This window comes from Bacillus sp. JJ1122 (genome assembly GCF_036964885.1).
In the GTDB taxonomy this organism is placed as follows: domain Bacteria; phylum Bacillota; class Bacilli; order Bacillales; family Cytobacillaceae; genus Mesobacillus.
Genome location: NZ_JBALQL010000011.1, coordinates 1 through 57,671, shown reverse-complemented (window position 1 = coordinate 57,671; position 57,671 = coordinate 1). Strand labels below are relative to the sequence as shown.

At 39.6% G+C, this 57,671-nt stretch carries 50 protein-coding genes (1 of these 50 running past the window's edge); 29 read left to right on the top strand and 21 right to left on the bottom strand.

Features of this window, described 5'->3' with window-relative positions; translation table 11 throughout:
- Positions 1-120: the 5' portion of a small acid-soluble spore protein P gene (locus tag V7201_RS07250; RefSeq protein WP_207499287.1), read on the bottom strand. Its footprint begins 24 nt before the window's first position; 120 of the gene's 144 nt are visible here — the first part of the coding sequence; it begins with the start codon at positions 118-120; the stop codon falls past the left edge of the window.
- Between the two features lie 114 nt (positions 121-234).
- Here V7201_RS07250 and V7201_RS07245 point away from each other — a divergent pair, with 114 nt between their 5' ends.
- The gene (locus tag V7201_RS07245; protein ID WP_335376127.1) at positions 235-495 is read left to right on the top strand and encodes a DUF2524 family protein; all 261 of its coding nucleotides are present in this window, start codon (positions 235-237) and stop codon (positions 493-495) included.
- Positions 496-562: 67 nt separating this feature from the next.
- Here the strand turns inward: V7201_RS07245 and sspO are convergent, their stop codons facing one another.
- Positions 563-712 carry a small acid-soluble spore protein O gene (gene sspO / locus V7201_RS07240; RefSeq protein WP_335376126.1) on the bottom strand — a complete coding sequence of 50 codons (150 nt, stop codon included), beginning with the start codon at positions 710-712 and terminating at the stop codon, positions 563-565.
- A 333-nt stretch (positions 713-1,045) separates the two neighbouring features.
- On the opposite strand from sspO, the gene acnA reads away from it, so the two are divergent.
- The gene (gene acnA, locus V7201_RS07235; RefSeq protein ID WP_335376125.1) at positions 1,046-3,754 is read left to right on the top strand and encodes an aconitate hydratase AcnA; all 2,709 of its coding nucleotides are present in this window, start codon (positions 1,046-1,048) and stop codon (positions 3,752-3,754) included.
- Between the two features lie 445 nt (positions 3,755-4,199).
- Positions 4,200-4,757 carry a hypothetical protein gene (locus tag V7201_RS07230; protein ID WP_335376124.1) on the top strand — a complete coding sequence of 186 codons (558 nt, stop codon included), beginning with the start codon at positions 4,200-4,202 and terminating at the stop codon, positions 4,755-4,757.
- Positions 4,758-4,795: 38 nt separating this feature from the next.
- Here V7201_RS07230 and V7201_RS07225 read toward each other — a convergent pair whose 3' ends face one another.
- Complete coding sequence (locus tag V7201_RS07225; RefSeq protein WP_335376123.1) at positions 4,796-6,082, bottom strand: NCS2 family permease; 1,287 nt, start codon at positions 6,080-6,082, stop codon at positions 4,796-4,798.
- A gap of 289 nt (positions 6,083-6,371) precedes the next feature.
- Between V7201_RS07225 and V7201_RS07220 the strand changes: the two genes are divergently transcribed.
- The gene (locus V7201_RS07220; protein WP_335376122.1) at positions 6,372-7,262 is read left to right on the top strand and encodes a LysR family transcriptional regulator; all 891 of its coding nucleotides are present in this window, start codon (positions 6,372-6,374) and stop codon (positions 7,260-7,262) included.
- Positions 7,263-7,321: 59 nt separating this feature from the next.
- Positions 7,322-7,858, top strand: coding sequence for a DUF3231 family protein (locus V7201_RS07215; protein WP_335376121.1), 537 nt, complete (start codon positions 7,322-7,324; stop codon positions 7,856-7,858).
- A 21-nt stretch (positions 7,859-7,879) separates the two neighbouring features.
- Here V7201_RS07215 and V7201_RS07210 read toward each other — a convergent pair whose 3' ends face one another.
- Complete coding sequence (locus V7201_RS07210) at positions 7,880-8,917, bottom strand: NAD-dependent epimerase/dehydratase family protein (protein WP_335376120.1); 1,038 nt, start codon at positions 8,915-8,917, stop codon at positions 7,880-7,882.
- Positions 8,918-9,103: 186 nt separating this feature from the next.
- On the opposite strand from V7201_RS07210, the gene mtnA reads away from it, so the two are divergent.
- The 7 genes from mtnA (at position 9,104) to V7201_RS07175 (ending at position 14,634) form a co-directional block, all read left to right on the top strand.
- Positions 9,104-10,153 (top strand): S-methyl-5-thioribose-1-phosphate isomerase, encoded by a 1,050-nt coding sequence (gene mtnA, locus V7201_RS07205; protein WP_335376119.1) that lies wholly within the window; start codon positions 9,104-9,106, stop codon positions 10,151-10,153.
- A gap of 285 nt (positions 10,154-10,438) precedes the next feature.
- Positions 10,439-10,570 (top strand): FbpB family small basic protein, encoded by a 132-nt coding sequence (locus V7201_RS07200; protein ID WP_335376118.1) that lies wholly within the window; start codon positions 10,439-10,441, stop codon positions 10,568-10,570.
- A gap of 68 nt (positions 10,571-10,638) precedes the next feature.
- On the top strand, positions 10,639-10,782 hold the full coding sequence (locus V7201_RS07195; protein ID WP_335376117.1) for an acid-soluble spore protein N: 144 nt from the start codon (positions 10,639-10,641) through the stop codon (positions 10,780-10,782).
- A gap of 431 nt (positions 10,783-11,213) precedes the next feature.
- Positions 11,214-11,438, top strand: coding sequence for a small acid-soluble spore protein Tlp (gene tlp, locus V7201_RS07190; protein ID WP_335376116.1), 225 nt, complete (start codon positions 11,214-11,216; stop codon positions 11,436-11,438).
- A gap of 128 nt (positions 11,439-11,566) precedes the next feature.
- Positions 11,567-13,891 (top strand): AAA family ATPase, encoded by a 2,325-nt coding sequence (locus tag V7201_RS07185; protein WP_335376115.1) that lies wholly within the window; start codon positions 11,567-11,569, stop codon positions 13,889-13,891.
- A 2-nt stretch (positions 13,892-13,893) separates the two neighbouring features.
- On the top strand, positions 13,894-14,337 hold the full coding sequence (locus V7201_RS07180; RefSeq protein WP_335376148.1) for an acyl-CoA thioesterase: 444 nt from the start codon (positions 13,894-13,896) through the stop codon (positions 14,335-14,337).
- Positions 14,338-14,634, top strand: a complete 297-nt coding sequence (locus V7201_RS07175; protein WP_335376114.1) for a hypothetical protein — start codon at positions 14,338-14,340, stop codon at positions 14,632-14,634.
- 31 nt (positions 14,635-14,665) lie between these two features.
- Here V7201_RS07175 and V7201_RS07170 read toward each other — a convergent pair whose 3' ends face one another.
- The 5 genes from V7201_RS07170 to plsY form a co-directional block, all read right to left on the bottom strand.
- On the bottom strand, positions 14,666-14,959 hold the full coding sequence (locus tag V7201_RS07170; RefSeq protein ID WP_335376113.1) for a HesB/YadR/YfhF family protein: 294 nt from the start codon (positions 14,957-14,959) through the stop codon (positions 14,666-14,668).
- 100 nt (positions 14,960-15,059) lie between these two features.
- A complete protein-coding gene (locus V7201_RS07165; RefSeq protein WP_335376112.1) occupies positions 15,060-16,229 on the bottom strand; it encodes a CapA family protein in 1,170 nt (389 codons plus the stop codon).
- Positions 16,230-16,739: 510 nt separating this feature from the next.
- On the bottom strand, positions 16,740-16,925 hold the full coding sequence (locus V7201_RS07160) for a hypothetical protein (protein WP_335376111.1): 186 nt from the start codon (positions 16,923-16,925) through the stop codon (positions 16,740-16,742).
- A 132-nt stretch (positions 16,926-17,057) separates the two neighbouring features.
- Positions 17,058-18,044 carry a HAMP domain-containing sensor histidine kinase gene (locus V7201_RS07155; RefSeq protein ID WP_335376110.1) on the bottom strand — a complete coding sequence of 329 codons (987 nt, stop codon included), beginning with the start codon at positions 18,042-18,044 and terminating at the stop codon, positions 17,058-17,060.
- 308 nt (positions 18,045-18,352) lie between these two features.
- A complete protein-coding gene (plsY, locus tag V7201_RS07150; RefSeq protein WP_335376109.1) occupies positions 18,353-18,937 on the bottom strand; it encodes a glycerol-3-phosphate 1-O-acyltransferase PlsY in 585 nt (194 codons plus the stop codon).
- Between the two features lie 193 nt (positions 18,938-19,130).
- Between plsY and V7201_RS07145 the strand changes: the two genes are divergently transcribed.
- From V7201_RS07145 to helD, 8 genes are all read left to right on the top strand, one after another.
- Entirely contained in the window at positions 19,131-20,567 is a 1,437-nt protein-coding gene (locus V7201_RS07145; RefSeq protein WP_335376108.1) for a phospholipase D family protein, read from the top strand.
- Between the two features lie 149 nt (positions 20,568-20,716).
- Positions 20,717-22,441, top strand: a complete 1,725-nt coding sequence (locus tag V7201_RS07140) for a glycosyl hydrolase family 18 protein (protein WP_335376107.1) — start codon at positions 20,717-20,719, stop codon at positions 22,439-22,441.
- A 21-nt stretch (positions 22,442-22,462) separates the two neighbouring features.
- Positions 22,463-23,758 carry a purine/pyrimidine permease gene (locus tag V7201_RS07135; RefSeq protein WP_335376106.1) on the top strand — a complete coding sequence of 432 codons (1,296 nt, stop codon included), beginning with the start codon at positions 22,463-22,465 and terminating at the stop codon, positions 23,756-23,758.
- Positions 23,759-23,938: 180 nt separating this feature from the next.
- Positions 23,939-24,352: a CoA-binding protein gene (locus V7201_RS07130; RefSeq protein WP_335376105.1), complete on the top strand. Its 414-nt coding sequence runs from the start codon at positions 23,939-23,941 to the stop codon at positions 24,350-24,352.
- Positions 24,353-24,454: 102 nt separating this feature from the next.
- A complete protein-coding gene (locus V7201_RS07125; protein ID WP_335376104.1) occupies positions 24,455-25,576 on the top strand; it encodes a sugar diacid recognition domain-containing protein in 1,122 nt (373 codons plus the stop codon).
- Between the two features lie 119 nt (positions 25,577-25,695).
- Positions 25,696-26,964 carry a GntP family permease gene (locus V7201_RS07120; protein ID WP_335376103.1) on the top strand — a complete coding sequence of 423 codons (1,269 nt, stop codon included), beginning with the start codon at positions 25,696-25,698 and terminating at the stop codon, positions 26,962-26,964.
- 65 nt (positions 26,965-27,029) lie between these two features.
- Entirely contained in the window at positions 27,030-28,163 is a 1,134-nt protein-coding gene (locus V7201_RS07115) for a glycerate kinase (RefSeq protein ID WP_335376102.1), read from the top strand.
- Positions 28,164-28,491: 328 nt separating this feature from the next.
- Positions 28,492-30,819 (top strand): RNA polymerase recycling motor HelD, encoded by a 2,328-nt coding sequence (helD, locus tag V7201_RS07110; RefSeq protein WP_335376101.1) that lies wholly within the window; start codon positions 28,492-28,494, stop codon positions 30,817-30,819.
- Positions 30,820-31,001: 182 nt separating this feature from the next.
- Here the strand turns inward: helD and V7201_RS07105 are convergent, their stop codons facing one another.
- Entirely contained in the window at positions 31,002-32,417 is a 1,416-nt protein-coding gene (locus V7201_RS07105; RefSeq protein WP_335376100.1) for a S8 family peptidase, read from the bottom strand.
- Between the two features lie 572 nt (positions 32,418-32,989).
- Between V7201_RS07105 and parE the strand changes: the two genes are divergently transcribed.
- From parE to V7201_RS07080, 5 genes are all read left to right on the top strand, one after another.
- The gene (gene parE / locus V7201_RS07100) at positions 32,990-34,969 is read left to right on the top strand and encodes a DNA topoisomerase IV subunit B (RefSeq protein ID WP_335376099.1); all 1,980 of its coding nucleotides are present in this window, start codon (positions 32,990-32,992) and stop codon (positions 34,967-34,969) included.
- A complete protein-coding gene (gene parC, locus V7201_RS07095) occupies positions 34,966-37,407 on the top strand; it encodes a DNA topoisomerase IV subunit A (RefSeq protein WP_335376098.1) in 2,442 nt (813 codons plus the stop codon). The genes parE and parC overlap by 4 nt, the downstream gene beginning before the upstream one ends.
- A gap of 207 nt (positions 37,408-37,614) precedes the next feature.
- Positions 37,615-39,045 carry an alanine/glycine:cation symporter family protein gene (locus tag V7201_RS07090; protein ID WP_335376097.1) on the top strand — a complete coding sequence of 477 codons (1,431 nt, stop codon included), beginning with the start codon at positions 37,615-37,617 and terminating at the stop codon, positions 39,043-39,045.
- Between the two features lie 93 nt (positions 39,046-39,138).
- Entirely contained in the window at positions 39,139-39,897 is a 759-nt protein-coding gene (locus tag V7201_RS07085) for a hypothetical protein (RefSeq protein ID WP_335376096.1), read from the top strand.
- 79 nt (positions 39,898-39,976) lie between these two features.
- A complete protein-coding gene (locus V7201_RS07080) occupies positions 39,977-40,468 on the top strand; it encodes a staygreen family protein (RefSeq protein WP_335376095.1) in 492 nt (163 codons plus the stop codon).
- A 1,190-nt stretch (positions 40,469-41,658) separates the two neighbouring features.
- Here V7201_RS07080 and V7201_RS07075 read toward each other — a convergent pair.
- On the bottom strand, positions 41,659-43,272 hold the full coding sequence (locus V7201_RS07075) for an acetolactate synthase large subunit (RefSeq protein ID WP_335376094.1): 1,614 nt from the start codon (positions 43,270-43,272) through the stop codon (positions 41,659-41,661).
- Positions 43,273-43,706: 434 nt separating this feature from the next.
- Here V7201_RS07075 and V7201_RS07070 point away from each other — a divergent pair, with 434 nt between their 5' ends.
- A complete protein-coding gene (locus V7201_RS07070) occupies positions 43,707-45,110 on the top strand; it encodes a PQQ-dependent sugar dehydrogenase (RefSeq protein WP_335376093.1) in 1,404 nt (467 codons plus the stop codon).
- 277 nt (positions 45,111-45,387) lie between these two features.
- On the opposite strand, the gene V7201_RS07065 is transcribed toward V7201_RS07070, so the two are convergent.
- From V7201_RS07065 to V7201_RS07055, 3 genes are all read right to left on the bottom strand, one after another.
- Positions 45,388-45,873, bottom strand: a complete 486-nt coding sequence (locus V7201_RS07065) for a hypothetical protein (RefSeq protein ID WP_335376092.1) — start codon at positions 45,871-45,873, stop codon at positions 45,388-45,390.
- Between the two features lie 284 nt (positions 45,874-46,157).
- Positions 46,158-46,547 (bottom strand): cupredoxin domain-containing protein, encoded by a 390-nt coding sequence (locus V7201_RS07060; protein ID WP_335376091.1) that lies wholly within the window; start codon positions 46,545-46,547, stop codon positions 46,158-46,160.
- Between the two features lie 487 nt (positions 46,548-47,034).
- A complete protein-coding gene (locus tag V7201_RS07055; protein ID WP_335376090.1) occupies positions 47,035-47,886 on the bottom strand; it encodes a DUF2935 domain-containing protein in 852 nt (283 codons plus the stop codon).
- A gap of 193 nt (positions 47,887-48,079) precedes the next feature.
- Between V7201_RS07055 and V7201_RS07050 the strand changes: the two genes are divergently transcribed.
- Complete coding sequence (locus V7201_RS07050) at positions 48,080-49,300, top strand: MFS transporter (protein ID WP_335376089.1); 1,221 nt, start codon at positions 48,080-48,082, stop codon at positions 49,298-49,300.
- A gap of 50 nt (positions 49,301-49,350) precedes the next feature.
- Here V7201_RS07050 and V7201_RS07045 read toward each other — a convergent pair whose 3' ends face one another.
- Positions 49,351-50,328 carry a nucleoside hydrolase gene (locus V7201_RS07045; protein ID WP_335376088.1) on the bottom strand — a complete coding sequence of 326 codons (978 nt, stop codon included), beginning with the start codon at positions 50,326-50,328 and terminating at the stop codon, positions 49,351-49,353.
- Between the two features lie 498 nt (positions 50,329-50,826).
- Between V7201_RS07045 and V7201_RS07040 the strand changes: the two genes are divergently transcribed.
- Entirely contained in the window at positions 50,827-52,080 is a 1,254-nt protein-coding gene (locus tag V7201_RS07040; protein ID WP_335376087.1) for an MFS transporter, read from the top strand.
- Here V7201_RS07040 and V7201_RS07035 read toward each other — a convergent pair.
- Together V7201_RS07035 and V7201_RS07030 are read right to left on the bottom strand one after the other, a co-directional pair.
- Positions 52,077-52,664, bottom strand: a complete 588-nt coding sequence (locus V7201_RS07035; RefSeq protein ID WP_335376086.1) for a class I SAM-dependent methyltransferase — start codon at positions 52,662-52,664, stop codon at positions 52,077-52,079. The genes V7201_RS07040 and V7201_RS07035 overlap by 4 nt on opposite strands.
- Positions 52,665-52,813: 149 nt before the next feature.
- Positions 52,814-53,005, bottom strand: coding sequence for a YbxH family protein (locus V7201_RS07030; RefSeq protein WP_335376085.1), 192 nt, complete (start codon positions 53,003-53,005; stop codon positions 52,814-52,816).
- A 220-nt stretch (positions 53,006-53,225) separates the two neighbouring features.
- On the opposite strand from V7201_RS07030, the gene V7201_RS07025 reads away from it, so the two are divergent.
- The gene (locus tag V7201_RS07025) at positions 53,226-53,870 is read left to right on the top strand and encodes an SDR family oxidoreductase (protein WP_335376084.1); all 645 of its coding nucleotides are present in this window, start codon (positions 53,226-53,228) and stop codon (positions 53,868-53,870) included.
- A gap of 199 nt (positions 53,871-54,069) precedes the next feature.
- On the opposite strand, the gene V7201_RS07020 is transcribed toward V7201_RS07025, so the two are convergent.
- The 4 genes from V7201_RS07020 to V7201_RS07005 all read right to left on the bottom strand — a co-directional run bounded on the left by V7201_RS07020 (position 54,070) and on the right by V7201_RS07005 (position 57,553).
- A complete protein-coding gene (locus V7201_RS07020) occupies positions 54,070-55,308 on the bottom strand; it encodes an erythromycin esterase family protein (protein WP_335376083.1) in 1,239 nt (412 codons plus the stop codon).
- A 94-nt stretch (positions 55,309-55,402) separates the two neighbouring features.
- Positions 55,403-56,122 (bottom strand): YebC/PmpR family DNA-binding transcriptional regulator, encoded by a 720-nt coding sequence (locus tag V7201_RS07015; RefSeq protein WP_335376082.1) that lies wholly within the window; start codon positions 56,120-56,122, stop codon positions 55,403-55,405.
- 132 nt (positions 56,123-56,254) lie between these two features.
- Positions 56,255-57,265: an LLM class flavin-dependent oxidoreductase gene (locus V7201_RS07010; RefSeq protein WP_335376081.1), complete on the bottom strand. Its 1,011-nt coding sequence runs from the start codon at positions 57,263-57,265 to the stop codon at positions 56,255-56,257.
- Positions 57,266-57,268: 3 nt separating this feature from the next.
- Complete coding sequence (locus V7201_RS07005; RefSeq protein WP_335376080.1) at positions 57,269-57,553, bottom strand: DUF3219 family protein; 285 nt, start codon at positions 57,551-57,553, stop codon at positions 57,269-57,271.
- Between the last annotated feature and the right edge of the window lie 118 nt (positions 57,554-57,671).

The following is a 57,671-nucleotide window of genomic DNA, read 5'->3' as shown; positions in this document are numbered from 1 at the left end:
TTTTTGGCGGGTATGATTGCGGTTCTTAACTTTTTTAGATCCGCTTAATGGTGCAGGCTGGCTGTCCTGGTCACCTTTAGGTGCGTTTTTGCGCATGTCTTTAGAGTCATTCTTATTCATTAGCTCATCCCTCCTGAATTTAGCTTTAGATTTTCCGGCGAAATTATACCGAATAATTTATTTATAACTGTGCAATTTAACGGTATAGATTTAACTACATCAGGAGGAATTCACATGCCTTATCATAAAGACAAACAACAATCGTTCCAAGCAGCACAGCAGGGGTTTGAAGATGCACAAGAATTGTTTGCTGAAATTGTTCGTGACAGCGCCAGCTATGGACATCAGCTTAAGCATTTGAAAACCGAAGTTAACGAAGCATTCCAGCAAATCGAGAATGCTTTAGAAAATGCCTCCGAGCATCAGCGTGCACAGCTTGAAAGATTTCAGCAGGACTTAAGAAGTATTGTTAATGAAGTCAATACGGAATCATAATAGTCAGACCGCAAAATAAAGGTAAATGCCATAATGAAAGCGGAAGGGAAGCCTTCCGCTTTTTGTTTTACTGATTCTTTTTACGTTTTTTGTTATTTTGTTTTTCCATTTCTGTTAGAGGTTCATTTGCCATTTCTTGATTAAAGCCAGCACCCTGTCCCTGCGCTTTTGCAGCATTAGCACCTGGAATGACATGATTTGCCTTTCTTTTCGCCATTTATCTCACCTCCGTTAATCATATTTTCCCCCATCCAGGCTTTCAAAATCCTGCGTATTTATTTTTGTAATATAACTTCGACAAGAACATTTGTTATAAGAAAACGAAAGTTCTTAAAACTTTCAGAGCCTTTTGTATGTTTTAACTGTAATAACATTATTTAGCATAAGGAAAACTTATCAATCACAATAACTTTCTTGTTATTTACTTATATAGAGGGTTATATTAATATTGAATTGTAAGAAAAGTTAGGATGACGAACAAGATTCAAACTTTTCGACAATTACCTATATTTAGTTTATGATTGTTTTCGTAGAAGAAGGGGGTAAACATATGTCAAACCATGATGTTTTCAACGCCCGCAGTTCATTTGAAATTGACGGGAAACGCTATCATTACTACAGCTTGGCAGCACTTGAAAAAGCTGGAATCGGCAATGTATCTAAATTGCCTTACTCCGTAAAAGTTTTGCTTGAATCCGTGCTTCGCCAGCTTGATGGCTTTGTAATCACAAAAGAGCATGTTGAAAATCTTGCAAAATGGGGAACTAGCGAAGTAAAGGAAGTAGATGTGCCATTCAAGCCATCACGTGTCATTCTTCAAGACTTCACTGGCGTACCTGCAGTCGTTGACCTTGCTTCATTAAGAAAAGCAATGGCAGACATGGGTGGAGATCCAGATAAAATCAATCCTGAGAAGCCGGTTGACCTTGTTATTGACCACTCCGTTCAGGTCGATAAATACGGAACTCCTGATGCACTGAATGTGAATATGGATCTTGAATTTGAACGAAATGCTGAACGTTACCAGTTCTTAAGCTGGGCACAAAAATCATTCGACAACTACCGTGCTGTACCGCCTGCAACAGGTATCGTGCACCAGGTAAACCTTGAGTATCTTGCAAGCGTTGTCCACGCTGTAGAAAATGCAGATGGAGAATTCGAAACATTCCCGGATTCATTGGTTGGTACTGACTCGCATACAACGATGATCAATGGTATCGGCGTACTTGGATGGGGCGTAGGCGGTATTGAGGCTGAAGCTGGAATGCTGGGACAGCCATCATACTTCCCAGTTCCTGAAGTAGTTGGGGTAAAATTAGTAGGCGATATGCCGAACGGCTCTACTGCAACAGACCTTGCACTAAAAGTGACACAGGTACTTCGCAGCCAAGGCGTTGTCGGTAAATTTGTCGAGTTCTTCGGTCCTGGGGTAATGTCACTTCCGCTTGCTGACCGTGCTACTGTTGCAAACATGGCACCAGAATACGGAGCGACTTGCGGATTCTTCCCAGTTGATGGAGAAGCCCTTGATTACATGCGTTTAACAGGACGTCCTGAAGACCACATTAAAGTGGTTGAAGCATACTGCAAAGAAAACGGACTTTTCTTTGATCCAGCACTTGAGCCAGTCTATACTGACGTTGTTGAAATCAATCTTTCTGAAATTGAAGCGAACCTTTCTGGACCAAAGCGTCCTCAGGATTTAATTCCGCTTTCACAAATGCAGAAATCCTTCCAGGATGCGTTGACTGCTCCAGCTGGAAACCAAGGTTTTGGCCTGAGCAAGAAAGAAATCAATAAAGAAGCGGTAGTAGAATTCAACAATGGCGATTCTACAAAAATGAAAACAGGTGCAATCGCGATCGCTGCGATTACAAGCTGTACAAATACATCTAATCCATACGTACTTGTTGGAGCTGGTCTTGTTGCTAAAAAAGCAGTTGAACTTGGAATGGAAGTTCCTAAGTTCGTAAAAACTTCTTTAGCACCTGGTTCAAAGGTAGTAACAGGATACCTGCGTGATTCTGAATTACTTCCTTACCTTGAAACTCTTGGATTCAACCTTGTAGGTTACGGATGTACAACATGTATCGGTAACTCTGGACCATTGAAGCCTGAAATCGAAAAGACAGTTGCTGAAAGCGACTTGCTTGTAACATCTGTCCTATCCGGTAACCGTAACTTTGAAGGACGTATCCACCCGCTTGTAAAAGCAAACTATCTGGCTTCACCGCCATTAGTAGTAGCTTATGCTCTTGCTGGTACAGTGGATATCGATCTTCAAAACGACCCAATCGGAAAAGACAAAGACGGCAACGATGTATTCTTTAAGGACATCTGGCCATCAACTGCAGAAGTGAACGAAGTTGTTCACCGCGTTGTAACACCTGAATTGTTCCGCAGAGAATATGAAACTGTCTTCAGTGACAACGAAAAATGGAATGAAATCCAGACAAACAGCGATGCCCTTTATACATTCGATGAAGATTCAACCTATATCGCCAACCCTCCATTCTTTGAAGGATTAACTCCAGAAGCTGGAGAAGTTGCTCCACTAAACAGCTTGCGTGTAGTGGGTAAGTTTGGTGATTCTGTAACAACTGACCATATTTCTCCTGCAGGTGCGATTGGAAAAGATACACCAGCTGGAAAATACTTGCGTGAAAAAGGCGTAGAACCACGCGACTTTAACTCTTATGGATCACGTCGTGGTAACCATGAAGTTATGATGCGCGGAACATTCGCAAACATCCGTATCAAAAACCAAATCGCTCCTGGCACAGAAGGCGGCTTCACAACTTACTGGCCAACAGGCGAAGTTATGTCCATCTTTGATGCTTGCATGCAGTACAAAGAAAATGGAACAGGTCTAATGGTTATCGCTGGCAAAGATTACGGTATGGGATCATCCCGTGACTGGGCTGCTAAAGGTACTAACCTATTAGGCATCAAGACTGTCATTGCTGAAAGCTTTGAGCGTATCCACCGTTCTAACCTTGTATTAATGGGTGTATTACCACTTCAGTTCAAGGATGGAGAAAACGCTGAAACTCTTGGTCTTTCAGGTAAAGAATCATTTGATGTTCAAATCGACGAAACTGTTCGTCCACGTGACATCATCACAGTTACAGCTACTGACGAAGACGGTAACAAGAAAACTTTCGAAGCTCTTGTGCGTTTCGATTCAGAAGTTGAAATTGACTACTACCGCCACGGAGGCATCCTGCAAATGGTCCTTCGTGACAAGTTAAAAGCATAAGACCAAGAACCTCCTAATTTTCGGATTAGGGGGTTTTTTATTCACTAAAAATTATGGCCTGAACGCTCCCAAATCTTTTGCCAGAGTTAAAAGGTGGTCCTTTATCAAGTAATATAATCCCCTCAACCAGTAATATAATGATCCAAACTGGTGATAAATCACAACCTACTAGTAATAAAACCAATTCTACAAGTACTATTCTTAACTCAGCTGGAATCGTTCGCTATTTTATCAATTTACTTAAGCTCAATAGAACTCTGTTAAAGATCTAGTGTACTTTCATTCAAGTTTAGTAGCAAAGATAATGAAAAAAATCTCTTTTTTCCTTTCGAACTACAAAATCCACGCAAACTTCCTATTAATCGACATCTTCTCCTATTGATATTATTTAGAAAAAGGTTATGTTAAAGATAATAGGATAGACTGAACCGAAGGAGTGAGCTTTATGGGTCTAATATCGATAGTTGCTAGAGAAGATTTTATTTCAATAGTTACCGACATCGGAAATCATCAACTGATGGGAGATAGTGTCAGCATTAAAGAAATCATTCCTGATACGGCCTTCATCGCTTTTACAGGTGATGAGGAATACGCAGACATGGCAGCTGCAGCAGCTGATACTTTGGTCAAGCAAGGGTTTACTCTTATAGAAATTGCAGAGTCCATTCAGTCTTCCTTCAACAATGGAAGTTTTACTTTTCAGGAATGCGAGCGCACTATTGAAGCAGTGCTGGCAGGTTATTCGCAATTTGGAGAAGCTCAGTATCACATAATCTCTAATACTAAACCGATGGAATCCTATTATCCTGGCCAAGGGGAAAGTCTTTACTATGCAAACGGTCATGAACCTATGCTGTTTTTGGAAAGATCCTTAATGATGCATGGCATGGGGACCATCAGCCAAGCCAAGGCAGCCCAGACCTATTTTCTTCATGAAGCGTCAGAATATATTCCGAATGTAAATAAACAAGCTTCCACTTTTCTACTAAAAAAAGCAAATTAAAAACAGCCTTATTTGCCAAGGCTGTTTTAATTTTGCTTTTAAAGCGCATATTGCAGGATAAAGTTGCCGAGGAATAATAGGGCAATCATATATAGGGCAGGCTGGATCTCCCGTCCTTTACCCATCAATAGCTTCATCAGCGGATATAAGATGAATCCAATTGCCATGCCATCGGCAATACTGTACGTTAATGGAATCAGTACAATGATTAGCAGGGCAGGGAAGCTCTCAAGTAAATCATCTAGTTTAATATGAGTGATATTTTGAAGCATCAAGACACCAATCAGGATCAATACTGGTGAAACAGCACTTTCTGGTACAAGCTTAATTACAGGAATTAAGACAATCGAAGCAAGGAAAAGGATTCCTGTAACAATACTTGTTAAGCCAGTACGGCCACCGGCAGCTATACCAGCTGCACTTTCCACAGAGGAAACTGTTGGGCTAGTTCCAAAAATTCCAGCTGTAGCCACTGAAATCGCATTTGCCTGCAATGATTTCTTATACTTTTCAGGTTGATTTAGCATTTTTGTATGTCCATGAATCAATCCTATATTTTCAAAAATAACAACCATTGATAGCGAGAAGGCAGTCAGCCAAAAAACGAAATTGCCAGCTTGCGCGAACGAAAGCTGTCCGAATACAGAAGTGTATTCTGTGAATGAAGGCAAGCTCCATGTCATCGCTTTACCTTCAAAATCTCCAAAAACGATGGATAGAATTGAAGTAAAAACTATGCTCAACAGCAAATTCCCCGGTACGTTTCGAATAAAAAGGACGACTGTTACAATCAAACCAATTAAAGTGATAAGTGCCGTAGATGTACTTAAATCTCCTATAGCAAGCAAGGTATGATCAGAGCTTGTAATGATTCCGCTATTATCAAATCCAATCAGAATCAAAAGGATCCCGATTCCTACCGTTATTGCTTCCTTTAATGAATCAGGAATCGATGTGATGATTGCTTTTGCCAGGGGAGTGAAGGCTAAAATCATGAATAGAATACCTGATACAAATACCATTGCCAAAGCCTCTTGCCAAGTAAAACCGCCTGACTGGACGATTGTATAGGTAAACATGGCATTCAGGCCCATTCCCGGAATTACAAGAATAGGTGTGTTACCCCAAAATCCCATGAGAAAACAGCCTGCAAATACAGTCAGGATGGTAGCGATGATACCAGCTTCAAGAGGGATTCCAGCTGCTGACAAAATAGTTGAGTTAACTATAATGATATAGACGACTGTTATATAAGAGATAAGTCCAGCCGACATTTCTTTTCCAATCGTTGTATTATGAGCACTTAGTTGAAAAAACTTCTCCATTTTAACTCCTCTCCATAAAGGCTCTTTTCAAAATCCTTTGACTTTATATACATTAAAAAATTCTTCGAACAATTTCAGACTTAACATCTTTGCTAAGCAAGATTGAACAAATACTGGATTAAGACCCTAATGCATATCTAAAAATCAAAATTCATGGTGAGAAAACAGTCTTTGCAGATATATTTATTTAGTTTTGGAACGAATGAAAATATCGTACCATAGACTTTAACTATATTTAAAATATATAATTAATATACAAATCATACTTTTTACATATAGAGAGGTTATCATGGATATTAGACAAATGCGTTATTTTATTGCCATAGCTGAGGAGAAAAACATCACCGCTGCAGCAAACCGCCTTCATATGTCACAGCCACCGCTAAGTCTTCAATTGAAGCAGATGGAAGAAGAATTAGGTGTCATGCTGGTAGAACGGAATGGAAAAAGGCTTGAGCTGACAGATAAGGGCAAGGTGCTGTACCGGCATGCGCTAAATATTGTCCATTCATTTGAAGAAGTAAAAAACGAATTGCAGGAGACGGATGAGGGCAGGAAGGGGAATTTATCAATCGGCATTAACACGCTTTCTGTACCAGAATTCCCTGATTGGATTGAACTCTTTCACGCAGCCTATCCACTCGTTTATCTTCGAGTTGTGCAAAATGATTCTGCCTATTTAACCGAATTGGTTAAAAATCGCTTAATAGAACTCGCCTTAATCAGGCTGCCGCTTCCAAACAGGGATGTTAACTATCTGCATTTATATAATGAACCTTTCGTATTTGTTTGCAGGAAACAAGGAGAAGAAAGTATAACCATTGAAGAAATCAGCACCTTTCCACTAATTCTTCCGAGTACAGAGGGGCTTGGAAGCTTTAATATTATCCATGAAGCGTTCACCAGGGAACAGCTGCCACTTAATGTTGTTTGTGAGTGCTCAGATATGAAGGTACTGATGGAGCTTGTCTCTTCTGGAATAGGATCCACAATCGTTCCTAAATCTGTTTTTCAAACGTATGGGCATTCCAGCCTTTTTGCGAGGGAAATACAAGATTCGGTTTTAAAATCTTCTGTTGGTCTTATTTGGCTTAAGCAGCACTATTTATCACAGCCAGCTAGACATTTCATCGATTTGATTAAGGAACAGCTTGGTTTAGTTGAAGGATTTAGTGAATAAAAAGCCACCTGCATACCGAAAATAAGCATAAACATTTTTCGGATTGGGAGGTGCCTGTTTTGAATTTTTTCGAAGTGATGAAGGATACATTTGTACCTTTTATGGATGGCGAGAAGAAACCTCTGCATGTCGGTGAGGTGATGAACCTCTGGTTTTACCTTCATGGAACCGAACAAACACTTCGTTATGACCAGCATGCGTACAACTTGGCACAGGACCCTGAACTTAAGGAAAAGATTGCGGATATTATCGAGAATGTCCACAGGCCCATGATCAAGGAACTGACTCAATTTTTTAAGGATGAAGGAATACCTCTCCCTAATGTAGGTGCAGAGAAAATCACCGGAGATTTTCAGGCGCTTCCTGAGGGGGCAAAGATGAATGATGAAGAAATAGCAAACCTGATTGCTTATAATCTCGTTGTCGGAATTACGGCAGCTACGAGGGGAATAACAGAATCAGTCAGAGCGGATGTTGGCTATTTATTTGCTAAATATCATATGATGAAAATTACTTTTTCCTTAACCTTCAAAGCTCTCATGCAGGAAAAAGGGTGGCTGAGAGTTCCCCCATATTACATCAGCGGAAAACAATAAAAACAGCACTGGGTGCTGTTTTTATTGTTTTAATGCAATTCTGTCAAGCAAGATTTTCTCTCGTTCACTCGTAATTCCCGCTTTCCAGCATCCCTCGTCAATGGGCTTCGTTTTAAGCCAGTCATGCACTTCACGGATTGTTTCCGCTAGAGGCCGGAAACTGAGACCAGTTTGTATAGCTTTATCAATATTTATATGGAATGCACCGCTCCAGGCTTCTGTATGTTCAGGCCCTAAAGGAGTTTTTTCTGGAAGCCATAATGGCATTTCTGTCCATGGAGCTACTTTATTTTCGAGTAAAAAATCTTCATCAGCCCATATAAGTTCGGCATTGGTGCCTGCCACTTTTTTACAAGTTAACAAGACGTCCTGTAGCAAAATAGGCTTCCCAGTCACATTATATGTACCTGTGTATTTTTCTTCCATCATTTTCAGTATCCAAATAGCCAGGTCTTTCACGTCGATTAATTGGACGAACGTACTCTCAGGGTTACCAGGAGCGAGTACTCTGCCACCTTGAGCGATCCTGTTCACCCAGTAAGGAAGTCTATCAGTGTAGTCATTCTCGCCAACTAACTGGCCTGCACGTATATTCAGCACTTTACCTGGCATGTTCCTTTCAGCTTCCTGTTCGCACAGGGTTTTAAATTGACCGTAATATTCCAGGACTTGAGCTGCCGGATCGCTTGTGAGTCTATCTGCTTCTTCAACTGACATTGATTGAACATGGTAATTTTCATTAATTCCTTTTGGTATCCAATCCTGATAGACAGAAATACTGGATACAAAAGCGTAAAATTCCGTTTTCTCTTTTAAAAGAGAAGTTAAGTTGCTTACAGAGCGTGGAATCAGTCCCGAAGTATCCAACACGGCATCCCACTGACGGTCTTTCAAGAGTTCCAGACTTCCATTCCTGTCGCCAATAATAATTTCAACATTCTTTAGTACAGCATTGTTATTTCCCCGGTTAAAAACGGTTATCTCATGTCCACTTTTTTGTGCTTCCTCTACAAATGCTTTTCCAAGAAAACGGCTTCCTCCTAAAACGAGGATTTTCATATTTTTCCCCCTCCAAAGGTTTTCTTTTAACATACCATATTGTTAAATTATTTAGAAAATTTTAATTTAGACATTTAATATAAAATAACTTCTTTAAATATCATTGGTTTTTGTTTGCTGAATGGAGTTTAATTGCTAAAATGAACTTAGTTTAGAAATGTCTTGTTGGCATGAAAGGGGATCAGCATGGAAGAAACGTACTTACAATCAGTCAGATATAATGGTGAAACGCTATATATTCTTGATCAGACTAAGCTGCCTCAAGTAACAGAATTCATTGAGGTAACAAACATAGAAGATGTGTGGGATGCAATTAAACAGCTGAAGGTAAGGGGAGCGCCCGCGATTGGAATAGCGGCTGCATATGGATTGGTACTTGGGATTCAAGATGCACCTGAACAGGATTTTGACTCTTTTTATCAATACTTTAAGAAGCAGTCGGATTATCTGGCTGGTTCAAGGCCTACTGCTGTAAACCTGTTTTGGGCACTTAAAAGGATGGATGCTCGAGCTCAAAAAGAAAGCAGTAAGCCTGTGGCAGAAATTAAGAAGTTAATGACGGAAGAAGCCCACTTAATCCGGCAAGAAGATGAAAATGTGTGCAGTTCAATTGGTGAAAACGCACTAACCTTATTTAACGATGGCATGACAGTACTGACGCATTGCAACGCAGGGGGAATCGCTACAGCTCGTTACGGGACAGCCCTTGCACCCTTTTACCTGGCAAAGGAAAGAGGCATGGATATTAAGGTGTTTGCCGATGAAACCCGCCCATTGCTTCAGGGTGCGCGCCTCACTGCCTGGGAATTGATGCAGGCAGGAATTGATGTCACGCTGATCACTGACAGCATGGCTGCAATGGTCATGCAAAAAGGGATGGTTCAGGCTGTAATTGTTGGCTGTGACCGGGTAGCTGCAAATGGGGATGTTGCTAATAAAATCGGAACGTATGGTGTGGCTTTGCTGGCAAAAGCACACAACATCCCATTCTATGTTGCAGCACCGCTTTCTACTATTGACTTAGAAACTGCAACTGGAGAAGAGATACCAATCGAAGAGCGAGCTGCAGAAGAAATTACTGCCGGCTTTGGAAAATCTACTGCACCAGAGGGTGTCAAAGTTTTCAATCCAGCCTTTGATGTAACTCCACATCATCTGATCACAGCGATCATCACTGAAAAAGGGATTATGCGTGGAAATTACAGTGAAGAACTGCATCGCTTGTTTCAAAAGTAAATAGAATTCATGCCGGGAGCTTCCAGCCCGGCATTTTTTACATTTATGGCGAGTTAAGATTCACTATTAGTGTCTTAAATGAAACCATGTCTATAGTGAATGGAAGACATGGTCAGTGTAGCACCAGCAAGTCAGGTGCTTTTTTCTTTGGAAAAAATTACTTAGTAAATACACCTAATAGGTGGGTAAACATAGAATACGATTAAATTTTCAAAAAGTTGTAATAATTGCAACCGTTTCCGGACATAATTACTGTTAGAATGATGATAAAGGATGGTGAAAAAAATGAGGAAGCCTAGAAAACGTTCTTTCCAAGAGCTAGTAATGGAAAATAAACGCCAACTTATGAATGACCGTGATGCACTCGAAAAAATCGAGGCAAGATTAGAACAAAAACGTATGGGGAAAGCAGAGTAAATTTCATACATTACCATAAATGAATCCTCTTTCTTTAGGCAAAACTTAAGATAGAGGAGGGGATATTCATGAGCAATCCAAAAAAGGACAGCAAACATTTCGTTCCTAGCCACCTTGGCACACAGCCGCGAGGTTTTGGCGGTAACAAAGGGAAGAAAATGCAGGATAAGTCTGGTGAACAGCCACAGCTTATCCAGACAAAAGGTGAATAAATGTATGGAAAATGCCTGCCAATTCAATGGCAGGTTTTATTTTTTGATAAGAAAGAGTTAAATTTCACTTCGAAAATTGTCCAGCTTAGCGCATAGCACCTTGAGTAGCTTGTCTAGCTTCGGCTCCTAATTCCTCGAGACGCTTCTGCCATGCCAATGGAGTCAAAGAACGACTTCACTTGGGAGGCCCTTCGACAGACACGATGTCTTAGTGCCGTTGTTGCCACAGGACTTGACGTTTAGAGTCGGCCAGAGCTTGTCGGACTTGCACAGGATGTGCTGACGGCGACGTTGCCGCAGGACGTGGCGTAGTTAGTCGCAGTTCCTTTTACAAGGCGCTTGCGCTTTTCTTATATCCACTGTTTTCCGCTTATAATCATGAGGAACGGTCGAATACTATTGATGTACTTTTTAAAAGGAGGTACTTGAATATGGCAATTAACACACCAAAGCCAGACGACCGTAGTGATAATGTGGAAAAGCTGCAATCCATGATCCACCATACAATTGAAAATATGGAGGATGCGGAAGCTGCAATGAACAACTCAAGCCCTGAAGACCAGGCTAGAATTGAAGCCAAGAATGAGCGCCGCCGTGAAAGCATCGATGCGTTCAGAGCTGAAATCAAGGATGAAGCTCATAACCAGCAGCAATAACATTGAAAAGCACATAATAATAGTGGATGTGCTCGAAAAGACCTGCCCTTCAAATAGGCGGGTCTTTTTCCGTTTATGTGAAAGTGTGATAAGATACAAATTGTATACTAAAAAAAGAAGTGATATTTATGCAAAAATATAATAACAACCTTCCACTAGATGAACAATTGAAATTATGGGAACAGGAATTAGAAGAAAATGGTTACATACGTGACGAAGCGGCTTTGATAACAGCCATAAAGAATTTATCTAATAGCAATCAAAACCTTTTATTATCAAGAGTCCTTACTTATGCTGCCCAATCCAGATCATATCGGAACGGATATGATTCACTCGTTCTTGAATGGCTGAAAAAGGCGATTGAAGCTTATCCAGCCAACACCAAGGCAAAGAATCTACTTGCGAGCAACCAGTGGAAAAACAAGGGGCACATCTTTGATCAGCTTGTTTATCCGAGGATCAGGGAAACGGACAATCGAGCCCTGAAAAAGAAAACTGCTGAGCAGTATATTACGATCTCACAGCAATTCTTATCTGCAGCAGAAGAAGAACTAGCTGAAATGAAAAGTCCGCTTTTAGAGCCCGGTACTTCCGTTGAGGAAAAATTCAATAAGTTAATTGATTTATTAGAAAAAGCAATTGATGAAACCGCAGCGCTTTTAAAGGCAACAGAATTATATGAAGAATCAGTTACTGGTGTTTTCCATACAGCAGTTCATTATGAGGAAATCAAAGTAAGGCTGAAAAATTTAGATGAAATAAAACTTTTATGGGAAGCAGAATTCGCTGACCAGTTACAGGGAACGAGCCATGGTGACATAGACCCTTTGACGGAACTGAATAAGATGGTGGGCTTGAAATCAGTAAAAGAAAGGGTCAATGATTTTTACCGATTTTTAAAATTTCAGCAGAAGCGAAAAGAGCTTGGACTGAATGCAAAGGACGACCAAAGTCTCAATATGGTTTTGACTGGGAATCCAGGTACAGGGAAGACATCTTTGGCAAGGCTGCTTGCAAAAATCTATCATCAGCTCGGTGTATTGCCGCGTGAGGATATTATTGAGGCAGACCGGTCACAGCTCGTCGGCGCTTATGTTGGACAAACCGAGGAAAATGTCCGTAAATTTGTGGAACAAGCACTGGGAGGAGTATTATTCATCGATGAAGCCTATAGCCTGAAGCGAGAAGGACAGACAGGGAATGATTATGGACAGACTGCAATCGACACTCTTGTTTCGTTGATGACAAGCGCTGAATATGGTGGCAAATTCGCAGTCATTCTTGCAGGGTATCCCGAAGAAATGCGGCAGTTTTTAGATGCCAATCCCGGTTTAAGAAGCCGTTTTCCTCAGCCTAACCTCATTCATCTTCCCGACTATTCAAACGATGAGTTAATGCAGATTGCAGAACAGGCTGCAAGGGATAATGATTTTGCCCTCACGGAAGAAGCAAAAATTGAGCTTAAGGATCGGATAGAAAAGGAACGAGTGGATGATACCTTTGGGAATGCCCGGACAGTTCGAAATCTAATCCTGGAGGCCATTTTCAAAAAAGGGGCCCGGCCGGTTGATGAAACGGATTTCTCCGCATACACCCTGTTGGAAAAAGAAGATTTTGAATCAGCCCCTGCAACAAATACTGACAAACCGCTTGACAGACTCAATGCACTTGTAGGTCTTGACAAGGTAAAATCTGAGGTGACTACCTTAATTTCTTTTGTTAGAATGCAGCAGCTAAGAAAAGAAAAAGGCCTTCCAGGTGTTCCGGTTCAGCTTCATTCTGTTTTTACAGGGAATCCCGGCACTGGAAAAACAACGGTTGCGAAAATATATGCAGAGCTCCTGAAGGAATGCGGTATGCTTAAGCGCGGGCACTTGATCGTCAGCAGCCGGGCAGATTTTGTTGCAGGGTATGTTGGCCAAACAGCGATAAAAACGAAGAAAAAAATCCGGGAAGCACTTGGCGGCGTTCTCTTCATCGACGAAGCATATTCCTTGCTTGGGCAAGGTTCAGGTGACTTCGGCAAAGAAGTAATTGATACACTGGTCGATGAAATGACTCGCCATAATGAAAATCTTGTCGTCATTCTCGCGGGGTATCCCGCTGAAATGGAGCTTTTACTTGAAAGCAATCCGGGACTCCGCTCAAGATTCAAGAAATTTTTTCACTTCCCAGATTATACTGCTGAGGAACTGCTCGTAATCATTAGGAATTACGCAGAGAAGTATGAGTATAAATTGGCAGAACATGCCGACCCATTTTTATCAGCTGAGCTTTCAGAAACTGATTTTAATGGGAATGGCAGATTCGCTACAAATTTAGTAGATGAAGCGATACAGGCACAGGCATTTAGGCTGATGGGAACCGGCAATGGGAAAAGCCTGGATGAAAATGCTTTATATTTAGAGAAAAACGACTTTGAAACAGCACTAAATAAAGTAAAAGGGGAATAATGATGCACATTTCTTCTAAAGAAATAGAAGTACGTTATGCAGAGACTGACCAGATGGGAGTCGTGTACCACGCAAACTATTTAATCTGGATGGAGCTGGGAAGAACTCAGCTGATCAAGGAATTAGGCTTTAATTATGCTGAAATGGAGAAGGATGGTATTATCTCTCCAGTCATCGATATCCAGGCATCATATAAAAAACCGTTAAGATATGGACAAACGGCAACAATTAAAACATGGGTGGACGAATACGATGGCTTCCGCTCTGTTTATAAGTATGAAGTTTATAACGAGGAAGGTGAGCTTGCCCTTATAGGAAGCTCAAGGCATGTACTAGTAAAAAGGGAAAATTTCAGGCCGGTCTCGTTAAAAAGAACCTACCCTGACTGGCATGAAGCATATATGAGTGCGAGAAGACAGCCTGCAGAAGAAAGTGAGAAGGTCTAATTGGCTTTTGGGATAAAGCGGGAAGAACTTAAGCTCTGGAAAGAGAAAGTAGAGAGAGGGGAGATCGCCTTCCTAACTCACTACTGGATAGATGACCGGTTTCCAGGCTGCTCAACTGTAACAAAGGTCGGCTGCAGGGATGTTCAAAAACTTGCTGAATGGGGCAGGAAATATAGTTTGAGGCCTGAATGGATTGACGACAGAAAAGTTGATTACCCTCATTTCGATCTATTCGGGGATACGCAAGCACAAGTACTTAAAAATGAAGGGCTTGAAAATAAGCTCCTTAACAAATAAAAGATTAAGGCAGGCGCATGATGCGGCTGCCTTAATCTTTTACATACTTTAATTCTGGTTCATGGGCTACTGGATGAAGATCAACGATTAAGTCATGACCGTCGAAATACCAGATATCTTTTTCTTCAATATAATAAGTTACACCGTTTTTCTCCGTTTTAATTCCGATGTGGTCCGGTTCTTCCTTGGAGACTCCTAATGAAAAGCCTTTTTGGACTGTACTGAAACCGCCATACCTGACAAAGAATCGAAGGTACCCTCCGGAAGAAAGGTCCATTTCTTCCTCATACCAGGCTGCAGCATCATCTTTGATTGTAATATTCATATTGTTCTCCTTCCTTTGCCGATAAAAGCATTATAGCATAAGCGATGCCCGGCCCCATCACTTAATGCTTTATTGCATCATGGGCCAGGCACCTGCTTTGTTATTTTTTTATGAACTGGAACATATGATTCATGATTTCTGTATATTTATTTTTTGCATCTGCCAATCCGAATTGCTCGGCTTCAATGAGAGGGACAACCTGATAGTCTCTCTGCCTGCTGCTTGAAACAAAAGTAGGCATAAACTCAGGACTTCCCAAGACTATTTCCGTTCTTCCCGGTGTTACTTGCTTTGTTATTTCTATTGTGGCGAGCCCGCCAATATCTTTATAATCCCACATCTGCCCGGATAGAAAATTGCCAAGGGAATATACCACCAAAGCTTTTCTTCCATCGGCTGCTGTCAGCCAATCCATAGGCTGCAAAACATGCGGATGATGGCCAAAAATAATATCTACACCCGCATCAACGAGAAATTGTGCCAACTCTTTCTGCTCATCCGTTGGAAATCGCTGATATTCATTTCCCCAGTGAATACTCATAACCACGATATCCGATTGTTCTTTTGCGGTGCTGATTTCAAGCTTCATCATTTCTCTGTCAATCAGGTTCACCAAATGATCTTTGCCTAAAGGAACGGGAATCCCATTTGTTCCATAAGTGTAGGACAAATAGGAAACCTTGATTCCATTTTTACTTAAAATTCGCAGCTTGTGCTGGTCTTCAGCATCCTTAAAAGAACCAACATAGGGAAGGCCAGCAGCTTCCATGTGGCTGATCGATTTAAGCACTCCTTTTTCAGATTTATCGAGTGCATGATTATTGGCATTAGAGACTATATCCACCCCTGAGTCAATCAAGGCATCTCCTACCTCCACAGGGCTATTGAAGCTTGGATAGCTCGACAAGCCTAATTCAACTCCGCCAAGAATCGTTTCCTGGTTTGCAAGGAGCAGGTCCGGTTCCAGGAGCTGGTTTTTTACATTTCTAAATATCGGCTTAAAATCATAGCTGTTGTTTGAATAAGCATCTTCATACACCGTGTCGTGAATTAAAATGTCTCCAATGGCTCCTAATTTCACTTTCTCTATATAGGATTTACCAGAGACCTCAAAGCTTCTTTCACTATGGTTTTTTTGGCTTTTCACTTGCACATTTGGCTCTTTCGCTTCGACTTGTTGATACATTTGAAACATTAAACTTGTGGCCAAGATCCCCAATCCGGCAAAAATAGACAATCCGAAAGCAGTTTTTCTATTCTTTTTTCTCATGACGCACTCCCCGGTAAAAAACTGAGGCATTTTTATTTTTTAGCCTCTATGGATAATATATTATAATTACAATGCAAAAAGTATAGATTAAAGGAGAATTTTCGCACTTTTGTCATAATTCGAGGTTATTTGCGCAAAACATGCATAGAATAACTTATTCAAAGGAAGGTGAGTTGCCCTTGTTTGAGATTACCGAAAGCGCGTTTCAAATTTTGCGAAATGCGATTAAAAAGGAAAGTGACATAGGAGAAAAACTTTTTGTAAGACTTACTATGGGAATCGGCTGAGGCGTACCCCAACTCAAGGCGGCTCTGGAAGAGCAGCCATTAACGAACGATAAGGTACTCGCATTTAAAGACGTTTCTATATTAATTCATGAACAGGATCATGTTTATTTCAATCAAACGAAACTGGATTATATTAAAGATGTTTTCGGGAGGGGGAAGTTTACTCTTATTAAAAAATAAACGCGGGTACCAAGCGAGGTATCCGCGTAATCCTTTTATTCTTTTACCAATCTGTGTTTTCCAAAAAATTCAATAGCTCATCAAGGTTGTTAATTTTTATAACTGAATCCTTCTTGTTCACATCTTGCAAATCAGTAATGAATTCCACCACGAAGTCATTTGGCGGCATTACCTCAGCAGTGGTTGTTGTAAATATATAATGGTCCGTAGACATAAGCACTTCTTCCATTCAAACCGCCTTCTTTCCATCATTTCTTACTTTCATTTTATCAATTATATTCAAGGTCATTCCTCAATTAATTTGACAATATTTCAACTAATATAAAAAGGGATGGAATGCATCTTCACGTTCGTAAAAAATTCAGATTGAAGGGAGTTCAAACGAAAACATTGTTCGTCCGAGCTTAGATCTTACTTTTAGCCTTCCTCCATGATCCTCGATGATTTGCTTACAAATAACCAGTCCAATTCCCGTGCCATTTTCTTTTGTTGTATAAAATGGAGTGAAAAGTTTTTCTGCTTCCGTTTTTGCTAAGCCAGCTCCATTATCAATTACGCTGAATTTCGCAAATCCATTAAACTTCCTAACAGCTATCGCGATTTCACCACGATCCACATCACTTTCCTCAATCGCTTCAAATGCGTTTTTCAGCAGATTCAAAGCCACCTGTTTTAGTTGTTTTTCATCTGCCCATACGAAAACCTCAACATCCGGAACCTTGACCATCAACTCAATTTGCTTTAGCAGTGCTTCACTTTTAAAAAGGTTGATGATTGCTTTAGTAAAAGAGTTTAAGGAAATCTTGTTTTTTCCCGAAGATCCAGGTTTGAAAATGGATAAAAATTCACTAAGCAAACCATTCGCACGATTAATTTCTTCTAATGCAACATCGGCAAATTCAGATTTTCCTATTGTTTGCATTTCAGGCTTTAACAGCTGGATAAACCCCTTGATTGTTGTCAGAGGGTTTCTGATTTCATGTGCGAGTCCTGCTGCTAATTTGCTTGCAGAGGCATCTTGGTAATCATTTATCACAGCCCCGAATTTACTGTTCAGCTGCTTTAGCATCTGCTGCTTACTATGAATCTCTTTATCTAGCCTGTCACACTCCTGTTCCAAACTAGACTTTCTTTCTTTTAAAGCAAAAAGGTCCAAGTTCGTTTGCTGTATATGTAAGGAACCGGAATATGTGAATGGTTTGCTTGGTTTGCTGCCTGGTCCTGATTTTTTTGGTGCGGGCTTGTTGGTTAGTGAAGCAGGAGGATGGATCAACATTTCTTGTTTTGTGCTTTTAATTTCGTGCTTATTTTTCTCAGCAAGCCATAGGCTTCTATATGAATTTTGCATGTTATCACTTCTCTTCTAAAAATATTGGATCATAACTGTTTAAAGACATCCTTGGGCATATCATCAAAATTCATTATTTTGGGGTTACCTAATTTCGATATCTTTCGAATTTATATGACAATTATGTTTAGATTATACCAGCTTTTTAGATTTGTTTGTAATAAAGAACAAAATATTTCTTATTTAGAACTTTTTTTATCACTAAAATCAGAGGGGATCAACATCCATTTTTGAATCATACATGAAAGCGTTAAATGATGTCCGCATATAGAAAGCCGGCAAACCATATGGTTTGCCGGCTTTCTACTTTATAGCCATTTAATTTTTGGTTCAGTTTTATTGCGGATGCGGGTAATATTGGCCCGGTGCCTGTATATGACGAAAAATGCAAGAACGGCTACTACAATAATCAGCGGAACATCCCTAGTAAAAAGGGCGTAAATAAAGGTTGCAATCGCAGTTAGCATAGAGGATAAGGACACATATTTTGTTGTGTACAGGCTTATAAAAAAGAATACGAGCATGAATAAAAATAATAACGGTGCATATGCAAGCAGGATACCACCAGAGGTCGCAACTGCCTTGCCACCGCGAAATCCTGCAAATATTGGATACATATGGCCAATCACTGCGAAGACACCAACAGCTAGCATATGCATATCTGCTTCAAAAATAACTGGTAAGAATGCTGCCAGAGTACCCTTTAATACATCAGCAATACTGACCGCAAGTCCAGCTTTTACCCCCAAAGTACGGAAAGTATTGGTTCCTCCTAAATTCCCGCTGCCATGTTCACGAATGTCTTTTCCAAAAAACAGCTTGCCTACAATTAAGCCGGATGGTATCGATCCAAGCAAATAAGCCAGGACAATAATAATTGCGTTTAATGCCATGAAATATTCTCCTTTAAAGATTTTACGGTTCTTTTATTTTACCATGTTCTATTAAAAACTCCATGCAAATCTTTAATATAGACTGTTTTCGCCTGGAATGCTTCTTTTTCAAAGAGATGATGGCTGCTAGGTAAGTTTATAACTCACTTAAATAGTAAATAAGTATAGTATTAAAATTAAGGAGTACTTTCATATGGGGATGGCTAAAAATTTAGTTAAAAGCAAAAAGATGCTAATTCTGCTTATACTAGCATTGATTGTTGGAGTGACAGTCTACCATAATACACATAAGGAACTGCCCGAGGGACTTTCTTATGAAGGTAAGATCCATAACGTCAAGGATGTCCGGTTTTTATATGATTTAACCTACACAGATGAAAATGGAGAAAAAAAATTCGAGCAGGAGATTTTTGATACTGTTCTAAAAAGAATCGGAGAAGCTGAGGAATTTATCGTTTTAGATATGTTCCTTTTTAATGATTACTACAAAAAGGATATGGGCTATCCAGAAATCAGTGAAAACATTAGTGAAAAATTGATTGCACAAAAAAAGAAGCATAAGAATTTGAAAGTTGTCTTTATAACAGATGAAATCAATCTTACTTATGGATCCCATAAATCTGATACCCTGAAGGAATTGCGTGATAACGGTATTGAAGTTATCTTCACTAAACTTGATCCGTTACGTGATTCCAATCCATTGTATACCGGCATTTGGAGGGTATTCTTCCAATGGTTTGGCCAGTCGGGGGAAGGCTGGATTCCGAACCCGATGGCAAAGAACGCACCAGATGTAACTCTAAGGTCTTATCTTGAATTGCTGAACCTAAAAGCCAATCACCGAAAAGTCTTTGTTACGGAAAAAACAGCAATCGTTGCCTCTGCAAATCCGCATGATGCCAGCGGCTTTCACTCAAATATTGCATTTGAAACGAGCGGAAATGTCATCGGGGATATTTTAGAGTCAGAGCAGGCAGTGTCTGATTTTTCAGGCGGAAGCGAACTCCCAGAGTATTCCGCTGCTAAGGAAAACGGCAAAATAAAGGTCCAGGTTTTGACCGAAGGAAAAATATTCAAGCATCTTCTCGATGAGCTTAAGAAAACAGAAAAAGGCGAAAAAGTCTGGATCGGGATGTTCTATCTTGCCGAAAGAAATGTCATTGACGAAATTGATAAGGCTGCAGACCGCGGCGCTGAAATTAATATCATTCTTGATCCAAATACAAATGCTTTCGGCAACCAAAAGTCAGGGCTCCCAAATATACCAGTATCAGCGGAAATGCAAAAGCTGGGCAGCAAGAACATTCATATCAAATGGTATAATACCGGGGAAGAACAATACCATACAAAAATGATTTATTTTGACCGCAAGAATAAAGCAACTGTCCTTGGCGGCTCAGCCAATTTTACGAGTAGAAATCTCGACGACTTCAATTTGGAGACAAATCTAAAAGTTACCGCACCTGCTGATAGCCAAGTGGTTAAAGACGTAGATCGATATTTCAAGCGGCTTTGGAATAATGAGGACGGCAAATTCACTCTTGAATACGAAGAAAAAGAAGACACGATGACCCCATTTAAATATATGATCTACTGGATTCAGAAAATCCTTAGATTTACAAGTTATTGATATGGAGGCTTCCTTTTTGGAAGCCTTTTTCAATTGGCTGCTAGTGAAGAAAATCAAATAGTCGACTCGGTATTAACTTTACCAATCATGTAAAAATCCCTTCTCATTTCCAGTTTCTTTCAGTACGATAGTTAATAGGGGGGAATCGTATGGCAGAGATTAAGACAATTGAAAAATCAAAAAAACTCATTTTAGCGGGTCTTATTTTTTCCGCTTTTTTAATAGCTTCAAGCATTTACTATTTGCTTTATCCTTTTGCTTCAAAAGAAAAAGTGGAATGTTTTAAAGGAAATTATCCGATTATTTATAACGGTGAGCAAACTGGTAATGCTTTAATTCACCAAAATACAGTTTATGTTCCGCTTGATTTTCTGAAAAAACTTGATGAATCGATTGTGTTTGATGGCAAATCCAACTCGGTGATTTTCACCACGGCAGACAAGGTAGTGCAGATGCCTACCGATTCACTTACGTATTTTATTAATGAAAAATCTGTAAAGCTCCAAATGACGCCGATCCATTCGAAAAATGGTAAGCTTTATGTGGCATTAGATCCGGTCATCAGCTATTATCCTCATAAATATAAAATCTTAAAAGAAACGAAAGCAATTCTTTTCCAAACAGATGGAGAGAAGATGAGGCAAGGTAAAGTAACAGGTGAAGATGTCCATCCAGAAAAGCTGCGATTACGTTCAGGTCCAGGTCTGGATTATCCCTATACAGCACAAACAGCAAATGGCGAAAGACTCTATATAGAATCCGAAAAAGAAGATTACTATTTCGTCAGAAAGGAAAACGGCGTGGCAGGTTATCTGAATAAAAATTTTACCATTCCCGGTAAGACAGAGAAAATATCAGTTACAAGGAACATTCCTCCCAAAATGTTGCCTGATTTGGCAGGTCCCATACTTTTAACCTGGGAGGCAGTCTACTCCAAAAATCCAGACACGGAAAGCATACCTGAAATGCCAGGCGTGAATGTGGTTTCTCCAACGTGGTTTCATCTCAATGCAGCAGATGGCGAAATAAAAAGTTTAGCTTCTGCAGAATACAGCAAATGGGCAAGGGCTAAAGGATTTCATATTTGGGGTCTTTTCACTAATGCATTTGATCCAAAAATGACACATGATGCTTTCAAGGATTTTGAAACGAGAAAGAATATGATTCGACAGCTGCTCCACTACTGCAATATGTATGAACTTCAAGGGATTAATTTGGATATTGAAAATGTCAACCCCGAAGATGGACCATTAGTGACTCAATTTGTTAGGGAAGCTTCACCCTATTTTCGTGAAGCTGGCCTCGTTTTGTCACTGGATGTAACCTTCCAGTCGGAAAGTGCGAATTGGTCCAAATTTTACGAAAGGGAGAAGCTTGCACAATCGGTCGATTATATAGCTGTTATGGCATATGATGAACATTGGGCAAGCTCGCCAGTTGCCGGAAGCGTTTCATCGCTGCCATGGGTGGAAACAAATTTAGCAAATTTGCTTAAGGTTGTGCCTAAAAAGAAGTTGATCCTTGGTGTGCCATTGTATACAAGACTATGGTCAGAAAAGGAAGCAGAGGATGGCACAATCGAAGTTAGTTCCAAAGCATTATCAATGGCAAAGGCTAAGGAATGGATAAACGACAACAAGGTTGTTGTAAAATATGATCCTGAAAGCGGCCAAAATTACGCAGAACATTATAATCACAAAGATAAAACCAATTATAAAATTTGGCTTGAAGATGATTTGTCCTTAAAAAAACGGGCTGAGCTGGCTAAAAAATATGACTTAGCAGGTATCGCCACCTGGTCCCGCTTTTTTGCCGACAGGTCAGCATGGACAGCATTAACATTAGCAGAGGAAAAAAGCGTAACAAAAAAATAATGGATAATGGAGATTTTCAACATGAAAACTAGTCTTTCGGCGATCCAATGGATGGCTTTTATCATTGCAGGCTCGATCGTCGCACCTATCGCCATCGCGGATATATACCATTTGAGTCCTGCTGAAACTACTGGAATGGTCCAGCGTACAATGTTTGTACTTGGGGTTTCAAGTCTGCTTCAGGCTTCACTAGGGCATAGAATGCCAATCAACGAAGGGCCTGCGGGGCTTTGGTGGGGAGTTTTCACTATTTATGCAGGTTTAAGCACCACGCTGTTTTCTTCCAAAATCGAAACACTGCAGGCACTTGAAGGGGCAATGATTGTTAGCGGCCTGGTGTTTTTTCTATTAAGTTTATTCAAGCTGATCGAAAAACTAGCTCAATTGTTCACGCCTGTCGTCAATGGTACATATTTGCTCTTGCTGATTATCCAGTTAAGCGGGTCTTTCATGAAAGGCATGATGGGACTGGGAGGCGATATGAATCAAATAGATCTTAGAGTCGCTTCGTTCAGTCTGCTATTGGTTGCTTTAACTTTCTATTTGTCCAGACATCGAATCAGGTGGGTCAGCCAGTATTCAATCCTGATTAGCCTTTCTGCCGGCTGGATGCTTTATACATTACTTGGTTTTGGGGAAGGTTTACATTCTTATAAAGGTCCAGCATTTGCTCTGCCTGAAATTTTCTCTTTCGGTAAGCCGGTATTTGACTCTGGCTTGATGGTGACCTCCGTTTTTATCACCTTCTTGTTAATTACAAATATGCTAGCAAGCATCCGGGTTACCGGACAGGTCTTGAAAGAAAAAGGAAATGTTGAAGGAGAGATGCGCTATCGTGCAAGTGGGTTTACCGCAGGAGTTAATCAAATTCTTGGAGGTGTGTTTTCGGTAATTGGTCCTGTTCCTATTTCAGGAGCAGCTGGTTTTATTGCTACGACCGGAATCACGAAGCTGCTTCCATTTGTGATCAGTTCTCTCTTAATCATTGCCGCAAGCCTTTTACCCGGTGCAATGTCTTTCTTTGCTTCGTTGCCGGCACCAGTGGGGTATGCAGTAACTTTTGTCATTTTCGCAAATATGATTGCGATTGCTTTTTCCGAATTCGATCGAGAACCAGACAAAAATAGATCAAGACTTGTCATTGGAATCTCACTGCTGGCAGGAGTGGGTGCTATGTTCGTCCCTGGTGAAGCCTTCCGTGATGTTCCGCCAGCAATAGTTTCGCTCCTGAACAATGGATTGATTCTTGGAACAATGATTGCTGTCGTCACAGACCAATTTATCATGGGCAGGATGAAACTCAAAAATAAAGCGTGAAGATGTCATTAATTGAAACGTTATACCTTTTCGGTTTAACGTTTTTTATTTTGTGGATAGATGCAAGTATTTTCATTTATAGAAAGAAATCATAGGTAATAGGCAAGTTTATGTCTCTTTTCATTATCTTAAGTTAAAATGAAAATGGGATAAAAATACATTCATAGGAGTGAGTGGCACATGGCAATTGAGAATCCTACACGAGAAGAAATCGGGAAAATCTTGAAAAAGGCGAAAACAATCGCAGTAGTCGGGTTAAGTGATAATCCAGAGCGCACCTCATATATGGTGTCACAGGCCATGCAGGCATCCGGCTATGTAATCATCCCGGTAAATCCGACTGTTGATGAAGTTTTGGGAGTCAAGGCCGTAAAGTCTTTAAAGGATATTGAGGGCCACATTGACATCGTCAATATATTCCGCCGTTCAGAATACCTTCCGGAACTTGCGAAAGAGTTTGCCGAAATCGATGCTGATGTTTTTTGGGCACAGCTTGGTGTGGAAAATGAAGAAGCTTTTAATTTTCTTAAGGAAAAAGGCTACACAGTCATCATGGACAGATGCATAAAAGTAGAACATGCAATGACTAGATAATTCGGAAGCGTGGAGATGTATGTTCCCACGCTTCCCTTTTGTTTAAGGTAAAAATCCGCCATAATGGAAAGAAACATATTCGTTTCAAGGCAGGTATTTTCTATGGAGTTTTTAAACAAGCAGCTCGCCCAGGAAATTGTCGATCGGACCATGAGCATCCTCGGCAGGAACATAAATGTGATGGATAACAGAGGAGTCATCATAGGCTCTGGCGATAAAAATCGGATTGACGATTACCATGAGGGAGCAGTCATGGTGGTTGATAAGAGACAGGGCTACGCAATCAGCGATGACGAAGCGGAAAAGTTGAATGGTGTAAAAGCGGGTATCAATCTTCCTATAACATTTGAGGGGGAAATTGTTGGAGTCATCGGAATTACAGGACCACCTGATGAAATTATAAATTACGGCGAACTTGTGAGGATGGCCGCAGAGTTAAGCCTTCAACAAGCTGTACTAATGAATGAAATCCAGTGGGACGAACGGCTGAGGGAAGAGCTAGTCAGCCAGATTATTCATTTTGAAGGCACATTTGATTCACTTTTTCTTGAACGATCTAAACGACTCGGCATCGAATTGCAGCTGCCAAGAACAGCGATGATAATATTAACTTCCGACCGCAAAAAATCTTTTTCCTTTCTGAAAAACAGGCTGGAAAAAGAAGATTTATATTTGATGCAGCACGACAGGATTGTCATTTTAAAGAAAATCCCTTCAGGAAAAAATACCAATGAATTGGCATATCTAAGAAAAATTGCTGAAGACTGGCATAATGGTATGAAAGAGTATTTAAAAATGGATGTAAAAATAGCGATTGGGGAATATCATGAAGGACTTTCTGGCACAGCGAAATCCTTTCATCAGGCATCCAATACACTTATAGCAGGTCTAAAATTAGATGCTGATAAGCACATTTTTACTTATAAAGATTACTATCTTCCTGTTTTTTTGCTTGGGGCATCCAGGGAGGGACTGACCGAGGATTTGGATCCACTCATAGGGTTTTTATTAAAAAAGGATCCAAAAGGCGAACTAACTGATACATTACGTGTGTTTATCGAAACGAATGGGGACATGAATGGAACTTCGCAACAGCTATACATCCATCGCAATACATTAAGGTACAGGCTGGATAAAATCACTGAGATCACTGGCAAGGATCCTCGAAAAACAGCAGATTTGCTTCACCTATATATAGCTCTAGTAAATAAAGAACTGAAATAATTGTGCTTTTGCACAAAAGACCTGTACTATTACAGGTCTTTTTTTGATCGTTTGTATAATGAAAAGCAATTAGATAGCGCTTACAATTATATTACAACAAGATTCGAGGAGGAATTACATTGGATATACAAGTAAGCGCTTTCGGCGCGATAGTAGCTCTTATTGTCGCAATTTTTCTTATTCTTAAAAAAGTATCGCCAGCCTACGGAATGATTGCTGGTGCCCTTATCGGTGGACTTGTGGGCGGTGTCGATGTCACGAATACCGTTACTTTGATGATGGAAGGTGCTAAAGGAATCATTCCAGCAGTTTTAAGGATTCTTGCTGCAGGTGTGCTTGCTGGTGTACTGATAGAATCAGGGGCAGCAGCCGTAATCGCAGAAACGATTGTTAAAAAAGTAGGTGAAACCCGGGCATTGCTTGCTCTTGCAATAGCAACTATGATTCTTACAACTGTTGGGGTATTCATCGACGTAGCGGTAATTACCGTATCACCTATCGCATTAGCGATTGCAAACAGAGCTGGCATCTCTAAAACAGCTATTTTGCTTGCTATGATCGGAGGCGGTAAAGCTGGCAATATCATGTCACCAAATCCGAATGCAATTGCTGCAGCAGATGCTTTCCAAGTACCATTAACTTCTGTTATGGCAGCTGGAATAATCCCAGCCATCTTCGGCCTTGCCGTCACGTATATTTTAGCTAAGAAGCTGGTAAACAAGGGGTCAAATGTAACTGCACAGGAAAGTGAAACGCAGCACAACGGAAAGCTCCCGCTCATTTTTCCGGCTATCGTCGCTCCGTTAGTCACAATCATCCTACTTGCTCTTCGCCCGTTGTTTGATATCAATATCGATCCAATGATCGCCTTGCCAGTCGGAGGGATTGCAGGTGCTCTGGCTATGGGCCACATTAAAAAAATTAATGATTATGCTGTTTCAGGCCTAGGAAAAATGTCCGGCGTTGCTATTATGCTACTTGGGACAGGGACCCTTGCAGGAATTATCGCAAATTCCGGTTTGAAGGATGTTGTCATTAATAGTTTAGACACTTTAGGTCTGCCTGGATATGTACTTGCTCCCGTATCCGGTATCTTTATGTCAGCAGCAACAGCCTCTACAACCGCAGGTACGGCTGTAGCATCCCAGGTGTTCGGATCCACCATTCTTGAAATGGGTGTCACAGCACTAGCAGGTGCGGCAATGGTTCATGCTGGTGCAACTGTTCTTGACCACTTGCCGCACGGAAGCTTCTTCCATGCAACAGGTGGCAGTGTAAATATGGACATCAAAGAACGTCTAAAAGTAATTCCTTACGAAACGATAATTGGTTTAACTTTAGCGATCATGTCCACTTTGATTTTTGGAATCTTTAAGTTTTTCGGTTAGGGCATTTTCTATAGAGTTAACCAATTTTGGTAATCCAGTCCCAGCAATGAAAGGAGAAGCCGCGCATGAAAATCGTAATAGCACCTGATTCATTTAAAGAAAGCCTGACTGCACTTGAAGTGGCCCAGGCAATAGAGAAAGGGATGAAAAAGGTTCTTCCTGGTGCTGATTTTATTAAAGTTCCCATGGCAGATGGAGGGGAAGGAACTGTCCAATCTCTAGTCGATGCAACAGGGGGCAGGATCATTTCTAAAACGGTCACAGGACCACTTGGAGAACCCGTCGAAGCATTTTTTGGACTATCGGGTGATGAAAAGACCGCAGTAATTGAAATGGCTGCCGCATCTGGTCTGCATCTTGTTCCAGCTGAAAAAAGAAATCCTTTAATCACAACTACAAGGGGTACAGGTGAATTAATAGCAGCTGCTCTTGATTTTGGAATCGAACAAATCATTATTGGAATTGGCGGCAGCGCTACAAATGATGGCGGATCAGGCATGGCAAATGCTCTCGGCATTAAGCTGCTGGATTCTGAAGGAAACGAAATAGGTGATGGCGGTGGAGCACTAGGGGACATTGCCGCAATCGATATGTCCAATATAGATTCTCGCCTAGCATCTGTTTCGATCGAAGTTGCATGCGATGTCGATAATCCGCTTACTGGACCAAAAGGCGCTTCCAGCATATTCGGACCTCAAAAAGGGGCTAATCCTGAAATGGTGAGACTTTTGGATGAAAACCTAATTCATTATGCCCAAATGATTCTCAGAGATGTCGGCAAGGATATCGATAAGATTGCTGGCGCCGGTGCTGCCGGGGGTCTTGGAGGCGGCTTAATGGCTTTCCTGTCGGCAGAGTTAAAAAGAGGAGTAGATATTGTTCTTGAAGCGACGGCACTTGAAGATCAGCTGAAGGATGCAGATTTCGTGCTTACCGGTGAAGGAAAGATTGATGGACAGACGATTTTTGGCAAAACGCCAATAGGAGTTGCGAAAACAGCAAAAAAATACAATATTCCTGTGATTGCTATCGCAGGTAATGTAGGCTATGACAGTCATGTTGTCCATGAACATGGAATAGATTCCGTTTTCAGCATTGTACCTGGAATTATCCCTCTGACCGATGCATTTGAAAATGCCAGTGTATATGTGGAAAGGTTGGCTTCAAATCTAGCATCTGTCATTAACTTAAGTAAATAACAACAAAAGCCGCGAGCTGTATGATCAGCATCGCGGCTTTATTACGTTTAGTAAGGATTGTAAAAAGTTATGGTTGATTAACAAACTCTATTGATTGAATCGCAAATTAACAGTCCAGCTCCATACAGTTTAATAGCAAAATAAAAACACCAATAATTAAGGTGCATTTCGTCAAAAAATGTATTTGAATTATGAATATGCACATAGTAAAATGAAAGTTGCTTTTAAAAGATGAGTATGTATATATACGCAAAAACTCTAATATAACATTAACACAGACAAATATAAATGTCAAGTATAAGGGCATTGATTTCGGGAGTGATTTTTCATGGAAGATAAACAGCTTATAAACCTTGAAAAAGAACAGAACCGTGTGGATTTTATCATAAAAGAGATTGATAAAAAAGCGGAAAAATGGAATGAAAGTTCTAGTGGTGTTGGCTCAGATGCTCTCCAGCTCAGAAAAACATTCTGGGAAGACGTTACTGTGAACTTCGATGAATCCGATGATGTCGCAGAAACATTCACTAGCATCAAACAGCAAGCAGCACTCCTTTCAGAGCGTGAACGTACACAATCCCAAATGATCAAACAGCTGAAAACTTTATCCCGTCTTAGATTCTCCCCCTATTTTGGCAGGGTAGACTTTCAGGAAAATGGTGTGAGCCAGACAGAGAAAATATACCTTGGAATCGCTTCGCTAATGGATGAAAAAGAAGAGAATTTCCTTATCTATGACTGGCGTGCACCGATTTCTGGACTGTATTATGATTATTCCCCAGGACCAGCTAACTATAAAACTGATACTGAAACGATTGAAGGAACAATGGAGCTTAAACGCCAGTTTGTCATCAGGGCAGGAAAAATCAAGGCAATGTTTGAAACGGGTGTAACAATCGGTGACGAGATGCTCCAGGAAGTATTAGGCAACAACGCTGACACACAAATGAAGACTATTGTGGCGACAATCCAGAAGGAACAAAACCAGATTATCCGAAATGACTCCAGCAGCCTTGTTGTCGTCCAGGGGGTTGCAGGAAGCGGAAAGACCTCCGCAGCAATGCAGCGGGTAGCTTACCTTTTATATAGATACAGGAATATTATAAAGTCAGAAAACATCATGCTCTTCTCCCCAAATCCATTATTCAACAGCTACGTAGCCACAGTACTGCCTGAGCTTGGTGAAGAAAATATGCAGCAGGCAACGTTCCAGGAGTACCTGGCTACTAGATTCGGAAGTGACTATACACTTGAGGATTCTTTTGAACAAATGGAGTTTTTATTAGAAGCGGAAAAAGATGAATCATTTTTTGTACGTAAAGACAGCATCCGTTTTAAATCCAGCATGGATTTTAAATTCCTTTTAGATAGATATGCTGAAAAATTATCAACGGAAATACTCCCCTTTAAAAACATAGGTTATAAAAAGCGGATTATCATTTCTAAACAGGACATCGCTGCCTTTTATGAATCAATTGATAAAACTATTTCGATACCCAACAGGGTCCAGCTCGTTAAAGAATGGCTTATAAAGGAATTGAAAAAGAAATCCAAAATTGAACAAAAACAAGAATGGGTAGAAAGAGAGATTCAATTCCTTGAAAAGGAGGATTATCTCGAAGCTTTTAAACAGAGCCAGCAAAAGCAGGGTGCAGCAAATGATACCTTCAATGATTACGATCGTGAACAAAAATGGTTAACGGAAATGGTTGTTAAAAAACGTTTTAAGCCGCTGTTTAACTCTGTTAAAAAACTTAGGTTTGTTGATACAAGAACCATTTTTATTAATTTTTTTAAACATGGTCACGCAAAGAATGATGTTCTTCCAGATGAATGGGAAAAATCATGTGCTATTACAATCAGCAATCTTGAAAAACGTTTCATTGCTTACGAGGATGCAACTCCATTCTTATATTTGCAGGACTTAGTGGAAGGCAGAAAATCGAATACGTCGATTCGCCATGTATTCATCGATGAAGCACAAGATTATACACCTTTCCAATTTGCTTATATCAAAATGATGTTCCCTTACAGCAAAATGACACTGCTCGGTGATATTAACCAGGCAATCTATTCAGGACCTACAGGAGCTCCAACGATTTTAGCGGAATCTGAACTCGATTTTGGAGAAAAAGAAACCTATCGATTGACAAAGACATATCGTTCGACGAGACAAATTGTTGAATTCACCCGCCAGTTGATTGATGGCGGAGAATTAATTGAACCATTTAACAGAACTGGACCTAAACCAGTGATTGTCCAAGTTGAGGACATGAATGATCAAGTAACCAAAGCAAGTAAATTAATTGAGAAGATGCAAGAAGCGGGGCACAAAAATATCGCAATCATCTGCAAGACTGCAAAGGAAAGCAAATCAGCCTTTGAAGCAATCAAACAAAGGCATGATGCAAGACTGATTGAAAAAGGTACATTAACATTTGAATCAGGCATTAATGTTGTACCAGCATATCTTGCTAAAGGTATAGAATTCGATGCTGTTGTGATCTTTGATGCTTCTGAATATCAAAGAGAAGAAGAGAGGAAATTGCTGTATACCGCCTGTACGAGGGCCATGCATGAATTGTTCGTTCTTTCAGCAGGGTTTAGGAGTCCATTGCTGGACAGAGTGAATAAAGAAACATATGTCATACAATAATATCCATGTAAATTTTTTATTGATTGTATCCTCATTTTAAAAACTTCTTTAAAACGTTAAAAGCTCATCCGTCCTGGATGAGCTTTTTTTGCTTAACAGAAGCTGCCATATGTTTGGTTTTCGGGATACCTAGGTGCTCATTTCTACAGTTCCTTTTATCAACAGCTTTTTGAAAAAACCTTTTATCTAAACAATTGAAAAATACTGCCTCGATATTTTTCGGTTTCCACTTTATTTGTTCTTGCTTGCTGCAATGCAGAATTGACATCAATCAACCCATTGCCAAAATTAATATCTTTACCCTTTTCACCAAGATCGATTGCTGAGTTTTTTATGATATCGATTACCTGGGTATTTGTTAATTCTGGGTTTGCCGACTTAATTAAAGCTGCCAGGCCGGCTACATGCGGCGCAGCCATTGAAGTACCGGACAAAGATGCATATTGTTTATTAAAATAGGTGCTGGGAATATAGACACCTGGAGCAGAAATATCAATGTACTCTCCATAATTCGAAAAGCTGGCCCTTTTCCCGTCATAATCGACAGCCGCCACGCTCAATACCTCAGGGTAAGCTGAAGGATAAGTTGGCTGATTTGAACCGTCATTGCCCGCTGCTGATACCATCACAACATTTTTCGAATAAGCATATCGTACCGCTTCTTCCAGCACTTGTGAAGGCTGGTAATTTCCTAGGCTGAGGTTGATCACATCTGCTCCATTGTCAACAGCCCAGACGATTCCTCTTGCAATATCAAACGTTGTACCATATCCTTTTGCTCCCATTGCTTTTACAGGCATTATTTTATTGAACCACGTTAAGCCTGCAACACCTTCATTATTGTTTGTCTCTGATGCAATGATTCCAGCCACATGTGTTCCATGTCCATTATCATCATCTGGCTCATTATTTTCATTCAGTACGTTATATCCTTTTACAAGCCTGTTTTTCAGTTCAGGATGATCTAGATCCACTCCTGTATCAACAATTGCGACCTTGATTTCTTCTGATCCGCGAGTAATATCCCACCCTTGTTCAGTTCCAATCACAGGTAAATTCCACTGATAATTTTCCTGATATAGCAGATCGTTAGGCAAAATGACTTGATTTTGCATCAAAATAAAATTAGGCTCGACATATTCTACATTCGTTCCCTGTTTAAAATAATCAACCATTTCAGGTGTTTCCATCTCCGTCGACCTAAAAATATAGATCGAATCGAAATGCTTATTCACTACCCAGCCTTTAATGTCACGGGTAATTTGGTCAATCTCATCAGCACTTGGTTCATTTAGGAAATCGACCGTCACTTCGTGATCATAGTAATGGCTTGTATCTTTTTTGTTATGATGAATTCGCGTAACCTCTTGTTGTGTATCAAGCTGCTTCTTTATACCTTCTCCCATTTGAACATTATTGATTTCAACCATATGCTGGCGGCCAGCCCCTGTTTTGATCATCATCCGCTGTCCTTCTGATTGGACAGAAGCCCCATTATGATCGGCTTTGATATCATCTCGCCTGAAGATTCCGCCGGCTGTAAGTGCTAAAAACAAGATCAAAGTTGCACCCAGGACAAAAACCTTGGTACTTCTCATATATATGACCTCCGTAAAAAGAGAATTTGTTCTTATGTTGCTGTACCTCTGTTGAAATTAACGGCGGGAATCACTGGGAGTTGAGTTTTTCAGCGGTTTATCATTATGAGGTGTCGCTTTATAAGAATAGAGAAAGATTATTTTTATTTAAAAAGCAGAATCAAGGAGTTGAATCACGCTATAGCATGATTGGTATTCTTATTCCTTTTGCAACTTTCCACCGAGACTTCTCTCAAAATTGTTAAAGAATAGATTGTGTTGTAACCACAAAGTTTATGAAGAGTGCCGATAAATCTCTAAAAGATCTTATTCAAGTGTCCATTAATGTGATTTTTTATGACAAAATTCCATTTAATTCTTTAAATCCGTTTGCCAAATCCTAATTAATCGCTACAATTAAGCATAGACGCCATTCTTATGGTAAAATAAATATAGAGAACGAGTGTTCTTACAGGTGAACTGGAGTACTTTTTAACACCTTACGATCTACAAAGATGAATACTTAATTAATTCATTGACACTATACATAAAAACCGTCAATGTTGTTTGCAAGAAATGAAAGGGGTATGTTTGTGGCAAGAAATCAGCAAGCTTTTGATTATAATGATGATGCCATACAGGTACTAGAAGGCTTGGAAGCCGTCCGGAAAAGGCCTGGTATGTATATTGGCAGTACAGATACACGAGGGCTTCACCATCTCGTTTACGAAATAGTTGATAACTCTGTTGACGAAGCACTTGGCGGCTATGGAAATCAAATTATCGTTAAAATCCATAAAGATAATTCTATAAGCGTCCAGGATAAAGGGCGTGGGATGCCTACAGGAATGCATAAGCTTGGCAAGCCGACTCCGGAAGTCATTCTTACCATATTGCATGCAGGCGGTAAATTTGGTCAGGGCGGATATAAAACGAGCGGCGGCTTGCACGGTGTAGGTGCATCTGTCGTAAACGCGCTTTCAGAATGGCTCGTCGTCACCATTAAACGTGATGGATTTGTCTATGAACAGCGTTTTGAGAATGGTGGAAAACCAGTAACCACTCTTGAAAAAATAGGAAAGACAAACCAGACTGGTACAACGATTCACTTTAAGCCAGATCCAGAAATCTTTTCGACATTGACATATAACTATGACACTTTATGTGAGCGTCTTCGTGAATCAGCGTTCTTATTGAAAGGGTTAAAAATAGAAATTATTGACGAACGTCATGATGCCAAGGATGTTTACCACTATGAAACAGGAATCCAGGCATTTGTTGAATATTTGAATGAAGAGAAGGATGTTCTTCATCCGGTAGTCAGTTTCGAAGGTGAATTCAGCAAGATTGAGGTTGAGTTTGCATTCCAGTTTAACGATGGATACTCCGAAAATGTTCTTTCGTTTGTCAATAATGTCAGGACGAAGGATGGAGGCACTCACGAAGCGGGTGCAAAGACAGCAATGACCAGGGTATTCAACGAGTATGCCCGCAAAGTCGGACTTCTAAAGGAAAAGGACAAAAATCTGGAAGGCGCTGATATTCGTGAAGGTTTGGCCGGTATTGTATCAGTTCGCATTCCAGAAGAGCTCCTTCAGTTTGAGGGCCAGACGAAAGGAAAACTAGGTACAAGTGAAGCCAGATCAGCAGTTGACTCTGTGGTTTCCGAACACCTTTTATATTTCCTTGAAGAGAATCCTGATATCAGTACGTTGCTGATCCGTAAATCAATCAAAGCCTTCCAGGCACGTGAAGCAGCACGTAAAGCGCGTGAGGATGCACGCAGCGGAAAGAAAAAGAAACGCTCCGATGCAATGCTTTCTGGAAAGCTGACACCTGCCCAGTCTAAAAATCCAGCAAAAAATGAACTTTATCTTGTAGAGGGAGATTCTGCAGGCGGTTCCGCGAAGCAGGGTCGGGATCGAAAGTTCCAGGCAGTATTACCTTTGCGAGGCAAGGTCATTAATACTGAAAAGGCCAAGCTGCAGGATATCTTCAAGAATGAGGAAATCAATACAATCATCCATGCAATCGGTGGCGGAGTAGGTACCGACTTTAATGTGGATGATATCAATTACGATAAAATCATCATCATGACAGATGCTGATACAGATGGAGCCCATATTCAGGTTCTGCTTTTGACATTCTTTTATCGATATATGAAGCCGCTTATTGAGGCTGGAAAAGTATTCATCGCACTTCCACCGCTATACAAGGTAAGCAAAGGTACTGGCAAGAAAGAAATCATAGAGTACGCATGGAGCGATGATGAGCTTCAGGGAGCGATGAAAAAAGTAGGAAAAGGCTACATGATCCAGCGCTACAAGGGACTTGGTGAAATGAATGCCGACCAGCTGTGGGAAACGACGATGGATCCAGAATCCCGCACATTAATTCGCGTGCGAATCGATGATGTAGCACGAGCCGAACGAAGGGTAACAACTCTGATGGGCGACAAGGTTGAACCACGCAGGAAATGGATTGAATCTAATGTCGCATTCGGTCTTGAAGAAGACGGCAATATACTTGAAAATGAAAATATTTCAGTTGCAGAGGAGGTTGCTGGCGAATGAGTTCAGTAGAAAAATTCCGTGACCTTCCTTTAGAAGATGTGTTAGGCGATCGTTTTGGCCGTTACAGTAAATATATAATTCAGGAACGTGCACTTCCTGACGCAAGAGATGGACTAAAGCCTGTACAGCGCAGGATATTGTATGCCATGCACGTAGAAGGCAACACGAGCGAAAAAGGGTTCAGGAAATCCGCAAAGACCGTCGGTAACGTTATCGGTAATTACCATCCACATGGTGATACCTCAGTTTATGACGCAATGGTGCGGATGAGCCAGGACTGGAAGGTACGTAATTATTTAGTTGATATGCATGGAAATAACGGGAGCATTGACGGTGATCCTCCTGCAGCGATGCGTTATACAGAGGCAAGATTATCAGCTATTGCGGGCGAATTATTAAGGGACATTGAAAAGCGGACAGTGGAATTCATTCCTAACTTTGATGATACTTCCAATGAACCTACAGTACTCCCTGCCATGTTCCCGAACCTTCTTGTTAATGGTTCTACAGGTATTTCTGCTGGTTATGCAACCGATATACCCCCTCATAATCTTGCTGAGGTTATCGATGGAGTGTTCATGCGAATGGACAACCCAGCCTGCACGATCGATGACCTCATGCAGGTTATAAAAGGTCCTGATTTTCCAACTGGCGGAATCATTCAGGGTGTAGAGGGAATCAAGAAGGCATATCAGACGGGCAAAGGGAAAGTCATTGTACGCGGAAAGGCTGCTATCGAAGAAGTCAGAGGCGGAAAGCAGCAAATTGTCATCACTGAAATTCCATACGAAATTAACAAAGCAAACCTGGTCAAGAGGATTGATGAATTCCGTCTCGATCGAAAAGTAGAGGGTATTTCAGAAGTCCGTGATGAGACTGACCGAACTGGCCTACGTGTTGTCATTGAGCTTAAAAAAGAAGCAGATGCAAGCGGAGTCTTAAACTACCTATATAAGAATAGCGATTTGCAAATCACCTACAATTTCAATATGGTTGCGATTAATAAGAAAAGACCTGTCTTAATGGGTCTTGCTGAACTCCTTGATGCATATATCGACCATCAGAAGGATGTCGTAACAAAGCGGTCACAGTATGATTTGCAAAAAGCAAAAGAGCGTCAGCATATTGTAGAAGGCCTTATGAAAGCTCTTTCCATTCTCGATGAAGTAATTGCTACAATCCGTGCTTCCAAGGATAAGCGTGACGCCAAGGATAACTTAATCAAAAAATTCGCTTTTACTGAAGTTCAGGCTGAGGCGATTGTTTCCTTGCAGCTATATCGATTAACGAATACGGATATAACAGCACTTCAGGCTGAAGCAGAGGATCTTGCCAAGAAAGTAGAAGAACTTTCTGCCATTCTTGCAAGTGAAAAAAAACTTTTAGCAGTCATCAAAAAAGAATTAAAAGACGTCAAAAAACGATTCGCAGATGACCGCCGCACAAAAATAGAAGCAGAAATCGAAGAACTTAAAATTAACCTTGAAGTACTAATTGCCAGCGAGGATGTAATCGTAACGGTAACCAAGGACGGATACGTAAAACGGACAAGCCAGCGTTCTTACGCAGCTTCCAATGGCATGGACTTTGCAATGAAGGACACTGACAGATTAATGTCACAGCTGAACATGAATACGAAGGATGTCTTGCTGTTATTTACAAATAAAGGCAGCTATTTGTATTTGCCTGTTCATGAGCTGCCTGATATTCGCTGGAAGGATCTTGGCCAGCATGTAGCCAATATTGTTCCGATCGACAGGGATGAAGAAATCATCAAGGCCATGCCAATCAGTAACTTTGACCAAAATCTATTCCTAGTGTTTATAACGAAGAATGGTATGGTTAAGAAATCTGAATTAAGTTTGTATAAAGCACAACGTTACTCAAAGCCTTTAACTGCGATCAATGTGAAAGGTGATGATCGTGTTGTTGATATACACATCACGGATGGAACGAAAGAATTATTCCTTGCTTCATATCTTGGTTATGCCCTTTGGTTCAACGAAGAAGAGGTTAGCCCAATCGGTGTTAGAGCTGCTGGGGTGAAAGGAATGAATCTTAAAGATGGCGACTATGTTGTTGGCGGTAAAGTGATTGATGGTGGCCAAAGCCAGTCAATCGTTGTTGCTACACAGCGTGGAGCAGTGAAAAAGATGAAACTCTCTGAATTCGAAAAAAGCTCTCGCGCAAAACGCGGAGTGGTAATGTTAAGAGAATTGAAATCAAATCCGCATCGAATTATCGGTGTAGAAGCTGTCCGAGACCAGGATGAAATTTTCTTCCAAACAGAGAAACAGCAAATTGTATCAGTAAAAGCTGGTGAACTTCGCTTTAATGACCGCTATACGAACGGTTCATTCCTAGTAGATGAAAGTGAAACCGGAAAGCTAAACGAGCTTTGGAAAGTCGAAAGTGAGCTGCCAACAGATAATCAATAATCCTATTTATTTAAGACACAGGTTCAACCTGTGTCTTTTTGTTTTATACTTTGTGAACTGGGTAAATAGTGAGGTAGCATACTGTATCGAATGTAGTTTTAATAAATTGGGGTGATGTTTCATTGTGAAATAATTGAATATTTGATACATTGGAAACTATATTAGAAAAGCTATCTAATAAATAAAATACTAGCAAAGGAGTCATTTATGGAAATTTTGAATAATATCATTTCAGTTTTAAACGATTATATGTGGACATATATACTCATCGCTGTCCTCGTAATTTTGGGTACATACTTTACTTTCAGGACTAAGTTTGTCCAGTTCAAATACTTCCCGGAAATGATCAGGATCTTACGAGACCCTGCCACCGTTTCTGCAGAAGGCAAAAGAGGGATTTCTTCTTTCCAGGCATTCACCGTAAGTCTTGCTTCACGTGTAGGAACAGGAAATCTTGCAGGAGTAGCTACCGCGATTTCAGCTGGAGGACCAGGAGCTGTTTTCTGGATGTGGCTGATCGCATTCATAGGAGCAGCATCAAGTTTCATAGAAAGCACACTGGCTCAAATCTATAAAGTGAAGGATAAGGACGAATTCCGAGGCGGTCCGGCTTATTATATGGACCGTGGACTAAATAAAAGATGGATGGGCGTGCTCTTCGCAGTCATTATTGTCTTTTGTTTTGGATTAGTCTTTAATTCAGTGCAATCAAATACGATCTCACTTGCTTTTAACCAGGCATTTGGCCTTGATCGTTTCTGGATGGGCATTATCCTAGCAATTTTAACCGCAGCAATAATCTTTGGCGGAATCAAGAGAATTGCCTATGTTTCTCAAGTCATCGTTCCTTTAATGGCTGTACTTTATTTGATACTAGCAATATTCATCGTTTTAACTAATTTAACGGAAATCCCATCAATGCTCTCATTAATTTTCAAAAGCGCTTTCGGGTTACAAGAAGTAGCAGGAGGTGGAATGGGGGCCGCCGTAATGATGGGAATTAAACGGGGCCTATTCTCAAATGAAGCAGGAATGGGAAGTGCGCCAAACGCCGCAGCTACCGCAGCAGTTACTCATCCGGTTAAGCAAGGCCTTATCCAGACACTTGGCGTCTTTACGGACACCATCCTTATTTGTTCAGCAACAGCATTTATCATTATCCTTTCAGGAGAGTATACAAATGCTAACCTGGATGGAATCCAGTTGACACAAGCAGCTTTGACTGCACACGTTGGTTCTTGGGCACCTGCTTTTGTTGGCACAGCGATATTTCTGTTTGCATTTACTTCGATTATTGGGAACTATTATTACGGAGAAACCAATATTGAATTCATCAAAGAAAGCAAAACAGCAATCCTTGTTTATCGACTTGCTGTAATAGGTATGGTATTATTCGGCTCTATGGTTGACTTAGCTGTTGTTTGGAATCTGGCAGATTTATTTATGGGCATCATGGCGCTTATTAACCTTGCTGCTATTATGATGCTCGCGAAAGTCGCAATGGCAGCTTTAAAAGATTATCGAGTACAGCGTAAGCAAGGGAAAGACCCTGTTTTCTATTCAGATTCAATCCCGGGTTTAACAGGAATAGAATCCTGGGAATCAAGTAAAATGACAGAACAAATTACCAAACAATAATATTTGAAACCCTCTGATACTTTCAGAGGGTTTTTTATGCATTTTTTTACCATTAATGGGCAACTTAACAGTATATATTTTGGAGGGATGCTCATGAAGAAGGAGCTACTGCTGACATTTGCTGCTTTCTTTTGCATGTCATTAACAGCGCTGACCGGTGTATACGCAGGAGAGTCTCACGATAAGACCGTTACTGTATCAGAAGACAAAGTGGATGTTACTGGGGATGGAAAAAAGGATACTATTTATGTAAAAGGTGTGCCTTTTGAAGAAGGTGCAGAGTTTCTAAAAAGAATCTACCTTAAAATCAAGGCATCGGACGGAAAAACATACAAAATTGAATTAGAAGGCGGGTATGATCCTTCAACCACTTACCAAGATCTGAACCATGATGGGGTTAAAGATATCTTTGTCAGCATTCCAACTGGCGGCAGTGGAGGGTTATCGAACTTTTTTTTATACACTCTGAAAGATTTTAAAGTCACCGATCTCACTGTCCCAGAACCATTAACAATCAATACCCAGTTTGAAGACGATTATAAAGCATCCATCACGATTGAAGAAACCGGCCAATCTTACAGCTTTGACTTAAGTGACAGAAAAGAAGATTACGAGCGGCTTGGTCTTTACCAGGACGGCAAATTGAATGAACCAACTGAATTAATGGTCCTTCCTTATGGACTATTAAAGCCGGTAAAGGTAAAAGAAAAGCTTTATGGTTTAGCTGGCAGTCAGCGAGTCAACGGGGCATATAATGCGGATGGCGTTGCAGAAGTGGAATCGACCTGGTTTTATGAGAAAGGCAAGTGGAATTTGGTCAATACAAGAGTTAAAAGCTTAAAAACTCCATAAAGTTGCCATCTGTAACGTATTGGGCTCATTTTGCATAGGCTATAAAAAAGGATTCTTTTTTTGAAAGGAGCCTTGGATCATGAGCAAATTCAAATCTGAAAAGTTGAGTGTGAAGTATATTCCACCCGCCACAGTTTTTGAACCCGTTGACAGCAGGAAATATACATTGACACATTCTGATACAACCGGTGAACTATATTTAAGCATTGGGAACATATACGATTACCAAGCCATTAACTATAAAATGCGTGATGAAGTTTTGGCTGATTGGATAACAGTTAATGGTGAATACTTGCTGTACGGAAAAGCCTATGTCAGCAACGGGGAATATGATAAAAATCTGTCCAGAATTCGTTATTTGATCTTTAAAAAAGAAATGGATCTCGCTTTAACCGGCATAATATATGGAGACAGAAGTTTTTACACATACTATCCTTGGCTGCTTGACGCCCCAATTTATGTCCAATTTGCATCGGTTTATCCCGAATACAGTGAATTAGCATATTACGGAACGCCCAGAAAGTACTTAAATATAGCCCAGAGAACACGGGTTGAAAAAACACAGGTTTAACCTGTGTTTTTTCTTGTATAACCAAGACTGGAGAGGGAGGAGGCAGAAACCACTCTTGCAAAACTATTACATTCCTTAATCATTAGTACTCTGTACTAATGGTTAGCTAATTATCATTAAATAAAACAATTTTAGCAAAAAATAAAAGAGTAAAGATTTACATAACATTATTATGTAAACTAATAAAAAATAAATTAAAGATAAAGATCAAGAAGATATTTTATTTTGCTGGAATGCATTAATAGAAATTTTATGGAATTTTTAACAATCAACGAGTAAATAGCATTTAATAGCAAACAGATAATAACTATGGAAACAAGATATAAAATCACAAGAATTTTAATTTCCAAGTGGATGAATTATTAAAACAAATTTTTCACAACGAATAAGAAATTAAAAAATTTTAGTGATTACAAAATGCAAAAATAAAAATAAAATGATTATTAATAATAATTGATCATTCTACTAAAAATTTTAATTTCATCTCACTAACTTAAGTATACTTAGTAATTGAGATGATTAGCATTAGTTTTAATAGAACTTCCTAGAATTTATGTTATGTAAACTAGAATAAAATATCATTTGATAAAGTGAATTTACTATCCCCTTCTTTATCCTTAGTGTTAGTTGAAGAGAATCTGCCTACATTCCTTCGTATCAAGTGTTTCAGAGCAATAACTTTGATTACTGCTCAAAAACCCTTGCAACTTTTTGAAAAGAATTTACCTTCTTAAATATTTCTTAAAGAGAATTTACCTACCTTAGTTTTTAGAGTTTTTTTGGCATATTAAGTTTATTGATTGCATTTTTAGATCCTCGTTTTTAAAATGTGTATATATATTACCGTTATATTTCAGAACAACTGAAAAAATCTCCTCAAATTGTTCGGTTCCTTTCTGTTCCCCTGGTTTACACCTATAGTAATCTCCTAACAGGCTATTTATCCTTCTCCAAAACAGGTGTTATGTACGATTTCATTGCCAGTTACATCATAAACATGCTTAATTGTTAACAGAAAAAAAACAGGACTGCTTACAATAAGTCGTCCTGCTTAGTCTGAAAACACTTCAATCATATAGCCTTGCGGAATAACTATATCTACTGGCAGTATAACTCGAACCCATCTGTCTTTACCTTCCATTAGGCACACCTACTAATAAAAGATATTAGGTTAAACCCCGTCCTTATTCTTAATAAGCTTGAATTTTTTCCTCGCTGATTGGTACATCAATCAATACAATTCCTTCCTGTGACGAGATTTCATGGGAAAGAATGCTGTCAAGCTCAGTAAGGCTATTCGCCCTTACCCCCTTTATCCCAAAGCTGCCAGCCAGTTGAACAAAATCCGGATTGCTGAAATTGACACCATAGCTGTGGCCAAACTGCTGTTCCATCATCTTTTTTTCAATCTTGAGCATCCAATCGTTCAGACAAATGATCACAAATGATAATCCAAGTCTTTTTGCTGTTTCGATTTCCCCCACGTTCATCAAGAGTCCTCCATCTCCTGTTATACAAATAACCTTCTTATTTTGCGCAGCCAATTTTGCCCCTATAGATCCTGGCAAGGCAATTCCCATGGATGCCAATCCATTTGAAATGATTAATTGTCCAGGCCTGTCAGGATGGAAGTAACGTGCTATTTCCATTTTGTGTTCACCAACATCAGATAGGACAATGGTGTTTTCGTCAGTGTGCTTTTCGATTATATGGAGAATATTCCTGGTCGTTTGAGACTGTTTACTAATCGTTTTTTCATTCCAGTAAACTTGGTTGCCTTGCAATTTCCTTTCTTTAAGACTGTTGGCGGGAAGCCATTCTTTTGGAACTATATTCTTATTTTTCAAAAGCTTAAAGATTTGTTTCAAATCACCAATCAATTGACTGCAAACAGGATAATATTCATCACACTCAGCCTCTTGGGAATGGATATGCACAACTGGAACCTTATTTTTATTCCAGTCTTTCGGTTGGCTTTCAATCAAGTCCAGTCCAATCACAATAAGTAAATCTGCCTCGGCTATTCCCTCTGATACTAAATCATTGTCTTTGAAACCAAAGGTAAAGAAGTTAAGAGGATGATTTTTTGGTATAACCCCTTTGGACATAAAACTGTTTGCCACTGGTACTTGAAGCTGTTCAGCAAAACTTTGGAATGCTTCGCTAGCCCCTTGCCTAATTACCCCGTTTCCAATCAGGATAAAAGGTTTTTGACACTGCTTAAGAATTAATTCTGTTTCTGCGATTGCCTCCATCGATGGGATGACAGTTGGAGCAGCAATTTTTGGAATGGCTTTACTGGAGATTGCCTTTGATGCTAGGTTCTCTGGTAATTCTACTAACACTGCTCCAGGCTTTTCACTTGCTGCTTTCCGAAAAGCGTTATGGATAATTTCTGGAACCGTTTCTGACTGTTTAATTTGAACTGACCATTTCGTTGCTGGTTCAAAGATTTTCACTATATCAATAAATTGATGAGACTGTTTATGCTGTCTTTCCATTCCGGCTTGTCCAGTTATCGCCACAACAGGTGAGCCATCCAATGTGGCACTTGCAACTCCTGTTAATAAATTAGTGGCACCAGGACCCAAGGTAGCCAGGCAAACGCCAGGTTCTCCAGCTACCCTCCCATATACATCCGCCATAAATGCTGCCCCCTGCTCGTGGCGCACCGGAACATATTGGATCGATGTTGACCTGGACAATGAGTCTGCTATATCTAATACTTCCTTGCCGAATATCCCAAAAACGTATCTCACTCCTTCGTTTTCCAAACATTGAACAAGCAAATCAGAAGTTTTCATAGTTACCCTCCAAAAATGTGTACTAATTTAATGATTTCCTATGATATCTGTTTCATTCAAGGGAGGTTATAGATTTCAGGAAACCAGAAAATGTGACCCTGCTGAATGAATATCCATTACAGTGTTTGGAAGAAAATCGGAAATGATAATGAATAGTTTCTAAGTATTCTCGATCAGAAGGTTCACACTCAAATTCACTCACTGTAAAGCTTAGATATGCCACCTGCATTTTTTCAATTGTAAGAAGTTGGGAGATGGAAATCAATCGAGGAAAGGTCAAGTCTAACTACCGTTTCATATGCCCTTAACTTACCTAGTGCTGCTTTATAACGGTGCAAAGCCTTGTCATTCTCCATAACCCTGTTCTGGTACTAATGGAGAATTTCTAACCATATTCTTATTAAAGAAAACAATAAATAGAGGTGAAAAGTTAATTGGAAAAAGTTAAGGTAAGTTTACGACCCATTGTTAGCAAGATAAATTTACCCACAGTTTTGAAAACAACAATTCTACCGGGAGACTCAATTGAAAGATTATTTATTGCAACCCAAATAGGAGAAATTTTTTATATAGGTAACGGAGTCATTAAAACTTTTTTAGATATTCGCCCACAAGTGCTCAAACTTGGTGTTCAAGGTGGTGGATATGATGAACGGGGATTATTAGGAGTTGCATTTCATCCCCATTTTTATTACAACGGGCTTTTTTATCTTCATTATTCAGTAGCTGGAACACAAGGTCCAGGTGCACTTCCTGAAACTTCTATACCTGACCCCTGTGATCCCAAAACTATAAATCGGAGATGGGTTAATAGAGAAACTCAATTTGATCATATAGATACAGTAGAAGAATGGATTCTACAAGCGAATGGACAACCTCAAAAACGGCGTACATTGCTTAACATAAGAAGGCCATTTTTTAATCATAATGGTGTCAATAGCTTAAACTTTTCACCTGAAACAGGAAAACTTGTTTTAACAACAGGAGATGGTGGTTTAGGCTATGATCCATTTAACTTAAGTCAGGATGATATGGAAATCGCGGGTAAAATAATTGAAATTGATGTAGTTAAAAATACATCTTTCAATAATCCACCCGTAGTCACTCGTTTTACTGAACTACCCGCACCAATTCAGGAAACACTTACTGTAATTGCCAAAGGTGTTCGCAATATACCGGGGATTACATTTCAAAGGTATAATAATCATTATATTAAATATGTGGGAAATGTCGGACAGGATTTGGCAGAGTCGATTTTTTCATTCGTTCATTATCAACCCATACCGGTTACTGAGCTTATAATGAACTCTGGACCCGCTCAAGAAATGTCTATTAACTTTGGTTGGCGAGGTTGGGAAGGTGCTTTTCCTACTTCGATTAAAATGGCTTGCTCTGCAGATTCGAATTTGGATGAGAAAACCATTGTTTATTACAATGAAGCAATTAAAACATCAGTTAGGCGGATTCAGCCTTTAACTAGTTATTATCACAAAGATCCCCGACCAGATAAGTTTGGGGGAACTGCCCTTACTGGAGTCCATCCATATATGGGCAAAGGAATCCCGCCTTTAACGGGAAGCGTTGTGTTTACCGATTTAGCCCGCAAGGAAGAATCGCCAACTCCGGTTAAAGGAGTTTTAGCTTATACCAGGGTAACACCAGATAGTAAACTAAATGATTATAGTGTTATTGAAATCGATTATAATTTCGGGTCTGAATCTGCTTATTATGTTAATCTGGGAGCGAATCAAGATCAAACCAGATTATTTTTAGGGGTTTATGGCTCGATGAAAGTGACTGACTTTAACCAAGGTACTATTTTTGAAATTATTCCATAGATGATGACTACTATCTCATTTAGGTACATCTCTTATAGGGGAGTAAGATTTAATTTAAACAAAATAAAACCAAGGTAGCAATTAGGCTCCCTTGGTTTTTTATTTTCATGTAAGGAAAATTGGATAATTTGATATCCCAAAAATTGTTTTTCTAATATATGTTTTCGAGCTAATTCCCATAAACCTTTTTAAAATTAAAAATGTCATATAACCCATAGGTATCGAATTGGGGCTTTTAACTACTTGGCAATTCCTTAAAATGGGCTGATTTGAAGGATCACTTAATCAATTTTATTCTTTTAAAAATTTTCAAAGCAATTTCTACCCATAACCAGCTATAAAGGAAAACAAATAAAAAGATCCATACGGTTGTAAGCAATGAAAAGGTATCAGAGATTGCTGGACCTAAAACGGGAAAGTGGAAAATAAATAACAGAATGATAATTCCTAACATTAAAAGAATTGTACCTGTAGCAATTATACTTAATCTCTTCCTAAAAAAGTAAAAAGATGCTCCTATGCCAAGTCCTAACAATCCTGTTGTAAAGGGGAATACAATTAATTCACTTGGCTGCAGGATGAATAACAACATTATGGTCAGAAAGTAGGACATTACTCCAAGTGGAATGGAAAACATGGAACATAACAGAATAGGTGCAGTGGCAAGCGGAGATAAAAAATATCCTATACCTGGTAAAAAGCCACCAGCAGCCTGTAGAAAAGCAGCAATACAGGCAAAAATTGACCCTAAAATGAGCTTCACCGTTTTTTTTCGTTTATTGAATTAAACGAACTTCATTAGAAATAGGCTTAAAAAAATACACCTTTCCACCTCATAATAAACGGAATATACCTTACCATACATTATATTTATCATTTATTAGAAGTGGAACTATTTTCACTATTTCCAACAAAAATTTCCTGTGTAGAAAATATATAATTAATAATAAATCTCTCTAAAACTTAACCGACAATACTAAGGATATACACTTTTATTAAAATTTTCTTGGTATATGAAAAAAAGCAAAGCCATATTGGCCCTGCTTTTTACTTGACTATTACTTTCCCAACCATTCCTTCCTGGAAATGGTAACGACATATCAGTTCATAAGTACCGGCCTGTTCTGGTTTTACGGAAATGCTTTTTTCTTTTCCTGGCTGGACCTCGGTGTCAATTCCAAGCTTTTCCACTGTAAAAGTGTGCTCTTTCTTGCCTTTGTTTCTCAATATCAACGTTGTAGTTGTTCCGTTTGGAATCGTGATAACTTTAGGATTAAAATAAACATCATTCAATTCTACCTGAATCGCATTTACATTCTCCATTGGTTGGGTTACAACACCGAATTCGGCAAAAACACTGAGTGAGCCTGTAGTTGTCACAACCATAACCATTGCAAGAAAACCGACCCAACCTTTAATCCACTTTTTCAAAGACATTCGTAATCCCTCCTTTCCTAAACATTATTTTTTTCTAATTTATAAAAAATTATCACTCTAAATTAGATCCAAACTTCCTTTCAAACAGTAACCTTTTTATCTGAGTTACATCTGTTTCACCAAAAGCATACCCACCATGTCCTCCTGGGAATCTTTCAGGCCATTCTTGTGCTCCCTTAACTTCGATTTTAACTCTGCTTACATTGTTCCGAAAAACAAACTCCTGCACGGCTTCTGCAAATGAGAAGCCAAAAACTTAAGACCATCAATCTTAAGAGTTGATTGAATTTCGCTATTAAGTTTAATAACAACTAGATTAACAAATCATTTTTCAGAAAAACAAAAAAGGCAACACCCATAATAGGTCCGTTGCCTTTCTAATTGAATGGTTAAAAAAACAAGCCACCTATCTAGCGTTTAATTAACCATTTTAAATCGGTGATACTTTTAATAAGAATTATTTAAAAAGCCCAATTAAATTTATCTTCTACTCTGGCATTTGTGGTTTTCCTCCTGTAAGGTGCGCATCGAACATATCAATTATTTCTAAGAATCTATCCGCTTCACGGAACACATGGTCAGCCAATAATGGATGAATGATACTCTTTATTTTGCACTGCTCAATTAAATCACGGGCCGTTTTCTTGAAATCTCTTAGAGAAGATACTGACACACGATTTTGATCCAGGAACTGATCTAATAAAGGAACTGTTTGTGATTGCGGTTTCATCGATTCTAGGTCTCTTGCTTGATACATGAGCTGATCAAAATCGTTGCTGAAATTACGTGCTATATCAATTAGTTTTCTTTCGGACGGATCTAGCAAATGACCAATAAATTTTGCATGGTCGGCCATAATCCTTAAGAAGAAAACATTTTCTTTAATAATAGCATCAGGAAGTGGTTTCAGTTTACCTTCGTTTAGTTCAATCAATCGTTTTCTAAAATAATTCGCTTCCCTGCTTGTGTGATCAACTAATAGCGGAAAATTATTTGCCCCTGGCAATTTACAGGTTAGAATTAGCCCTAGCACTTTCCGTTTAAAGGCAAAAATACTTGCTGCCGCCTGCTGCACTTCTGAATTAAATCTTCTTATTTGTTCAGGATCTGTTTGATTGGTAAAAGAATGAGCTGTCTGTTCAATGCTTTCAAATAAACGGTAAAATTGATTTGCTTCTTGGATAAGTTGAGTATCCTCTGCTCGAAATCCTAGCCGAAGAAATAAAGAGTGTTCCTTCATGATCCTCGACCAGAAACGAATTTCATTTAACGATCGCTCAACAAACAATAAAGATGTAACGCCCGTATCCGCATGTAATAAGGATTCATCTTCATTCATTCCAATTCCCCCTATAAAGAAATTCATTCGCTCAATTCTTATTAACAAAATCATTCAAATATACCGATTAAAAAATAGCTTAGCGCTCCCTACTTAAATAAATTTATTTTTTAAAATTTCGTATTGCGAAGTATATTCAAAATCTTTAAAATAAAACAGACTGCATTTTTACATCAAGCTTAAGGGAGACATTATGAACCGCAAAATTTTTCTTTATGTAAAAGCTTTTTCCGATTTAGGAACATTTATGGATCTGATTGCAATAAATGTTTTAATGTATGCAGCTACTGGAAACTCAGCCTGGCTGGCGGCCACTATGGCAGTTCGTACACTCGGCGGAGTAATCTCTAGTTTATTTTCCGGGGTACTTGCCGACCGCTTTGACCGCAGGAAAATAATGATTTGGACTGACGTATTCCGTGCAATCATTATCCTGAGTTTGATTCCTTTTCCACATCCAATGATGATCCTGATTGTCTGTTTTTTAATTGGATTGACAAGCAGCTTTTTTGCAGTCAGCTATAGTGCGGAGATTCCGCAAATCTTTGGTCAGGATAAGGTACTTGAAACGAACGCTTTAATCTCGCGGTTAACCTCGATCAGTTTAGTTTTTGGTTTTATCGGTGCTGGGGTGATAACTGATTTCCTCGGATATCAGGTTACCTTACTGATTGACGCGGCGACCTATATCATTTCTGCCATTGTTTTATTAAAAATGAAATGGGAAACGACGGTCACAGTAGAGAAAATTGCCATAGCTAATGGATTTAAAGACAAATTGTATACCATTGTCAGGGATTTGAAAGAAGTCTATTCATTTATCATGCTGGCACCAATGCTTCTAATGATTAATATCGTTTTCCTTGTAGGTGCTTTTGCTGGTGCTTCGCATAACTTAGGGATTCCGTTATTGGCAGAGAATATCAATGCTGGTAAGCAAAGCTTTTATTACGGCTTAATCTGGGGCGTATGGGGGATCGGTTCCGTGTTGGCGACTATGATATTGCCTAAGTTACCGTCACTAACAGGAAAGCGTCTATATGTTACTTTCTTTATCTCTGCAATGCTTATGTCAGCAGGCTTTATCACTTTCCTATCCAATTTAAACCTCTGGATTGTATTATCCTTTGCCTTCTTTACAGGTATTTTTGATGCATGCTTCACTACCTTGCATGCTACCATTTTACAAAAAACGGATAACCATATTCGTGGAAGAATCTTTGGAGTCGGAATGCTGTTAAAATCCATTGGATTTGCTCTCGGATTTGTAGTCGCACCTATTTTACTTGAAGTTTTATCACTGCCTAAAATGGTGTGGATTTTCCACGGAACTTTGATTACCACAAGTATCTTTGTTATGAATTATTCCATTGGCATTCAGAAGAAGGCTGAAGGAGTAAATCAGAGTTTGTGAAAGTAAAAGCCCAGTATTGCTGGGCTTGAGATTTTTTGTTTATTTTCCAATTATGGGACAGCGGAATTATATTCTCCTGCTTTACTGCTATCCATAAATACACGAGTGAAATCCTCTATGAATGCTGGAATATCCGCTTCCATACCAATCCAGTCGAGTGTTGCTTCCGGCTCTGGCTCAGGCTTTGGCCGGAAATCTGCCATGCTTTTGCCTCTTGCTCCTCCAAAAAGTTCAATTCTTACTCTACGCGGCAAATATTTTACTAGATTCGGATTTACAAGTGCACTTAATGTTATTACATCATGAAGAGGTGCACCCGGGATGCCAGGGACATTCTTTTTATATGCTTCAAAATAATAGTCATACACTGGTTTGATCAAATCCTTAAATGGTGACCGGCTGTTCTCGGCTAGATAATCGATAACATTTGGAGGGATAATCGCTTTATTGGTAATATTCAATGGATGTAAAAACACATTCCTGGCCTTTTCAAGTACTTGATTCGCTGCAATAGGATCAGCGTAAAAGTTCGCCTCGGCTTCAGCAGTGACATTTCCCGGCACAAGGAATGCTCCACCCATAATGTAAATAGCATTGACACTCTCAAAAGCTTCCCGACCGTAGAGAATTAAAGGAATTGCAAGATCTGTCTGCCTCCCTACTCCAACGATAACCAGATTATTGGCGTATTGTTTAACAATCTCAAGGATCTTGTTGATATCGTATACCTTTACTTCCCCTAAATCTTCAGGCGGCCTGATTGGGCCAAGTCCTTCTGGACCGTGAATTTCCGGATAAAATGTAGCAAGTTCTCCAGACAGAGGACCTGTTGATCCCGCAATAATCGGAATGTCTTCTCTGCCAGCAAGCTTAAGTAAATATGCAGTATTATTAATTGCCTGTTTCTTGGTTATGTTCCCATATCCAGTTACCACACCAACTACATTTAGTTCAGGATGCAAAAGGGCATACATAAGTGCCAACGAATCATCTACACCTGAATCTGTAAATAACAGAATATTATACATATCTACCCCTCCTGTAATGCCACAATTTCATTATATGTTTTTAATTCCCTTGTTATTGCTTTTTTTAGTTTAGCTCACTTAAAAGAAAAAGAGTGTCAAATTATTCTTTTTACATTCACATCCTATTAAGTTCCTTTTAATAATATCCGTCAATTAACTGCTTTATTTTACTATTTCCTGAGGCATTAAATAAGTTTGTTATCCATTTAGCAATGAGGGCAACCACCATGTATTAAAGAAACAGCCTCAAGTAGTTTGTACCATTTAATTCAGAAAATCCCAATGCCGTTAATGGATGCTTAAATAGAAAGGCTCATAATTGTATAATTACTAAGCAAAAAATGTAAAATCATTATCGTTATTAATCCTCTCTAATCATTTCGTTCTCAATTGAGAAGGTATGCCATAATAACTGTTTTTCTTTTCACATCTTGCCCCATGAGAAGCAAAATCGTACAATCCAATTCGTGTGATTTATTTGAAAGGAGTCAACAAGACTTGAAGTTTAATGAAAATGAGAAGTTTAGTATATACAATGGCCTGGCATCCACTGTTTCCACGAATATGGTGAATGGCTATATTCCATTGTTTGCAATAGGGGTTTTAGGGGCAACCAACCAGCAAATTGGATTAATATCCTCTTTACCTTCCATAATTGGAATGTTGGCTTTGATTCCGGGGGCTATTTGGCTAAATAGTGTGCATAGTAAAAAGAATTTCGCAGTCATCTCAACTTTATTGACCAGGTTGTTGTTTAGCCTGATTCTATTTGTCCCGTTTCTTGGCAGTCACTATGCTGCCTGGGCACTCGTTGTGATTATCGCCTTACTGAATTTCCCGGGTGCCTTATCTGGCCTTTCGTGGCAGTCCATGATAGGTGAACTGGTACCTGAAAAGCGGAGAGGTGAATTTTTCAGTTCTCGTAATAGATATAATACGATTGCAGCAATGGCAGTTACTTTTGCAACGGGACTCTTTTTACAGCAATTCCAAAAGGACAGTGCATTCCCATATCAGATCTTATTCCTTGCTGCCTTTATTTTTGCTGTACTGGAAGTTTACTATCTCATCAAACATAAAGAATCTGAAAAGCCAAAAGAGAAAAATTCAGCAACTTCGAACGATCGTACATTATCAATGAACGTATACAAGCATAAACCATTTCTTGCTTTTGTCATTTCCGCACTGATGTTCGGTTTTTCTTCCCAGATGGCCTGGTCTCTGTTCAGCATTTATCAAATAAAAGAAGCGGATGCAACTGCACTATGGCTAAGTTTATTCTCGGTGACAAACCAACTTGCACAAATTATCAGTATAAAATGGTGGGCAAATGCCGCAAATCGGCGGGGCAACAGCTTCGTTTTATTTATTGCAGCAGCAGGGATGGCGACAGTACCAGCCTTGACGGTTATTTCTGACAATCTTATTTATTTAACCTTAATAAACCTATGGATCGGTCTTTTTGTATCAGGTACAAACCTACTTTTATTCAATCAGCTTCTAAAAGCATCCCCTGAAGCTGACCGAACCAATTATATCGCCAATTATAATTTCCTTCTGTCAATCGTTGGGTTTATTGCACCCCAGACCGGTGTCTTTCTCTTGAACGGTATGGGTATGAACGCAGCAATGAATGTAATTTCCATTCTAAGATTTGCTGCAGCCAGCTCTTTCCTATTCGTGGCTATCAAATTTGACCGGAAAATAATTGCTTATAATCAAGCTGAAAATAAACAAGCAAAAACAGGCTAAAGCCTGTTTTTGCTTTCAGGATATTCCTGTTTTTTACAAAAGATAGACTGCCTGCCTTCTTGCTCACATTCTTCATAATAAAGAATCTTCCAATCCTTGAATTCCTCTAACAACTCATTTGACTCAAGTTTGTACTTTTCAGTGATTGTCTTTTTACTTCCTGGCCCGGTCTTATAGAAGGTTTCCATAAACAAATATCCATTCATCTTAACAATATCTTTAACTTTTGAGTATAGGGATCGATCCAAATAATAAGTTATCAATACTAAATCATATGAGTCCTTTTTAAAATGAAAGCCTGTTCCTTTTGACATGTCAGCAACAAGAGTCCTTATTTCCAATCTCTTCTTTTCAGCTTGCTTACTTACAAAGTTAATAGCCACATCAGAAATATCCACGGCAGTAACTTTATAACCAATTCCTGAAAGAAAAAAGCTATTCCAGCCTAATCCGCAGGCAATGTCTATCGCTGATCCCCCTTTTAAGTAAGGGGAAAGTTTCAGCAGCCTTTCATTGGGTACACGTTCTTCTATATTGGCTATGATATCAGTGTATTTACTATTCCATTTTCCCCTAGGCTCCATAGAAACATCACTCTCCAGAAAAATTCAATATTAACATGAATATACCATAACTTCAGATAAGTTTTCCCTTGCAGAAACTAGAGAGCCAGCTCAAAAGATCCATCACTAAAAAAACAGCGGCTTCAATAAATTAGGAGCCACTGCTAAGATTAAATTCCATGCCGTTCACAGTACATGTCAATTAAATTTTCAATTTGGTCCAGTTCTGGGAAATTCCCTTGATAAGAAAATTTAATTTCTTCAATAAATTGTCCTTTATGATAAACGTGAATCGCACCATTTTGACTAATGACACTATATTCCGGTTCAAAAACGTAACCGTTTCGTTCTACAGCCCCCATATACAAGCAACGCCTATCTTTTATTTATTTTCAATACTCGGTTGCAATCCATTATAATATTTTATTTTCTCCATTTTGCCATTACCTCAACCCTTTCTTTTATTAAGTTTCTATGGTGTAGATAATTATTTGATTGTTAAGAACCTAATTCTTTTACAAGTGTTAAAGAATGGGTACATTACATAAGACTTTTAGTTGAAAACAGAAGGAGGACTTTTTTATGAAAGTATTTGTTGTAGGGGCTAACGGACAAATAGGCAAACTGCTTGTAGAGATGCTGAACGATAGTAAGGAACATACTGTTAGAGCGATGCTTAGGAAGCCAGAACAAGCTGCTGCATTTGAAGGGTCGGGAGTAGAGACAGCCATTGCAAGTCTTGATAGCACTGTAGAGGAACTATCAACAGCGGCATTTGGATGTGATGCATTAGTATTTACTGCAGGATCTGGAGGGGATACTGGTTTCGATAAAACATTGCTGATTGACCTGGATGGCGCAGTTAAGACTATTGAAGCAGCTCAAAAAGCGGGAATTAGCAGATTCATTATGGTCAGTGCCCTTCAGGCACATAATCGTCATAATTGGTCTGATGCAATCAAACCTTATTATGTTGCGAAGCATTATGCGGATAGAGCCCTTTTACAAAGCGGACTCACGTATACCATAGTAAGGCCAGGCGGGTTAGTGAATGAACATGGAACAGGAAAGATTCTGGCAGCAGAAAACCTGGAAAGAGGTAGCATACCAAGAGAAGATGTGGCATTAACAATTATGGCGAGCCTTACAGAAAGGAATACTTTTAACAAATCATTTGATTTAATTAATGGTGACACACCAATTGAAGTGGCACTAAAGTCAATTTAATTTTCATAGAACGAAAAAAGAGTTTACCGTTTTCTTAGATGTAAACTCTTTTTTTAAATCCCATTTCAATCCCTTTCAAAGAACGCCAATAACTTGAATGCTTTGCTTAACAAAATACCAAAGTCTGATGATTTCATTTGCTTTCGTTCTTGGAATCCCCCGACTGGAATTTTTTCCAGAGGGCCTAAAAAGTGAGTGCTCAAAACAAAGGTTTCAATGCATTTGTCTCATTAATAAACAGGAATGCATCGTACCTTTTCGAAATTCTAGATGGAACGTAATTTCCCAGATGCTCAGAATCTGGATGATAAATTACACCAATTGCTCGATGTCCAATGACTTTCCCAAATAATTCTTCATTGTCATTGTTGAACAATAGATACTTATCAAATGCCCCGGCTTTATGGAGTGCGTCCTCCCAGCTTCCTGCTATGGCTTTAGGAACCTCTATTACATCTACCGTTCCTCCCCAATTTCGGGAGGCAATGACGGTCCCATTGTACGTACCAAAGCCAGCTGCAAATACCTTGGCACCATATTTCTCCCTTAAGAGCTGGCCGACATTAATCAGGCCTTCATCCACCATATCAGTAGCCCTCGCATCACCAATATGGGTATTATGCTCCCAAATTATTACCTTAGCACCTTTATCATGAACAGCCTTAATTTTTTCAAGTGCGGTTACCATATGAGTATCTCGGATATTCCAGTCTTCAGCACCACCTTTGGCCATTGCTCGATAGTATCTCTCTGCATCTAGCATGACAAGGCTATTAATTTCTAAATTAAGATTTCCTTCTTGTTCTTCGGGATAGGTTTTGCGTTTTTTTTGCAAGTCAATCAATACCCTGATGACTTCCTCAGTGCAATCTTCTCCATAATAAGCAGCAGAAATTGCGTAGTTTTCTCCACGTCGATCAAATGGTTCAAAACATGCAAAAGCTTTTTTGGCAGAGTCAACCTCATCCGGTGAAATTTTTTCAAGCTGCCTGATAATTCCCTCCATTGATTCCCATAAGCTGTAAATATCTAGACCGTAGAAGCCGATTTTATTCTTTGCATGTTCATTGTGTTTTTTTAACCAATCGACTAACTTCAGCACCTCTTCATTTGCCCACATCCAGGACGGCCAACGATCGAAATCTTTTAGAGCGCTCAATGCATCGCCTGGTATATAGCCTTTTATATATTGGTTGACAGTAAAACAGGAAGGCCAATCACCTTCAACTGCGATAAAGGAAAATCCTTCTTCCTTAATCAGCCTCTTCGTGATTTCTGTCCTGATGGTGTAAAATTCGGAGGTGCCGTGCGAAGCTTCTCCTAACAAAACAAAGTCTGCATCAGCAGCAGCCTTGATGATTGCATCGAGATCTTTACCCGAATCAAACCTTTCTGCATGTTTCTTTATTGAGTTAATCAGCTCATCATTTTTGCTCATGCTGTCCCTCCATTTTTTATTAGTTTACCCATATGGCACAAACGAAACGCAAAAAAAAGCAGCCCACGTATTCGCATAGGGGCTGCTTAATCTTTTATTCACCAAAATCTACATTATGATATACCTGCTGTACATCTTCCAAGTCTTCCAAAGCATCGATCAGCTTTTCAAATTGTACCTGTGCTTCTGGATCGAGGGTGATATCGTTTTGAGCGAGCATTGTCAGCTCAGCAACTGTAAAGTCATTAATCCCGGCATTCTTTAACGCTTCCTGGATCGCATGGAATTGGTCTGGTTCACCGTATACTATCACGGCGTCTTCTTCCTCGATAATATCGCGAACATCGACATCAGCTTCCATTAAAATTTCAAGCACTTCATCAGCAGTTTTGCCTTCAAAGCCGATTACCGCTGTTGCATCAAACATATACGCTACAGATCCACTCACTCCCATGTTTCCGCCGTTCTTTCCATAAGCCGCACGGACATTTGATGCAGTACGGTTCACGTTATTTGTAAGAGCGTCAACAATGATCATTGATCCGCTAGGACCAAAGCCTTCGTAGCGAAGCTCATCGTAACTTTCTTCACCGCCGCCTTTTGCTTTTTCAATCGCGCGGTCAATGATGACTCTTGGTACATTGTAAGTCTTTGCCCGTTCAAGGACGAATTTCAAAGCCTGGTTGGATTCAGGATTCGGTTCACCCTGTCTTGCTGCTACATAGATTTCAAGTGCGAACTTTGAATAGACACGGCTAGTATTTGCATCTTTAGACGCTTTTTTCTCCTTGATGTTATTCCATTTACGACCCATATATCCCACTCGCTTTCAACTTATATCAGTTGACTGCAGCTCAATAACTACCATATTAAAATAGTCTTTTCTACAGCCTATCACAGATAATATTATACCTTAAAAGAAGAATTTGTTAAGAGGGAACTCCCACTAAATCACAGTTTCTCTTTTTATCAGTTCATTTGCAATCAATTGATAAGATTTGATTCGATCCTCAGGTGAATAGGTGATTGTCACAATCATAATTTCATCCGTTTTATATTGCTTTTGCAAATCTAGCAGTTTATTCTTTACTTGATCAGGATTTCCTATGATCATTTTTTTCTTCATTTTTTCCAATGCTTCTTTTTCAGTTTCTGATAGCCTATATTGTTTTACCTCCTCTAATGAAGGTACTCCGGAGTGACCTTTACCTTTGCCTCTCTGGATGCTCCATACTAAGGAACTCAAGGCGATTTCTTCAGCAAGTTCAGTTGTCTCTGCACAAAATGCTGTAACTGTGAGGATTGTTCGCGGTTTCCTATTACTCCCATTCTTGAATGCTTGATAATAGCAATCTAAAATTTCCGCAGCATCCTTGTCGCTCATAAATAATCCGAATGCATAGGCCATCCCGTATTCTGCAGCCAGCAAAGCACTTTTCTTGCTGGTCCCAAGCAGCCAAGGGACAGGTGCAATATCCGGAATTGGAGCCGCATTTATTTTTGCAAATTCGCTGTCTTCAGGATGATCATTGTATATAAAATGAAGCAATTCCTTTAGCGATGAGGGCATGTTCCAAACATTTTGGAGAAAGTGATCGGATAAAGCGCTTGTTACTCCTGCTGAACCTCCGGGAGCCCTGCCAATTCCTAGATCGATCCGATCTGGAAACAACGTAGCCAGCAGATTGTAGACTTCTGCAATTTTATACGGCTTATAGTGAGGCAGTAAAACTGCACCAGAACCTATCCGGATACGGCTTGTTCCAGCTCCAATGTAACTGAGCATTACTTCAGGTGCAGGACAGGCTAATCCTGGCATATCGTGATGTTCGGCAATCCAGTAACGTTCATAGCCCAGTTGTTCTGCAGCTTGAGCTAATTTAACAGATTGTTCCAATGCTTCTTTTGCACTCTGATTAGACGAAATAGGCACTTGATCCAGTATACTCAGTTTCATCGTTTACTCCTTTTTTTCCAGCAGTACTAATTTAAAAATCCCAACTTGTCCGCTTTCGTAAAGATTGGTAACAGAGGTTGAATACTCCACGATTCTTCCTTTGAACTCCAGGTTGCTCTCAGGCACTATTACATTAAACTCACCCTCATATAACAGAGTTGTAATATCGTGATATTCCTTACTTGTCACCTTGAACTCTATTGAAACTTGAATAAATCCATTTATTTTATTTTCTTCATACTGACTTACCAGGATAACTTGATCATTAAGTATTATTTCCTTTATCATCGTTTAGTTTATCCCCTTTCCAAGCAATGGATGGAACCTATTTTATCATTCTGTTTTTGAGCAATCAAAGAATCGGTTCGTTAAAAGAAAAGCGTAAGTGCCTTGGTCAGCCCCGACA

What these genes read in the sequence shown, in the direction of transcription:
- V7201_RS07245 (WP_335376127.1), top strand. Translation starts at nt 235, where the DNA reads ATGCCTTATCATAAAGACAAACAACAATCGTTCCAAGCAGCACAGCAG.
- sspO (WP_335376126.1), bottom strand. Translation starts at nt 712, where the DNA reads ATGGCGAAAAGAAAGGCAAATCATGTCATTCCAGGTGCTAATGCTGCA.
- acnA (WP_335376125.1), top strand. Translation starts at nt 1,046, where the DNA reads ATGTCAAACCATGATGTTTTCAACGCCCGCAGTTCATTTGAAATTGAC.
- V7201_RS07230 (WP_335376124.1), top strand. Translation starts at nt 4,200, where the DNA reads ATGGGTCTAATATCGATAGTTGCTAGAGAAGATTTTATTTCAATAGTT.
- V7201_RS07225 (WP_335376123.1), bottom strand. Translation starts at nt 6,082, where the DNA reads ATGGAGAAGTTTTTTCAACTAAGTGCTCATAATACAACGATTGGAAAA.
- V7201_RS07220 (WP_335376122.1), top strand. Translation starts at nt 6,372, where the DNA reads ATGGATATTAGACAAATGCGTTATTTTATTGCCATAGCTGAGGAGAAA.
- V7201_RS07210 (WP_335376120.1), bottom strand. Translation starts at nt 8,917, where the DNA reads ATGAAAATCCTCGTTTTAGGAGGAAGCCGTTTTCTTGGAAAAGCATTT.
- mtnA (WP_335376119.1), top strand. Translation starts at nt 9,104, where the DNA reads ATGGAAGAAACGTACTTACAATCAGTCAGATATAATGGTGAAACGCTA.
- V7201_RS07200 (WP_335376118.1), top strand. Translation starts at nt 10,439, where the DNA reads ATGAGGAAGCCTAGAAAACGTTCTTTCCAAGAGCTAGTAATGGAAAAT.
- V7201_RS07195 (WP_335376117.1), top strand. Translation starts at nt 10,639, where the DNA reads ATGAGCAATCCAAAAAAGGACAGCAAACATTTCGTTCCTAGCCACCTT.
- tlp (WP_335376116.1), top strand. Translation starts at nt 11,214, where the DNA reads ATGGCAATTAACACACCAAAGCCAGACGACCGTAGTGATAATGTGGAA.
- V7201_RS07185 (WP_335376115.1), top strand. Translation starts at nt 11,567, where the DNA reads ATGCAAAAATATAATAACAACCTTCCACTAGATGAACAATTGAAATTA.
- V7201_RS07180 (WP_335376148.1), top strand. Translation starts at nt 13,894, where the DNA reads ATGCACATTTCTTCTAAAGAAATAGAAGTACGTTATGCAGAGACTGAC.
- V7201_RS07170 (WP_335376113.1), bottom strand. Translation starts at nt 14,959, where the DNA reads ATGAATATTACAATCAAAGATGATGCTGCAGCCTGGTATGAGGAAGAA.
- V7201_RS07165 (WP_335376112.1), bottom strand. Translation starts at nt 16,229, where the DNA reads ATGAGAAAAAAGAATAGAAAAACTGCTTTCGGATTGTCTATTTTTGCC.
- V7201_RS07160 (WP_335376111.1), bottom strand. Translation starts at nt 16,925, where the DNA reads ATGGAAGAAGTGCTTATGTCTACGGACCATTATATATTTACAACAACC.
- V7201_RS07155 (WP_335376110.1), bottom strand. Translation starts at nt 18,044, where the DNA reads ATGCAAAATTCATATAGAAGCCTATGGCTTGCTGAGAAAAATAAGCAC.
- plsY (WP_335376109.1), bottom strand. Translation starts at nt 18,937, where the DNA reads ATGGCATTAAACGCAATTATTATTGTCCTGGCTTATTTGCTTGGATCG.
- V7201_RS07145 (WP_335376108.1), top strand. Translation starts at nt 19,131, where the DNA reads ATGGGGATGGCTAAAAATTTAGTTAAAAGCAAAAAGATGCTAATTCTG.
- V7201_RS07140 (WP_335376107.1), top strand. Translation starts at nt 20,717, where the DNA reads ATGGCAGAGATTAAGACAATTGAAAAATCAAAAAAACTCATTTTAGCG.
- V7201_RS07135 (WP_335376106.1), top strand. Translation starts at nt 22,463, where the DNA reads ATGAAAACTAGTCTTTCGGCGATCCAATGGATGGCTTTTATCATTGCA.
- V7201_RS07130 (WP_335376105.1), top strand. Translation starts at nt 23,939, where the DNA reads ATGGCAATTGAGAATCCTACACGAGAAGAAATCGGGAAAATCTTGAAA.
- V7201_RS07125 (WP_335376104.1), top strand. Translation starts at nt 24,455, where the DNA reads ATGGAGTTTTTAAACAAGCAGCTCGCCCAGGAAATTGTCGATCGGACC.
- V7201_RS07115 (WP_335376102.1), top strand. Translation starts at nt 27,030, where the DNA reads ATGAAAATCGTAATAGCACCTGATTCATTTAAAGAAAGCCTGACTGCA.
- helD (WP_335376101.1), top strand. Translation starts at nt 28,492, where the DNA reads ATGGAAGATAAACAGCTTATAAACCTTGAAAAAGAACAGAACCGTGTG.
- V7201_RS07105 (WP_335376100.1), bottom strand. Translation starts at nt 32,417, where the DNA reads ATGAGAAGTACCAAGGTTTTTGTCCTGGGTGCAACTTTGATCTTGTTT.
- parC (WP_335376098.1), top strand. Translation starts at nt 34,966, where the DNA reads ATGAGTTCAGTAGAAAAATTCCGTGACCTTCCTTTAGAAGATGTGTTA.
- V7201_RS07090 (WP_335376097.1), top strand. Translation starts at nt 37,615, where the DNA reads ATGGAAATTTTGAATAATATCATTTCAGTTTTAAACGATTATATGTGG.
- V7201_RS07085 (WP_335376096.1), top strand. Translation starts at nt 39,139, where the DNA reads ATGAAGAAGGAGCTACTGCTGACATTTGCTGCTTTCTTTTGCATGTCA.
- V7201_RS07080 (WP_335376095.1), top strand. Translation starts at nt 39,977, where the DNA reads ATGAGCAAATTCAAATCTGAAAAGTTGAGTGTGAAGTATATTCCACCC.
- V7201_RS07075 (WP_335376094.1), bottom strand. Translation starts at nt 43,272, where the DNA reads ATGAAAACTTCTGATTTGCTTGTTCAATGTTTGGAAAACGAAGGAGTG.
- V7201_RS07060 (WP_335376091.1), bottom strand. Translation starts at nt 46,547, where the DNA reads ATGTCTTTGAAAAAGTGGATTAAAGGTTGGGTCGGTTTTCTTGCAATG.
- V7201_RS07055 (WP_335376090.1), bottom strand. Translation starts at nt 47,886, where the DNA reads ATGAATGAAGATGAATCCTTATTACATGCGGATACGGGCGTTACATCT.
- V7201_RS07050 (WP_335376089.1), top strand. Translation starts at nt 48,080, where the DNA reads ATGAACCGCAAAATTTTTCTTTATGTAAAAGCTTTTTCCGATTTAGGA.
- V7201_RS07045 (WP_335376088.1), bottom strand. Translation starts at nt 50,328, where the DNA reads ATGTATAATATTCTGTTATTTACAGATTCAGGTGTAGATGATTCGTTG.
- V7201_RS07035 (WP_335376086.1), bottom strand. Translation starts at nt 52,664, where the DNA reads ATGGAGCCTAGGGGAAAATGGAATAGTAAATACACTGATATCATAGCC.
- V7201_RS07030 (WP_335376085.1), bottom strand. Translation starts at nt 53,005, where the DNA reads ATGGGGGCTGTAGAACGAAACGGTTACGTTTTTGAACCGGAATATAGT.
- V7201_RS07025 (WP_335376084.1), top strand. Translation starts at nt 53,226, where the DNA reads ATGAAAGTATTTGTTGTAGGGGCTAACGGACAAATAGGCAAACTGCTT.
- V7201_RS07020 (WP_335376083.1), bottom strand. Translation starts at nt 55,308, where the DNA reads ATGAGCAAAAATGATGAGCTGATTAACTCAATAAAGAAACATGCAGAA.
- V7201_RS07015 (WP_335376082.1), bottom strand. Translation starts at nt 56,122, where the DNA reads ATGGGTCGTAAATGGAATAACATCAAGGAGAAAAAAGCGTCTAAAGAT.
- V7201_RS07010 (WP_335376081.1), bottom strand. Translation starts at nt 57,265, where the DNA reads ATGAAACTGAGTATACTGGATCAAGTGCCTATTTCGTCTAATCAGAGT.
- V7201_RS07005 (WP_335376080.1), bottom strand. Translation starts at nt 57,553, where the DNA reads ATGATAAAGGAAATAATACTTAATGATCAAGTTATCCTGGTAAGTCAG.